Here is a 55067-nt window from a genome sequence, read left to right on the forward strand (position 1 = left end):
CCAGAAAGACATTCCAAAATAACGCGCTGATCGATATGTAATTTGCTGTATTTTGTATATCGCGCCTCTAAGATGGGGAGCCCGGGTCGAAACCACGCCGCAGGCGACCGGCGGCTCGCGGCCCGCATGAGGCCCCTCGCCCTGTTCCCGCCCCGTTAGGAGAGTCTTACGGGTCCGACCCTAAGCCCTGGGGCACCTTATAGAACCTCGCCGCGCATGAGGCGCCGTCCATGGCCGTGATCGCCGCCTTCGTGATCAATGCGGGGCTCAACTTCGTCCTCGGGCTGCTGATCGCCCAATTGCTCGGGCCCGCCGATTTCGGCCGGTTCGCGCTGGCGACCACCGGGGCGATCGTGCTCAACACGGTGCTGTTCGAGTGGCTGCGGCTGTCGGCGACGCGGTTCTACTCGGGGCGCGTGCGGGTGGACGAGCCCTGGATCCGCCACGGGCTCGACCGGGCCTACCTGCGCATCGGCCTGGTGCTGCTCTGCGCCGCCGCCCTGTGCGGGGCGTTCGGCTTCGGCGGCGGCGCGCGTGGACGCGCGGCGGTCCTGTGCGGCACCGGCCTCGCCGCGCTCGGCATCGGGGTGTTCGACTACCACGCGGCCCTGGCCCGGGCCCGGTTCGACGGAAAGCTCTATCTCGGCCTCGTGGCGGTCAAGAACGTCTTGGCCTTCATCCTGATGGCGGCGGCCGCCTGGTGGCTGCCGCAGCCGGCCTGGGTGCTGGCGGCGGCAGGACTCAGCCAGCTCGCCGCCGTGGTGCTGCTGCGCCACCCCCTGCGCGATCCCAAGCACCCGTTCGAGCAGCCGCGCCTCGGCGCCACCTGGGGGGTCTTCGCCCGCTACGGCCTGCCGCTGATCGCCGCCAACACCGCCTACCAGTGCCTCGCCTTCGTGAACCGGGGTGCGATCGCCGGCCATGCCGGCTTCGCCGAGGCCGGCTATTTCGCGCTGGCCGCCGACGTCACCTCGCGCTCGATGATGACGCTCGGCACCGCGCTCGACCTGCTGCTGTTCCAGTTCGCCGTGCAGGCCGAGGAGCAGCACGGCCGCGCGGCGGCCGAGGCGCAGGTGGCCGAGAATGCCGGCACCGTGTTCGCCCTGCTGGCGCCCTGCGCGGTCGGCTTCTGGGCGGTGCTGCCGGCGCTCCAGGGGCTGGTGGTGCCCGATGCCTATCGCGGGCCGTTCGAGAGCTACAGCGTCGCGCTGATGCCCGGCCTGTTCTGCCTGTCGATGATGTTCTACGCTCTGAACCCGGTCTTCCAGATCCGCCGCCGGACCTTTCCGGTGATCGCCGCGGCCCTGGTCGGGCTCGCGGTCAACGGGGCCGGCCTGCTGCTCCTGCCCGACCGGATGGGCGGGATGGGCGTCGCCCTGGCCCAGACGCTGGGCCTCGCCGCCGCCGCACTCTGGCTCGGCTGGCGGGCGCTGACCGGCCCGGAGCGGATCGTGCTGCCCTGGGGCCAGATCGGCGCGGCGACCCTCGCCTGCGGGGCGATGGGCCTGGCGCTGGCGCCGTTCCGGCACCTGCCGCCCGCCGCCGCCCTGGCGGTCCTGGTCCCGGCCGGGGCGGTCCTGTACGGGGCGCTGGTCTGGATCTTCGACATCGCCGGGCTGCGCCGGCAGGTGGCGTCGCGCCTGCGCCCGGACCGGACCATCGCGGCTGGGTAGAACGCCTCGCCGGGCCCGCGACGCCGCCTCCGCTTGAATCCGCCGCGCGTTCCGGCGAAACCGGTTCTGGAACAAGTCCAAAAAGAACCGGGGCGGAGACGATGGGCGGCTACGAGCCCGGCAGCGAGGCGGAAGCGGAGGACATCGTGCGCGCGGCCGCCGGGCGCGGCGAGCGCCTGCGGCTCGCCGGAGGCGGCACCGCGTCGGGGCTCGGCCGGCCGGCGCAGGACAACGCGACGCTCTCGGCCCGGAAGCTCGCCGGCGTCACGCTCTACGAGCCCGCCGAGATGGTGGTGTCGGCGCGCGCGGGCACGCCGCTCGCGGAGGTCGAGGCCCTGCTGGCCTCCCGGGGCCAGATGCTGCCGTTCGAGCCGATGGACTTTCGCAAGCTCTACGGCACCGCCGGTGAGCCGACCCTGGGCGCGGTCGCCGCGACCAACAATGCCGGCCCCCGCCGGATCAACGCCGGGGCGGCCCGCGACAGCCTGATCGGCGTGCGCTTCGTCAACGGGCGCGGCGAGGCGATCAAGTCGGGCGGCCGGGTGATGAAGAACGTCACCGGGCTCGACCTCGTGAAGCTGATGGCCGGCGCCCACGGCACGCTCGGGCTGCTCACCGAGGTCACCTTCAAGGTGCTGCCGGCCTGCGAGCGCGTCGCCACCCTGGTGTTTCCCGGCCTCGACGATGCCCGCGCGGTCGCGGCCCTGGCGGCGGCCCTCGGCTCGCCGTTCGAACTCACCGGCGCGGCGCACCTGCCGGCCGGGATCGGCGGCACCGGGGCGCGGACGCTGATGCGCCTCGAAGGGTTCGCGGAGTCGATCGACTACCGGACCGGCGAGTTGCGCCGCCTGCTCAAGCGCTTCGGAACGCCCGAGCTGGTGGAGGGCGAGGCCGGCACCGCCCTGTGGCAGGCGGTGCGGGATGCCGCCCCGCTCGCCGAGCCTCGGGACACCGCCCTGTGGCGGATCTCGACCGCGCCCAGTCATGGCCCGGCCCTGGTGGCGGCGATCGCGGCCGAGCGCGGGGCACGCTGGTTCTACGATTGGGGCGGCGGCCTGATCTGGCTCGCCACGGAATCGGCCGGCGATGCCGGCACCGCCCTCGTGCGCGCGGCCGTGCGGGCCCAGGGCGGGCACGCGACGCTGGTGCGCGCCCCCGATGCGGTCCGGGCCGCGGTGCCGGTGTTCCAGCCCCTGGCGGAGCCGCTGATGCGGATCACCGCCGGGATCAAGACGGCGCACGATCCCGCCGGGGTGCTGAACCCGGGCCGGATGTACGCGGGCGTGTGAGTCCGGTCCCCTCCCCGCCCGGAGATGAGAGCAGCAGGAAGGCATCGTGCAGACCAATTTCAACCTCGCCCAGCTTGCCGATCCCGCCATGGCGGCGTCGGAAAAGATCCTGCGGACCTGCGTGCATTGCGGCTTCTGCACGGCGACCTGCCCGACCTACCTGCTGCTGGGCGACGAGCTCGATTCCCCGCGCGGCCGGATCTACCTGATCAAGGACATGCTGGAGGGCGGGAAACCCGCCTCGCAGGAGGTGGTCAAACACATCGACCGCTGCCTCTCCTGCCTGTCCTGCATGACCACCTGCCCGTCGGGGGTGCACTACATGCACCTCGTCGACCACGCCCGGGCGCATATCGAGACGACCTTCGCGCGCCCGACGGACGACCGGTTCCTGCGCGCGCTGCTGGCGCAGGTGCTGCCCTACCCGAACCGGTTCCGGCTGGCGCTGATCGCCGCCAAGCTCGGCGCGCCGTTCCGCGGGATCGTGGCGCGGCTGCCGCGGGTCGGCAACCGGCTCGCCGCGATGCTCGACCTCGCCCCGGCGCGGCTGCCCGGACGCGAGCCGACCAACCGCGTCGGACGTTTTTCCCCGGAGGACGGCCAAGCGACCAAGCGCGTCGCCCTGCTGCGCGGCTGCGCCCAGAGCGTCCTGCGGCCGGACTTCAACGCGGCGGCGATCCGGCTGCTCAACCGGCACGGCATCGAGGTGGTCCATGCCGCGGAGGGCTGCTGCGGGGCGCTGACCCACCACATGGGCAAGGAAGCCTCGTCCCACGCCCACGCCAAGCATACGATCGACGTCTGGGACGCGGAGATCGCCAAGGGCCTCGACGCGATCCTGGTCACGGCCTCGGGCTGCGGCACGACCATCAAGGATTACGGCTTTATGTTCCGCGACGACCCGGCCTATGCCGAGAAGGCGCAGCGGGTCTCGAGCCTCGCCAAGGACGTGACCGAGTACGTGGCGCAGCTCGATCTGGCGGCGACCGCGGAGAGCGACCTCGTGGTGGCCTACCACTCGGCCTGCTCGATGCAGCACGGCCAGGGCATCCGGACCGAGCCGAAGACGCTGCTCAAGCGCGCCGGCTTCACCGTGAAGGACGTGCCGGAGGGCCATATCTGCTGCGGCTCGGCCGGGACCTACAACATCCTGCAGCCCGAGCTCGCCGCCAAGCTGCGCGCCCGCAAGGTCGCCAACATCGAGCGCATCCGCCCCGACGTGATCGCCACCGGCAACATCGGCTGCGCCACGCAGATCGGCAAAGGCACCGGCATCCCGATCGTGCACACGGTGGAGCTGCTGGACTGGGCCACCGGCGGCCCAAGGCCCGCCGCGCTCGACGGCGTCACGCCGCGGCTGGAGGCGGCGGAGTAGGATTGCGGCCGGATGCGGGCGCCTGCCCTCCCCTGCTGCGGGCTATCGGATTCACGGAACGCGATCCGGATGGTTCTCGACTGCAAAAGAAATCTCTCCGAGACCAACACGCGCCTTCCCTCCCCCCTCTGCGGGGGAGGGAGACGCGTGCCAGGGTCCCGGCCGTTGCCCTCATTCCGTCAGCGATGGGCGAGGAGAGTGCGGCGTATCGAGCGTCCGCTGCCGGACCCAATGAAGAATCCCCCCGACGGAACCGAAGTGCCCCGCCCCACCGCCGTGACGATCCCGTGACATCGTCCCGCGCTTGACCCTTGCCAAATCCCCGTGGCCGTCTGTAATGATACTGACCCTTCTCCGGTCCCGCCGGCCGTCGTAACGGCTTGCGGACGCGGCCGAATTCCTTCGAGAAAACGGACGCGACGTCGCGGCGGGCCTGTTTGCCCGCCTGGCGGCGACGGGTGTTTTCCCGATCGGGCAGGTGTCGCACGACGCGGTGGAGCTTTTCCGCCGCATCCAGATTTCACGGCCGGTCCCATCCGGCCGAGATTGTTTCGCGAGGTCGGAACCAGGATGAACGGACGCACGGCTCAGCATGGCGCTGCGCGTGCCCCGGAGGCGCAGGATCTGCGTCGCACCGGCCCGTTCAGCCTACCGGCCAAGTTCAACCCCAGGCGCCCAGGGCGCCGAACGGCGGTTGACGGCAATTTCCCCTCGAACCCAGCCGCCTCGGCGACGAGGCCGGCTCCATGCGCGACCGTTCTGAGGTCGTGCGAGGCGCCGCCGGGACCACGGGCACGGAGAACGACGTCGGCCGCCATGCCGAGAGTCCGACATGGCCAACAAAATGCTGATCGACGCGATGCACCCGGAGGAGACCCGGGTCGTCACGGTCCACGGGTCTAGGGTCGAGGAGTTCGACTTCGAAGCCGCCAACCGGCGCCAGCTGCGCGGCAACATCTACCTCGCCAAGGTCACCCGGGTGGAGCCGTCGCTCCAGGCGGCCTTCGTCGAGTACGGCGGCAACCGCCACGGCTTCCTCGCCTTCAACGAGATCCACCCCGACTACTACCAGATCCCGCTGGCCGACCGGCAGGCGCTGCTGGAGGACGAGGCGCGCGACGCCGAGGAGCATCGCGAGCGCGAGGAGCGCCGTCGCCGTTCGCCCCGCCGCTCCCGCGGACGCCGCGCCGAGGCCCGCTCGCGCACCGACGAGACGGTGAGCGCCGAGGACGCGTCCGAGGCCCCGCTGGGCCTGGAGTCCCAGCAGGATTCGGAGTTCCAGCCGGCCGCCGATGTACCGCACGCGGACGCACCGCAGGGCGGGGATCACGCCGAGGCGCACGAGGCCGGGCCCGCCCCGGACGGGACGCCCGACACCCTCGCCGAGAACCCGGAAGCCGTGCAGGAGGCGATCACCTCCGAGACCGCCGCCGGGGACATTCCCGAGCCTTCCGCCGAAGCCGCGCCGACCGTCGAGGCTCACGCCGAAGCCGGCGAGCGGCAGACGGCCGACCATGACGACACGGTCGAGCCCGAGGCCGTGGTCGCCGTGGCCGAGGCCCTGACCGTCGCCGGCGCGCCGGCCGAGACGATCGCCGAGGATGCCGTCGAGGCGTCCGGCCGCGGCGCGTCCGCGACGGGCGAGGCCGACGACGAGGCCGAGCTTGACGCCGACCTGGAGGACGAGGAGTCCGAGGACGACGAAGACGATTCGGACGAGGACGACTCGGACGACGAGGACGAGGACGAGTCCGACGAGGAGTCGGATGAGGATTCCGACGACCCCGATGCCGAGCCCCGGATCGCGCAGGTCGGCGGCAACGGCGACGCGCTCGCGGAGATCCCCGAGCGGCCGCGCCATTACCGGCGCCACTACAAGATCCAGGAGGTGATCAAGCGCCGCCAGATCATCCTGGTGCAGGTGGTCAAGGAGGAGCGCGGCACGAAGGGTGCGGCGCTCACCACCTACCTGTCGCTCGCGGGCCGCTACTCGGTGCTGATGCCCAACACCGGCCGCGGTGGCGGCATCTCCCGGAAGATCACCTCGGCCGCCGACCGCAAGCGCCTTAAGGAGGTCGTGGCCGACCTGGAAGTGCCGGACGGCATGGGCGTGATCCTGCGCACCGCCGGCGCCTCGCGCTCCAAGCCCGAGATCGCCCGCGACTTCGAGTACCTGATGCGGTTGTGGGAGTCGGTCCGCGAATTGACCCTGACCTCGATGGCGCCGGCACTCGTCTACGAGGAGGGATCGCTGATCAAGCGGGCCATCCGCGACCTCTACAACAAGGACCTGGACGAGGTTCTGGTCTCCGGCGAGGAAGCCTACGCCGAGGCCAAGGACTTCATGCGGATGCTGATGCCCGGCCAGTCCAAGGTCGTGAAGCCCTACCGCGACCCGACGCCGATCTTCGCCCGCTACGGCGTCGAGCAGCAGCTCGACGCGATGTTCTCGACCCACGTCTCGCTGAAATCCGGCGGCTACCTGGTCATCAACCCGACCGAGGCGCTGGTCTCGATCGACGTGAACTCGGGCCGCTCGACCCGCGAGCACGACATCGAGGACACCGCGCTGCGGACGAACCTGGAGGCGGCCGAGGAGGTCGCCCGCCAGCTGCGCCTGCGCGACCTCGCGGGCCTGATCGTCATCGACTTCATCGACATGGAGGAGAAGCGCAACAACCGCGCGGTCGAGAAGAAGCTCAACGATTGCCTGAAAAACGACCGCGCCCGCATCCAGGTCGGCCGGATCTCGCCCTTCGGCCTGATGGAGATGAGCCGGCAGCGCATCCGCACCGGCGTGCTCGAATCGTCCTCGATCCCCTGCGTGCATTGCGGCGGCTCGGGCTACGTGCGGGCCACCGCTTCCGTGGCGCTGCACATCCTGCGCTCCATCGAGGAGGCGCTGCTCAAGTCGGCCTCCCACAACCTGATCCTGCGCACCAAGACCGAGGTGGCGCTGTACATCCTCAACCAGAAGCGCGGGCACCTGCGCGAGCTGGAAATCCGCTTCGGCGTCACGCTCACGATCGCGGCCGACGAGCGGCTGCCGGTGACCACCGCGTTCCAGCTCGACCGCGGCGAGCCGGCCCAGCGGGCGGAGGGTCCGGTGACGGGCGTGCGCGCGCAGGCGATCTCGCCCGCCATGGAGTTTGAGGACGAGGACGACGTCGAGGAGGCCGACCTGGCCGAGGCGGAGTCCGAAGGTGACGCGGAAGAGGTGCGGACCGAGGCGCGCGAGGACGGCGCCCGTGAGGATGAGACTCGCGACGAGGGCGACGGCCGCCGCCGCCGCCGTCGGCGCCGTCGGCGCGGCGGTCGCCAGGACGGCCGGTCCGAGGAGGGCCAGGCCGACGGCGAGCGTCAGGACTCCGACGACCCGGACGAGGAGCGCGGCACCGAGGACGCCCCCGAGTCCGACGAGCCCACCGAGACGCCGATCGCGGCGGTGGCCGCCGAGGGGGCCGAAGCCGACGAGACCGTCGCCGTCGCGGAGGAGTCCGCCCGGTCCGAGGAGGACGGCACGCGCCGCCGTCGCCGCGGACGCCGGGGCGGTCGTGGCCGCGCCGAGGGTCGCACCCGCGAGGGCGGCGACGCGGAAGGTTCCGCGGAGGGGGATGCCGATGCGGTCGCCCTGTCGGCCGAGGAGCCGGTGAGCGCCGAGGCGGTGGCCGAGGCGGTCGAGGCCGCGCCGTCCCCCGTCCACGACGAGGTCGCCGTCGAGTTGCCGGTCGCGGCCGCTCCGGAGTCCGCGGAACGGTTCGAGAGGCAGGCTGCGGAGCGGTTCGAGACGCAGGCCGCGGAGGCCCCGCCCGAGGCGGCGCCGACGGAGGCCGCCCCGCCGCCCGAGCCGGTTGCTGTGGTGCTGACCCAGCCCAGCGATCCGGACCGGCCCAAGCGCGCAGGCTGGTGGTCCCGCACCAAGGCCGCCCTGACCGGCGAGTGAGATGCGACGGCACCCCCGGACGGTTGTCGTCCGGGGGTGCCGACAGGGGATCGCGGCTTCGTCCAATTCCAATAAGGGACGGTTATCCTTCACCTTCGGTTGAAGGTTCCATGCGAATATGGCTCCCGAATCGACGTTCGCAGGAGCCCCCGCATGTTGAGTTTGCGCCGCAAGCGCCCGGCCCCGGAGCTGGCCGGGACCGCGGTGACGGCCGACGCCCAGACGTCCGCGCCCGTTGCAACGACCGTCCTGGACATCGTCCCGCAGGCTGCAGCGCCCGACCGCGAATTGATGGCGCTCCTGGCGCGCCTGTCGGCTGCGGCCTCGGATGCCGGCACCTCGATCGGCTGGATGACGCACGACGCCTCCGGCACCGCCGAGCAGGCCCGGCTGATCGCCGCCGCCAGCGAGGAACTGGCCGCCAGCACCAGCGAGATCGCGGCCCGCTCCTCCTCGGCGGCCGAGACCGCCGAGACCGCCCGCGCCGGCATCGCCACCTGCGTCGACGACCTTCAGCGCGCCAGCGACGGCATGCGCGGGATCGAGCAGGGCACCGACGAGATCGGCAGCCGGCTCGACAGCTTCTCGGCCGCCGCCCTGCGGATCGAGGAGATGGCCGGCACCATCGCGGCGATCTCGGCCCAGACCAACCTGCTGGCCCTCAACGCCACCATCGAGGCCGCCCGGGCCGGTGAGGCCGGCCGGGGCTTCGCGGTCGTCGCGGCGGAAGTGAAGATGCTCTCCGCGCAGACCGCGAAGGCGACGGACGAGATCCGCGCCCGGCTCGGCGGTCTCCGCGAGGAGATGGCGGCGATGCAGGCGGCGGTCACGCGCAGCCGCAGCGCCGTCGAGACCGGCGCCGCCGCCATGGTGCGGGCCAACGTCCGGGTCGAGGCGGAGAGCGGCGCCGTCGCCACGGTGGCGGCCCAGATGCGCGAGGCCTCCGAGATCATGGGCCAGCAGATCCAGGCCACCGGCGAGATCGCCCGGAGCGTCGGCCGGATCGCGGAGGGCACCGACAAGGGCCGCCGGGAGATCGGCGACGCGCTGGGCCAGCTCGACCGGATCGAGGATCTCGGCCGCACCCTGCTCGACCGGCAGGCCGGGAGCGACGCGGCGATGCGGCTCGCCCGCATCCCGGCCGATTGCGCGGCCTGGCGCCGGGCCATGGCGGCGACCCTGGTGGGGATGCGCCCGGCCGACACGCCGCCGGTCGGCATCCCGGCCGATCCGGCCCGACCGGCCGCCGTGGAATCGGCCCTCACCCGGGCGCGGGAACTCGCCGCGGCCTTGGGCCGCCACGTGCGGGCCCAGGCCTGGGACCAGGCCACCACGGCCTTCACCGGGTTCGAGGCGGCCCTGGTCGAAGCGAAGACGGCGGCCGAGGCTTGAGCCGGGTCAGGCCGAGACCAGCCCGTCGAGGCGCATGCGGGTGATCAGGGCGACCTCCTCGAGGGCGGTCGCCTCCTCGGCGGCCGGTTCCCGGGACAGGCGCGCCTCGAACGCGGCGAGGATTTCGGCCCGCCCGCGCCCGCGCACCGCGATGATGAACGGGAAGCCGAACCGGGCGCGATAGGCCGCGTTCAGGCGATCGAAGGCCGCGCCTTCCTCCGCGTCGATGCGGTCGAGGCCGGCGCTGCCCTGCTCGCGCGTCGAATCCGCCGTCAGGCTGCGGGCCCGGGCCTCCGGGCCGGCCAGCTCCGGATGGTTGTTGAGGAAGGCGCGGCGGCGCTCCGGTGGCGCGGTGCGCACCGCCTGCATCATCGCGTCGTGCAGGGCGGCGAGGCTCGCGAAGGGCCGGTGCGGCCAGGCGGCCTGCGCCACCCAGGGCGCGTGCTCGAACACGCCGCCGAGCAGCGTCACGAAGGCCTTTTCGTCCAACCGGTTGATCGCCGACAGATCGGGCATGACGCTTCAGCTGCCGCGGTAGGTGGTGAAGCTCGCCGGCGCGCACAGCATCGGCACATGGTAGTGCTGCCCGGCATCGAAGATCGCGAAGCGCACCACCGGGTCGTCGATGAAGACGTCGCCCGGGTCAGTGCCCGGACGGTCCCGGAAGTAATCCGCGACGTGGAACGCCAGCTCGTACTGCCCGGTCCGGGCTTCGCCGGCCGGCAGGATCGGCGCGTCGGTGCGCCCATCCGCGTTGGTGACGACGCTCTTCACCAGCCGCCACGTCCCGTCCTCCAGGACCGAGAAGTCGATCCGGACGCCCGCGGCGGGGCGGCCGCGGTCGGTATCGAGGACATGCGTCGAGATGCCGGCCATGGATGCGGGTCCCGTGAGATTGGGCTCAGCTGCCCCGATAGTAGGAATAGCCCCAGGGCGTGAACAGCACCGGCAGGTGGTAGCGCTGGCGCGCGTCGCGGACCTGGAAGCGGATCGGCACGAGGCTCAGGAAGTTCGGGCTCGGCAGGGTCGCCCCGAGGGCCGCGAAATACGCCCCGACATGCAGCACCAGTTCGTAGCGGCCGGCCTTCAGCGCGTCGTCGACGAGGAGGGGTTCGGCCGGCCTGCCGTTGGCCGCGGTGGTGACCGTCTTGATCGGCCGGTAGACGTCGCCCTCGCGGATCGACAGGTCGCAGACCAGGCCGGCCGCCGGGGTCCCGTGGGCGTTGTCGAGCGCGTGCAGGGTCAGCCGCGGTCCGAGCCCGGCCTGCGAGGTCGGGGCCACGGTCAGCGCCCCGGGCCGCCCCCCGCCGCTCGCGGGGGCCGGCCCAGCCTGGGATCCGCCCGCGGCGGCGGCCATGGCCGCGCCGCCGAGGCCGAGTTCGGCGAAGGCCCGGCGGGTTACGGCGCTCACGCGCAGCTCCGGGCATCGCTCTGGGTCCGACGCCCTGGAACAGCGAGACACTTCGTCCGCGAAGCACGGCAAGGCCGGTCTGGCAGATTACCCGGGTCCATTTCCGTCCCCTCGACATCGCCGGTCGCCGCTGAGGGCCGTCGCGGCGACCTGTCGCAAAGCCTGCGCCATCTGGCAAAGCCACGCCAGCCGTCGAAGGGCTCAGGACGACGGCGGATCGGTCCGCGGAGGCACCGGTGCCGCCTCGGCCTACTTGCGACTGCGTTCCTTGCGCAGTTCCCGCTCCGCCAGCAGCCAGAACTCGATCTCGAAGCCTTCCGGCCGGTGGTTGCGCTCCCACAACTCGTAGGCGCGCTCCCGGATCTGCTCGAACGGGATCGCGTCCGGCGCAGATTTGTCCTCGATCCGTGAGGGGGGTGGCCGCGGCCCGCTCTCCGGGATCGCCGGCTCCGGGGCAGCGGGTTCCGGAATAGACCGTGCGTCGCGACCGGATTCGGACGAGTCGCCCTTCATCACGAGGCCGGCTTGTCGAGATAGGCGGCGACGCTGGTGATCCGGCTCCCCACCATGGTCACGGCTTTGCGCAGCCGCTCCTCGCTGACACCGAAGCGCTGCGCCCATTCTTCGCGCATGACCCGGTCGAAGATGTCGATATGCGTCTTGCCTCTGAATTCGGTGGACATGGTTCGCACGCTCTGGATTGCCGCCCAGCCGCGCAGGGCCGAGCCATCTGGAGAGACAACCGGACTCCGCGGGATCGGTTGCCAGGCCTCGTCCGATCGGCGGCGGCCTGTGGATGGCGGAACGCGCGGTCGTCAGAGGCCGCTGGAACGCCGCGCTCCATCCCGGCCGGCCTCGGCCGGGCGGTCGGGCCCGACCGCCACCGCCTCGCAGGCGAAGGGCGACGGCGGCGCCTCGACGCCGCGCCAGCGGGCATAGGCCCAGGGGCGGTACCAGACGCCCCCGCCCGGCAGCCGCTCCGGCACGAGATCGATGCCGTGGGTACCGAACGGGCCACAGCGGCAGATCCGTGCGAATCCCATCCAGGCGCCCGGCCAGAGGCCGTGCCGGGCGATGGCCTGGTCGGCGTATTCGGAGCAGCTCGGCCAGTGGCGGCACTGGCGGCCGATCAAGCCCGACAGGGTCAGCTGGTAGGTGCGAATCGCCCAATGCGCGGCGCGGCGGACCATCGGGGCCTACGCGGCGGCCGTCGCCGCTGTAGCCGGCTTTCCGGTGGCTTGTTCTCCGCCGGATTGGCGCTTGGCGGCGATCTGGTCGAGGGCGTCGACCACCGCGTCGAAGGTCAGCAGGGTCGAGGCATGGCGCGCCTTGAACTCCCGCACCGGCTCCAGGACCGCGAGGTCCGCCCAGGCCCCGTCGGGCGCGGGACCGTTGGCCTTGAGCATCGCCCGCATGGCCTCGCGGACGCCGCGCAGCTCGTCCTCGGTGGCGCCGACCACGTGGCGGCCCATCAGCGACGAGGAGGCCTGCCCGAGGGCGCAGGCCCGGACCTCCTGAGCGAAGTCGGCCACGCGGCCGTCCGCGCCGAGTACGAGGTCGATCGTCACCGTCGAGCCGCACAAACGGGAATGCGCGGTGGCGCTGGCATCGGGCCGCTCCAGGCGTCCCAGATGCGGGATGTCGGCGGCCAGTTCGAGGATACGGCGGTTGTAGATGTCGTCGAGCATCGGGGCCTCGGGCGGGTGCGTCATCCGATCGGGCTATTGCCCATCGGGATTCTGCCGCGCGACCCGTGCATTGCGTGTTGCCGCGCGAACAATGATATAGGCCCCCGACGGTCGCTTCGCGAGGAGGCGGTTCGTCGACCAGGGTCGCGCCCACGGCCAAGGTAGTTCCCACGGCTCTAGTCCAACCGGGGCGCCGGCTCGAACTTGTTTCGAGCCCGGGATCTCCCTCACAGGCCCGACGCGATCCGACGATGTATGCCAAGCCTGACAGCACCACGATGAAGTCCCGTGTGGCGCGGGCCGGAGATGCCATGGATGCCGCGCTTAAATCATTGTCCTATCGAGGCGAAGGACAGGGTCCGGACCGGGGCGGCATCGATGGGCGGGATCTGGGACAGAGTCTGACCGGCATGCGCAACGACAACCGACCGGTCGATGACGGCCGCCCCGCAGCGGTCGAGGTCGCGCCGGAGCCCGCCTCCGCCACCCGCGTGCCCGAGGGGATCGAGACCGGCCGCCCGAGCCGTGCCGAGGCCGAGGCCGCGGTGCGCACGCTCCTGCGCTGGGCCGGCGACGATCCGACCCGCGAGGGCCTGCGCGATACGCCGGCCCGGGTCACCAAGGCCTTCGGGCAGCTGTTCGGCGGCTACGAGATGGACGCCGAGGCCCTGCTGGCCCGCGTCTTCGAGGAGGTCGAGGGCTATTCGGATATCGTGCTGGTGCGCGACATCCCGTTCTACTCCCATTGCGAGCACCACATGGTGCCGTTCATGGGGCTCGCCCACATCGCCTATTACCCGACCCGCGGGGTCGTCGGGCTCTCGAAGCTCGCCCGCGTGGTCGACACCTTCGCGCGCCGCCTGCAGACGCAGGAGACCATGACCGCGCAGGTCGCCGACGTGATCGAGAGCATCCTCAAGCCCCGGGGCGTCGCCGTGATGGTGGAGGCCGAGCACCTCTGCATGGCGATGCGCGGCGTGCAGAAGGCCGGCGTCTCGACGATCACCAGCCAGTTCCGCGGCGTCTTCAAGGACGACGCCAGCGAGCAGGTGCGCTTCCTCACCCTGGTGCGCGGCGGCACCAAGTAACCGCAGGCCGGATGCCCCGATCGGGCGGCCATCGTCACGCGGCCTTCATCGATCGGGCTACACCCCATAGCGTCGATTCAAGCTCCACCGGACTCGCTTCTGCCGCCATGACCGCAAGCGATAGCGCTTTCGATCCCCCCGGCACCCGGGCCGAGGTCGAGGAAGGCACGGGCCTGACCCCGCGCTTCGACCGGGACGGCCTGGTCGCCTGCATCGCGGTCGACGCCCATGACGGGCGCGTGCTGATGCTCGCCCACATGAACGCCGAATCCCTGGCCCGGACCATCGCCACCGGGGAAGCCTGGTACTGGTCGCGGTCCCGGCAGGAACTCTGGCACAAGGGCGCGACCAGCGGGCAGATCCAGCGCGTCGTCGAGATGCGGGTCGATTGCGACCAGGACGCGCTGCTGATCCGCGTGGAGGTCGGCGGCGACGGCGGCTGCTGCCACACCGGCCGCCGGGCCTGCTTCTACCGCCGCGTCGTCCGCGGGCCGGACGGCGCCGTCACCCTGGAGGCCGCCGGGACATGAGCGCGTCCCTTGCCTTGCAGTGGCAAGAATGTCCGGCCGTCCCCTATTTCCTCCCCGGCACCGTCGAGCCGATCCGGCCCCTGCCGAGCGCCGGCCCCCGCATCGGCCTGGCGCTGGGCGGCGGCTCGGCCCGGGGCTGGGCCCATATCGGGGTGATCCGCGCCCTCGAGGAAGGCGGCATCCATCCCACCGTGGTGGCCGGCTGCTCGATCGGGGCGGTGGTCGGCGCCTGCTACGCCGCGGGGCGCCTCGACCGGCTGGAGACCTTCGCGCGGGAACTGACCCGGCACCGGGTGGTCCGGCTGATCGACCCGCGCTTTCCCGGTTCCGGGCTGATCGCCGGCAACCGCCTCCGTCGGCGCCTGTTCGCCGATCTCGGCACGCGCCGGATCGAGAGCCTGCCGATCCGCTTCGGCTGCGTCGCCACCGAGTTCGGCAGCGGCCTGGAGGTGAGCCTGACCGAGGGCCCGACCGTGGAGGCGGTGCGCGCCTCCTACGCCATCCCCGGCCTGTTCCCGCCCGTGACCCATGAGGGGCGCGTCCTGATGGACGGGACCCTGGTCAACCCCGTGCCGGTGGCGCTCGCCCGCGCGCTCGGGGCCGACCTCGTGATCTGCGTGAACCTCAACGGCGATACCGGCGGCCCGGTGGTGCACGAGGTGCCGGCGCCGGCCGCGCGCCGGAGCTTCCTCCAGCTGATCCGCGCGCGCCTGCCGGGCTTCGAGCCCCAGGAGGCCGAGATCCCGGTCCCGGGCATCGCCCGGGTGGTGCTCGGCGCGTTCAACATCACCCAGGACCGGATCTCCCGGGCGCGGCTGGAGCGCGACCCGCCGGACGTGGCCATCGGCCCGGATGTCGCGGCCTTCGGCCTGTTCGACTTCCACAAGGCCGCCGAGGGGATCGACATCGGCTACCGGGCGGCCCGGGCGGCCCTGCCCCGGATTCGCGCCGTCGTGAGCGGCGCCGCCGCGCGCGCCTAGCGTGCCCGCGACAGGCTGCGTCGCGCCCGAGGATCGTCACGCGGTTGTAACGAGCGGTTGCGATGGGCCCTCATCGACCTAGAGGGCTTCCAATGTATACGAGCCGCCGCCAGATCCTTCTGTCCGGAGGCGCGAGCCTCGTCGGGATCGCCACCGGCTTGGCCCGCCCCGGCCTGAGCCGGGCCGCCGACCGGCCGCTCCTCAGCCACGGCCTCCAGTCCGGCGATGTCGGCACCGATTCGGCGGTGGTCTGGGCCCGCTCCGACCGTCCGGCCCGGGCGATGATCGAGTGGGCGACCACCGAGAGCTTCTCCGAGATCCGCGGCGGGGTCTTCGCGGACGCGCTGCCCGAGAGCGATGGCACCGTGAAGGTGGCGCTGACCGGGCTGCCGCCGGGGCAGGACGTGTTCTACCGGGTCCGGCTGCAGGACGTCGCCGCGCCGACCATCGTCGGGCCTGCGCAGGTCGGGCGGTTCCGCACCGCGCCGGCGGACAAGCGCTCGGTCTCGTTCTGCTGGTCGGGCGACACGGTCGGCCAGGGCTGGGGCATCGACGAGGCCCGCGGCGGCATGACGATCTACTCCGCGATCCTCAAGAACCGCCCGGACTTCTTCATCCATTCCGGCGACACGATCTATGCCGACGGGCCGATCCAGGCCGAGGTGAAGCTCCCGGACGGCAGCCTCTGGCGCAACCGCGTCACCGAGGAGGTCTCGAAGCCCGCCGAGACGCTCGCCGAGTTCCGCGGCCGCCACAAGTACAACCTCACCGACCGGAACGTGCTCGCGATGAACGCCGCCGTGCCGATCCTGGCGCAGTGGGACGACCACGAGGTCACCAACAACTGGTGGCCGGGCGAGCCGCTGACCCGGGCCGAGCACCTCAAGAAGAAGTACACCGACCCGAACGTGCTCGCGATGCAGCTGCGCGCGGCGCGCGCCTTCCACGAATACATGCCGATGCGCTTCGAGCCGGCCGAGCCCGGCCGGGTCTACCGCAAGATCGCCTACGGCCCGCTGGTGGACGTGTTCATGCTCGACATGCGCTCCTACCGGGGCCCGAACGGCGAGAACCGGCAGACGGAATACGGCCCGGACGCGCACTTCCTCGGGCCGCAGCAGATCGCGTGGCTGAAGCGCGCGCTCACGGAGTCCCGCGCGACCTGGAAGGTGATCGCCGCCGACATGCCGCTCGGCCTCGTGGTGACCTACGATGTCGACCGCAATTTCGGCTCGGAGGCGGTGGCGCAGGGCGATGGACCGCCGCTCGGGCGCGAGCTGGAGATCGCCGACCTGCTGCGCTTCATCAAGCAGGCCAAGATCCGCAACACCGTCTGGCTGACCGCGGACGTGCACTACACGGCCGCCCACTACTACGACCCCAACAAGGCGCAGTTCCAGGATTTCGACCCGTTCTGGGAGTTCGTCTCGGGCCCGCTCCACGCCGGCACGTTCGGCCCCAACGCATTGGACAACACGTTCGGCCCGCAGCTGCGCTACGTGAAGGCGCCCGACAAGGGCCAGGTGAACCTGTCACCGGCCGCCGGCTACCAGTTCTTCGGCCACGTCGCGGTGGACGGCGACACCGAGCAGATGACCGTGACCCTCAAGGACGCGGCCGACACCGACCTCTGGCACGTCACCCTCGACCCCGCGAAGGCATAGGCGACCCCGGCCGGACTCCGCGTCCGGCCGGCGCGCGATCTCACGCCATGGTGATGTAGTCGCGCAGGGCCTGGTGCTCGGCCTCGACCGTGGCGATGCGGCGCGCCACCACGTCGCCGATCGAGATCAGGCCGACGAGGCGGCCGTCCTCGCAGACGGGGACGTGGCGGAACCGCCCTTGCGTCATCAGGCCCATCACCTCCTCGAGGGTGGTGCTTCGGCCGCAGGTGGTGACGTCGGCGGTCATGTGGTCCGAGACCGGCGCATCGAAGGTCGCGCCGCCGTGGCGGGCGAGCGCCCGCATGATGTCCCGCTCCGAGATGATCCCGGCCACCGCCCCGTCGGCATGGGCGACCACCAGCGCGCCGATCCGCTTGTCGGCGAGGATCTGGATCACGTCCTCGAGGGTCTTGTCGGGGCTCACGGTGACGACGGAGCTGCCCTTCTCGGCGAGGATGCGTGCGACGGTCATGGCTCTCTCCCTGTGACGCGGTGCGTGCGCCGTCAGCCGCGGCGCCTCCGTTACGCTGTCGTCCGGGTTGGCCCCGGCTCGTTCACATTATGGCGAGTGTGTGACCGATCCGCCGCGTTGGCAAGATGCCGGGACTTCGTCTCAGGGCCGGGCCGCCTCGCGTCGATCGAGCAGCGGGAACAGCAGGAAGCCCGCGATGAAGCCGCCGAGATGCGCATCCCACGCGATGGCGGCGTTCTCGCCCACGAGCGGCACGCTGACGAGCCCGAACAGCAGGTTGGTGACGAGCCAGATCGCCAGGAAGGCCACCGCGGTCCGGTTGCGCAGGAGTTCGGGAATCGTCTCGGCCGGCCGGTGCGGCGGCAATTGCCAGGGCGGGCCGGCATACCCGGAGGCGGGCGGCTGGAACACGAAGCGGGCGGCCGCCGCCATCAGGGCCGAGATCCCCGCCGAGGCGCCGACCAGCGGTCCCGCGCTCAGGGGGTCGATCATCACATGCAGCAGGCCGCCGGCCACGGTTCCGGCCAGCGCGATCAGAAAGTAGCGCCCGGCGCCGCACCGCCGGGCCACCGGCGACCCGAAGGCGGCCAGCCAGACGCTGTTGAAGATCACGTGCATCCAGGAGCCGTGCAGCAGCGCGTAGGTCGCCAGCGTCCAGGGCAGCAGCGCGTGCTCGGAGGTGATGTAGCGGGCGAACGCCTCGCGGGCGGCCTCCATGTCGGGGTCGCCGAGGCCGGCGGCCGCCTGGATCACGTCGGCGGCCTTCCCGGGATCGAACCACACCGTCCAGCGCGCGGGCACCAGGGCGAGGTCGAGCACGACCCGGATGTCGAGCGTGTCCGGCAGCACGAACTCGCGCAGGGCCTGGATCGCCATCAGCAATCCGATCGAGAGCGTCACCACTCCCGGCATGTTGAACACGGGCACGCGGCTCTGGCGCGGGAATTCGGGGGAGGCATCCATCCTGGCACCATGTCGGGGCTCAGGGGGATCGGGCAAGTCCCGGCGACGTATTGAAGCCTTTTCGGGTGATGTTCCGGTGCAGTGGCGCTGTCGAGAGCGGATATGGAATTGCGGGCGCCGCACTCATGAACGCGGCCCCAAAACCGATCTTGGAGCCCGTAAAAGCCTTTTCTCGATCGGCGCGGCCAGGGCAGCCATATGAAACGCCTTGTCATTCCGGGGCGCCGCAGGCGAGCCCGGAATGACAGGGTGGATGCCGAAATGTTCGTGTCAGTTCCCAGCCGTGGGACAGGGCGTATCTCTATCGACTGCTGATCGATGAGGAGACGAAGATGACGGATGTCTTCCTGCATGTCGGATACGACCCCGTCGCCACGAAGGCCCGCTTTCTGGAAGCGATCCGCCGTGCCGAGGCCGGCGCTTCCACCGGCGAGCATCACATCACGTTCGAGACGTGGGACGGGTTGGCCAAGGTTCTGAGCGGCAAGCGCCTGGAACTGCTGCGCCATGTCTACCAGCACCCTGCGGCGTCCGTCGCCGAATTCGGGCAGGCGCTGGGCCGGGATTACAAGCGGGTCCGTCAGGAGGTGGATATCCTGGCGGACGCCGGCTTGCTCGATCGAACCGATGGCGGCGGCGTGCGCACCGCCTATGACGAGATCCAGACCGTGATCAACCTCAAGCCGGCAGGCTGAATCTGAGCCCGTCTCAATCCCAAAAAAATCCCGCGCCGGGCGGCACGGCGCATGCGCCCGGAGCCCGAGATCGCCCCGGATCACCGGCTCGTCCCGCGCGGATGTGCCAAGTTGATCCAGGGACGGACACCAGGCGTATCGATCCGGGACTCCGATGAAACATCCCACGAGCCGCATGCTCCATGCCTATTGGGAGCGCCTGCGCGGTGAGCGCGCCGCGCCCGAGCGCGCCGAGATCGAGCCGGGCGAGATCCGGCATCTGCTGGCCGACAGCCTGATCCTGGAACTCGACATGGCGACGCGGGCGGCCACAATTCGGCTCGCCGGCACGCGGGTCTGCGCCCTCTACGGCCGCGAGTTGAAGGGCGAGACCTTCGCGGGCCTGTGGGGCGCGGAGGCGCCCGACCCCTGGCGCATCGTGGAGATCGTCGCCAGCGATACCCTGGGCGTGGTCGCGGGCCTGCGCGGCCTGAACACGGCCGGCGAGGCGGTGGATCTGGAACTCCTGCTCCTGCCGCTGCGCCATCGCGGCCGGATGCAGGTCCGGGCGCTCGGCACCCTCAGCGTCGAGAGCACGCCCCACTGGATCGGCCTGCGCCCGCTGGTCCAGGCCGAGACCACCTCCCTGCGCATCCTCCCCGGCCGCAGGATGGAGGCCGCGCCGCCGACGCGACCGGCCTTGCGCGGTCCTGCCGGCTTTCCCGGCCCGGTGCGCCGGGGGCATCTCCTCGTTCATGCCGGCGGACGGGCGTAAAACCGCGCGCCGAGAACTGCATTTGGAATATTAGACATCGATTTTTCGACCGAAGATCGCGTCCGATCGGGACGAACTGGCAACTGTACAGGCCAGACCGGCCCTGACGCCCGGTCAGGACAGAAAAATCTACGGCACGGCGGATATTGTCGAATCGGAAAAAAGGCTTTCGTAACAGTCCCGGTCTAGCTTGCGATGACGATTGTCGCGGCGTGGAGCCCATCTCGGTATGATCGCGGTCGACGCCACCGCCGGGACGGACGTGAGCCGCGCGGCCAGCCGAGGGCGCGACGCGGCCGACCAGCGACGCCACCAGCGCGTCCGGGTCGCCGTGCTGGGCCGCTACATGCTGGCCGACCGCCGGGAATATCCCTGCCAGACCGTGGACATGTCGCCGGGCGGCGTCCGGCTGACCTGCGCGGTGGTGGGCGAGGTCGGCGAGCGCGTGGTGCTCTACCTCGAGCATATCGGCCGGATCGAGGGCGTCATCGCCCGCCACAGCGAGGGCGGCTTCGCGGTCCAGCTCAACGCCACGCCACGCAAGCGGGACAAGATCGCATCTCAGCTGACCTGGCTCGCCAACCGGGAGATCCTGGGCCTGCCCGAGGGGCGCTCCCACGAGCGGCTCGTGCCGACCCACACGGCGGTGACCCTGCGCGTCGAGAGTGGCCGGGAGATCAAGGCCCGGCTGATCGACATCTCGATTTCGGGCGTGGCGATCTCCAGCACGGCCACGCTGCCCCTCGGGGCAGCCGTCACGGTGGGCAGCACGCCCGGGCGGCTGGTGCGCTACTTCGAGGGGGGCTTCGGCGTGCAGTTCCTGCTGCCGCTCTCCCCCGACCGCTTCCACGCCGGGATGACGCTTTAGAGCCGTCGCGACCGCGTTGGGATCGTCTCGTCAGATCTTCTCGTCAGATCTTCTTGGACAGCTGCGCCGCGGTCTCCTCGGCCGGGCGGGAGAGGTCGAGGGCGCCGAGGAAGCGGTTCTGCGCGTCCATCACGTAGACGATCGCCGTGTGCTCCATCGTGTAGTCCCCGTCCTTGCCGGGCACCTTGCGGGCATAGGCCCGGTACGCCTTCTCGGTGGCCACGATCTGCTCGGGGCTGCCGGTGAGGCCGGTGATGCGCGGATCGAAGCTCGACAGGTAGGTCTTCAGGCTCGCCGGGTCGTCGCGCTCGGGATCGACGGTGACGAAGGCGACGCGCATCCGCTCGGCTTTCGGCCCGAGGGCGGCGAGCACGTCCGAGACCTGCTGCAGCGTCGTCGGGCACACGTCCGGGCAATGGGTGAAGCCGAAGAACACGAGGTGCGGCGCGCCGGAGAAGTCGCGCTCGGTGACCGTGCGCCCGTTCTGGTCGATCAGCGTGAACGGGCCGCCGACCCCGGGTACGCCCACAGGCGCCCGGTCCGGCATGAAGGCGAACACCGCCGCCCCGGTCAGGCCGACGAGACCCAGGCAGAAGGCCAGAAGGGGGATCAGGGCGCGGCGCATCTTCATCGGACTCCGACCTCCGTGCTGCGGCTGGCACAGCACGGAACGGCGCGCGAAGGCAAGCCAGCGTTATGCCGCCGGCTCGGCTCGGATCCGATGTCAGGGCTTGGCGGCGGGCTCTCCGGCGGGCGGGGCGGCGGCCGCGCCCTTCGGCGGCTCCTTGCCGAGGTAGATGTATTCCGGCGCGGCCTTCAGCTGATCCTTGGTCGTGTCGATGCGGGCCTGGAGCGTCTTGTCGTCGGTCCGGTCGAGCTTCATCACCGACGGGTCGACGGCCACGTACTTGGAGCCGATCCCCAGGAAGCCGCCGACGCCGATGACCCAGGACTTCACGCTGCCCTTCTGGTCGAGGACGAAGTCGGCGATCTGCCCGATCGTGTCGTTGGCCGCGTTGGTGACGTTGGCCCCGATCAGCTTGCTGGCGACCATGTCGTCCGGGGACTGGGCCACGAAGGTCGGACGCAGGTTGTCGGCCATGGTGGCCGGCTGACCGGGCACCGGCGCGGCCGGAGCGGCGGCATTCGGGGTCGGGCTGGCATTCTGCGCCGCAGCGGTTGCGAGACCGGCCAGCAGAAGGGCCGAGGCAAGGAGCGGAGTGCGCATCGGGTCAGGACTTTCGGACAGGGTTCGCAAACGAAGGTGGCGCCGCCTTAAGCCTTTGGCGCAGCGTAAGTTCCGCCGATTTTCGTCGGGCGCCCCGGATTGCGCGCCCCTTTGCCGGCTGTGGGTCCGACGCCCGGCGCTTTGACGGCACGGCGCCGGCCCATCACAAGCCTGGCCCCATGCTGCGCCTCGTCCTCTACCAACCCGACATCCCCCAGAACACCGGCACGATGCTGCGGATGGCCGCCTGCCTCGGGCTCGCGGTCGAGATCGTGGAGCCTGCGGGCTTCGACGTCTCGGACCGGCACCTGCGCCGCTCGGGCCTCGATTACCTCGACCACGTGGCGATCACCCGGCACCGCTCGTTCTCGGCCTTCGAGGCGTGGCGGGCCGAGGCCGGCCTGCGGCTCGTCCTCGCCACGACGGCGGGCGCCCGGCCCCATACGGATTTCGCGTTCGGCCCGGACGATTGCATCATGGTCGGGCGCGAATCGGCCGGCGTACCCGATTCCGTCCATGCGGCCGCCGACGCCCGGGTCGTGGTGCCGATCCGGCCGGGCCTGCGCTCGCTCAACGTCGCGGTCGCGGCCGCGATGATCGCCGGCGAGGCCCTGCGCCGGACCGGCGGGTTCGAACCGGATCGCGGCACGCCGGCTTGATAGGGCGGGGCATCATGGGGGCGGGTCCTCGGCAGCACCCGCGCCGCCAGCCCGGGAGACGCGCCGCGTGACCGAACCCAGACCCTACCGCCCGTCCCGGCGCCACGCCGATCTCGGATCCGCCTTCTACGATCCCGTGGCGGCCGCGCGCTTCCCGGCCGCGATCCTGCGCTACCGCAACCAGGCCTGGGCGGCGCGCGTCGGCCTCTCCGGCTTGTCCGATGATGACTGGATCGCCCATTTCGGCCGGTTCGCGCCGCTGCCCGGAAGCTTCGAGACGCCCCTGGCGCTGCGCTACCACGGCCACCAGTTCCGCTCGTACAACCCGGAGCTCGGCGACGGCCGCGGCTTCCTGTTCGCGCAACTGCACGACCTGAAGGACGGGCGGCTGCTCGATCTCGGCACCAAGGGCAGCGGCACGACGCCGTGGTCCCGCGGGGCCGACGGGCGGCTCACCCTCAAGGGCGGCGTGCGCGAGGTGCTGGCCACGGCCCTGCTGGAGGCGCAGGGCGTCTACACGTCGAAGAGCTTCAGCCTGATCGAGACCGGCGAGGATCTGGTGCGCGGCGACGAGCCCTCCCCGGCCCGCTCCGGCGTGCTGGTGCGGCTCTCGCACGGGCATATCCGCATCGGCAGCTTCCAGCGCTTCCTGGCGCTGGGCGAGCCGGACAACATCGCCCGGCTGCTCGACCACACCATCGAGACCCACCGGCCGGAACTCTGGCGCGAGAGCCTGGAGGACCGGGGCGTCGCCTTCCTGGAGGACGTGGTCGGCCGGGTCGCCCGTCTCGGCGCGCAATGGGCGGCGGCGGGCTTCGTCCACGGGGTGCTCAACTCCGACAACATCAACGTCACCGGCGAGAGCTTCGATTACGGCCCCTGGCGCTTCCTGCCGCATTACGACCCGGACTTCACCGCCGCCTATTTCGACGAGACCGGCCTCTACAGCTTCGGTCGCCAGCCCGAGGCGTTGTTCTGGAACCTCGCCCGGCTGGCCGATTGCCTCCTGACGCTCGCCCCGCAAGCCCGCCTGGAAGCGGCCCTGTCCGGCTTCGGCCCCGCCCTGCAGGACGGGTTTGCGCAGGCGCTGTTCGGCCGGCTCGGGTTGGCTGAGGCGCCGCGGCCCGAGACCGACCGGCTGGTCTCGGCGGTCTGGCGGTTCCTGGCCGAGACCCGCGCGCCGTTCGAGCGCTTCTTCTTCGACTGGTACGGCGGCCCTGCGAGCGCCGGCCGGGCTGAGGCCGGCCCGAGCGCCGGGCATTACCGGTCGGAGGCCTTCGCGCCGGTGCGGGCGGCGCTCGACGCGCTCACCCCGGCCCCGGGCGCGCGGCTCGACCATCCCTATTTCGCGGGGGAGCCCTGTACGATGCTGATCGAGGAGGTCGAGGCGCTCTGGGCCCCGATCGCCGCGGCCGACGACTGGTCGCCGTTCGCGGCCAAGCTCGCCGCGGTGGCGCAGATGGCCGAGGCCTGCGGCACCGCGCCCTCGGCCGCCTGAGCCTCCTCTTCGGCCAGCCGCCGTTGCTCCTCGGCGTAGCCGCCCGCGATCGCCATGTCGACGAGGCGCCGGGTCAGCCGGAAGGCCAGCCAGAACAGGACGAGGCAGACGGCAGTCGCGGCGGCAGCCTTGAGCGGGTCCACGGGACTCCTCGAACAATCTCCCCTATGTCGGGGCGGGCCCCTCTTAGAGCCGCCGCCGATCGCGTTGCAATCGGACTTGGCTCCGAGGCCGTCTCCCGGGACGGGTTTCACCCCGCGCCGAACCGGGCCCGCTCCGGCGGCAGGCGCTCACGATCAGGCAGGTGCCGTTGCGCGAGACCTTCCATATCGAAGTCCTCGGTCCGGAGTCGGGCGAGGTCCAGACGCGGATCTCGGTGCGCGTCGGCAGCCTGGAGACCGCCCAGGAGCGGGCGCTGCGCCTGTTCGCCCGCGCCCGGGTGCCGCAGCGATCCGGCGAGCCGGCGGAGGCCGTGCGGGTGATCGACGGCGCCGGCCGCGAGGTCTTCTTCCGCAGCCGCTTCGACGCGGCGGATTGAGGGGCCGATGCGCGCTGCCCTGATCCTGCCCGGGCTTGTGCTGCTGAGCTGCGGCCTGTTCCTGCGCAGCTACACCCTGGCGCCCGCCCCCGACCGGCGCGGCGGCACGACGGTGCAGTTGACCTGGCCCACCCGTCCGGTGTTCGGAAGCCCGCGGGCCGACTGCCTCGGGACGCCCGCGGAGGAGCCGGTCGTCCCCTGCCTCATCGCCTCGGTCGGCCGGGCGCGGAACGAAGGCATCCCGGTGATCCAGCTGCCGTTCTGCGCGACCTGCTACGGTCTGTCCGAGCGGATCGCACGCATCGGCCACGACGACGCGGCGGTGCAGGCCCGGCTCACGCAGATCGCCCGCTTCGGCTGGTGAGGCGCGCCCGCGCCACGCGCTCGCGGGCGCGCTCCAGAGTGCGGGCCAGGGGGAACAGCGGGTCGCGGCCGGCCTCAACCAGCAGGTGGGCGATCGGGCGCCGTTCCGTCCAGAAGGTCGAGCCGAGGGCGAAATCCGGCGGGGCGCAGGAGTCGATCCGATCGATCCGGTCGATGCCCTCGCGGGCCAGCACCGTCTCGGTCAGGCGGTGGACGAGTTGCACCCCGGGGGCGGCCTCCGAATCCGCCTCGTCGTGGGCGATCTTGAGCACCCAGGCCTCGGTGCCGGTGATCGGCAGGATCGCGGAGGCCAGGACCCGGCCGTCCCGGCGCAACCGCGCCACGCGTAACCGCCCCTCGGATCCGAGATCGGCCAGCACGGCGCGCAGGAACGCGACCTCGTCGGGCCGCTCCCCCAGGCCGGTGCCGGCCCGGCCCTTCCAGCCCGCGGCCTCCAGGGCGACGTGGTCGTCCAGGGCGCGGTCGAGCGCCGCGGGGGCGTCCAGGATCTCGAGCGCGACCGGTCCCACGGCCTCCAGGCGCTGGCGGGCGAGGCGCAGCTTGCGCCGCCGCTTGCCGGACAGGTGGTCGAGATACGTCGCCCGTGCCTGCATCGACCGGCCGGTCACGTCGAGCAACCCGCGTTCGTGCGGCCAGTAGGCGGCCCGCCGCACCCCGCACGCGGACAGCAGGTCCGCCAGGGGACCGGTTGCGGGCGCGTTCGGCAGCAGCAGCCGCGGCGGCAGGCCGAGCGCCCGCGGCGCGGCGAGCAGTCCGGCGAGCGCGGCCTCCGGGTCGGCGGCGTCGAGCAGCGGCGCGCCGAACGGGCCGTAGCCGTGGGTCCAGCCCATCAGCACGGGCAGCGGCACGCCCCAGCGGCGCCACAGCCGGCGGAACGGCCAGGCCGCCAGGATCCGCACGCCCGGCGCTTCGGGGGGGCGGTCGGCCACGATCAGGAGCCGCACGCCGTCGCCGAAGGGGTCTCGGGCCGCCAGCGCGTAGCCGGCCTCGTAGAACGGGTTGCGGACCACGGCGCCCGCACCGAGCGCCCGCCAGGCCGGGATCCAGGCGGCGGCCGGATCGAGGGGACGGACCGCTGCCACAAGGCCGCCGGCAAGGGTCGCGGTGTCCGGCATGGCGCGCCCGTCAGGCCGCGAGCCGGTGGCGGATCGCCCCGGCGAACCCGAGCACGTCGTAGCGCCACGCGGTCGCCCCGGCCACGGTGAGGAGCAGGACCAGCCGCAGGGCCTGGCCGGGCGGCATCAGGCCGCCCGGGATCAGGCCGATCCCGGCCATCACCGCGCCGCAGACCAGGGCCGCGCCGGCGATCCCCGTCATGTCGGCGAGCGGCAGCGGCATCGTGGTGCCGGCCCGGTAGGCGCCGAGCACCAGCACGAGGCAGGCCGCCGCCTGCCCGCCCGCGAAGGCCAAGGCCGCCCCGGCGGCGCCGAGCGTCGGGATCAGCAGCAGCGAGAGTGCCGCCACCGCCGCCAGGGTTGCGAAGGCCGCCCCCGCCTCCAGCCGGCTGGTGCGGGTGAAGTAGATCACCTGCCCGAAATAATAGGCGCGGAACATCATCAGGATGCTGGCCAGGATCAGCACCGGGGCGAGCGCGCGCGCCTCCGCCCGGTAGGCCGGCCCGAGCAGCACCGCGACCACGAGGTCGTCGAAGCAGAGGAAGAACACCGCCCCGAAGGCGGCGATCAGGGTCATCGCCCGGGCGGCGTCGCTCAGCACCCCGGAGGCCGCCGCGATGCCGCCGACCCGCGCCTCGCGCTTGGCGATGGAGATCAGCGACAGGGCGATCGCCTCGCCGAACACGATGAAGCTCTGCTTCAGGAAGTCGGCCAGAGCCCCGTAGGCGCCCAGCCCCGCGGGCCCCACGGTCTTGGCGATGATCAGCCGGTCGAGGCTCTGGGCCAGGGCCGCCGTGCCGAAGGACAGCACCAGCGGCCAGCCATAGGCGAACAGCCGCAGCGCCTCGGCGCGGCTGCCGCGGCCGGGCATCATCGGGGCGATGGTGATCGCGGCCGGCAGCGCCGCCAGGGCGTTCGCGGCGGCCACCGCAAAAGCGAGGTGCAGCGGATCGCTCGACAGGTGCAGCGCCAGGCTGCCGAGCCCGAGCATCAGCACGGCGCGGCTCATCACCGAGGCCGCCACCGCACCGGCCTTCAGGCGCGTGCGGGCGATCTCGGTGGACCCCTCGAACAGGGTGGTGCCGAAGGCGAGCGCCAGGATCGCGGCCGCCATATCGGCCGGGACCAGCCCGAGCCCGGCCGCGAGCGCGCTGCCGAGGCCGGCGAGCAGCAGCGTGCCGGCGAGGATCCGCACCACGGTGCCAACCTGCGCCGGCTCGCGCGCCTCGTCGTAGAGGGCGAAGAACGCGAATTTCGGCCACTGGCAGGTCGCCCCGTAGAGCACCAGCGCCCAGGACAGGACGTACAGGTAGATGCCGTAGCTCTCCACCGGGGCGAGCCGGGTGAACACCGCCACGGAGGCCATGTTCAGGGCGGCGGCGAAGCCGCGCGAGCCGACATAGATCAGGCTGTGCCGGGCAATCATGTCCTACGCATCATGCGCCATAACGGTTGCCGCTTCGGCGATGCCCCTTATGCGGGCGCAAGCGTTAGGGCATCGTTCCGGATACCGGATCCACAGCGATGCTCGACGTCACCGTTCTCGCATCGTCCTGTCCGAAAGCCGGAAACTACCTTTCGGGACGATGCTTTAAGGGCCTGAGTCGACGGGACGGTCGCACGCCGAAACAGGATGATGGTAAATCGCTAACCGCTTGGCCTTACGGTCATGGACGAAGCTTGGGTTTTCCCGAGGGATTTCCGGCGATGTCCGAGCCAAGGCGACAACCGTAGGGGGCTGGCGAGCTTCACCCATGACGGCGTTTCTGAAGCAGGAGAACGGTTACATATTCCGCATCGTGCATCGGGAGAATCTGCCGCTTGTGCTGGCGCGTGGGCTCTACGCGAGGAACGCCGACGGCTCTGACCCTGGCTACGTCAACATCGGCAATCTCGATCTTATCGGCCGCCGTGGCAGCCGGTCTGTTCCAGTTCGGCCGGGGGGCGTCCTGAACGACTACGTGCCTTTCTATTTCACGCCCCTCTCCCCGATGGCGTTCAACATCAAATCGGGCTGGAACGGCATAACTCGACGGGCGAACGACGACATACTTATATTTGTATCAAGTATATACCATGCCATTGATCAAAGTTTGGAATTAATATTTACAGATAGACACGCTTATCTGATGACGGCCAACTTCTATCGTGATGTGGAGCGCCTCGACCAGATAGATTGGGTAGCGCTAAGGTCCAAGGACTTCAAAAAGGATCCTACGAACCCTGAGCGTGTGGAGCGATATCAAGCCGAGGCATTAGTCCACAGGCATGTGCCTCTGGACGGCTTGAAGGGGGTTGCGGTTCACAGCGAGAGCGTCCGCGCAGACGTTCAAAAATTTGTGGACAAAGCAGGAACACCGTTGCTAGTGCGCACTAAGCAGAGTTGGTATTTCTGATGATCACCTTCACACAGGGCGACCTTCTTGACGCGCCTGCGGAGGCGCTGGTCAACACCGTGAACACGGTAGGCGTGATGGGCAAAGGCATCGCGCTGATGTTCAAGGAGAATTTTCCGGACAACTTCCGGGCGTACGCAGCTGCCTGCAAAGCGGGTGAGGTAAAGACGGGTCGCATGTTCGTAACCGAGCGCGGCCATCTCACGGGGCCTCGCTGGATCATCAACTTTCCGACCAAGGCCAACTGGCGCTTCCCGTCCAAGATGATTTGGATCGAGGAGGGCTTGGCCGATCTCCGCCGCGTGATCGAGCAGAACGGTATACGTTCGATCGCGGTACCACCCCTCGGCAGCGGCAATGGCGGCCTCAACTGGGCCGATGTTCGCCCACGTATCGAGGCCGCTCTCGGGGACATCCCCGGGGTCGAGGTGATCGTGTACGAGCCGACAGCCACGTACCAGAATGTCCTGAAACGAGAGGGTCGAAAGTCACTCACACCAGCGAGCGCGCTCGTTGCGGAGCTCGTACGTCGGTACGCCGTGCTTGGCTTCGAGTGCTCATTGCTTGAAGTGCAGAAGCTAGCTTATCTTCTAGAGTGTGCAGTCGAGGCCACAGCTCCTCAAAATCCTCTGACGCTCGCATACAAGGCCAATCGGTACGGCCCCTATGCTGATCGGCTCAGGCATCTGCTTAACGGCATGGATGGAACTTATCTGCACTGCGATAAGCGACTCGCCGATGCTCTTCCGCTGGACCTTATCAGGTTCGAGGACAATCAGCGGGACCGGATCGCCGCCTACCTGAAGGCGGACGGCAAGGATTACCTCGTTGCCCTGGAGCGGACGACCGATCTGATCGACGGCTTCGAATCTCCGTTCGGGATGGAGCTTCTTGCCACCATCCACTGGCTCCTGCATCGAGCGGGCGTCGAGCCCACCGTCGAAGCTATGATGCGGGGCATCAAGCAATGGCCTGGTGGTCCCGGCTCAGCCGCGCGCAAGGCTCGGATCTTCGATGCGCGTGTCGTTGGGCTCGCGTTAGAGCGCCTCATCGGTCGCGCGGCGGCCCCAACCCACTGAAAGCCGTCTTCGACCAGGTCAGACGGTTCTGTTCGGCATTTTAAGACGCCGTCGCCACGATCCCGCCCGCCGAGCGCCCTGCGCCCGGCCCGCTCAGCGCCGGATCAGCGACCGCCCGGTCATCTCGGCGGGCTGCTCGAGGCCCATCAGGTCGAGGAGGGTCGGCGCGACGTCGGCCAGGCGGCCGTCGGCGAGCGTCACGCCATCGACGCCGACCAGCATCGCCGGCACCGGGTTGAGGGTGTGGGCGGTGTGCGGCTCGCCGGTCTCCGGATCGCGCATCATCTCGCAATTGCCGTGGTCGGCGGTGACGAGCAGCGCCCCCCCGCCGGCCCGGATCGCGTCGACCACCCGGCCGAGGCAGGCATCCACCGTCTCCACCGCCTTCACGGCGGCGGCGAGGCTGCCGGTATGGCCGACCATGTCGGGATTGGCGAAGTTCAGCAGGATCATGTCGTAGCGGCCGGAGCCGATCGCCTCCACGGCGCGGTCGGTCAACTCCGCGGCCGACATCTCCGGCTGCAGGTCGTAGGTCGCCACCTTCGGGGACGGCACCAGGATCGCGTCCTGGCCCTCGAACGGTGCCTCGCGGCCGCCGTTCATGAAGTAGGTGACGTGCGGATACTTTTCGGTCTCGGCCATGCGCAGCTGTGTGCGCCCGGCCCGGGCCACCGTCTCGCCGAGGCCGTTCGGCAGGTCGAGGGGGCCGAACAGCGTGTCGGCGAAGGCATCGATCTCGATGCTGTACTGAACGATGCCGAGGGCTGCGGCGAACCGGACCGTCCGGGCCCGGGGGAAGCCCGCGAAGTCCGGATCGAGCAGGGCCTCGAGGATCTGCCGGGTCCGGTCGGCGCGGAAATTGAAGCTCAGCACGCCGTCGCCGTCCTGCATGCCGGCATAGTCGCCGATGATGGCCGGCCGCAGGAACTCGTCCGACAGGTCGAGCACATAGGAGGCGGCGATCGCCTCCAGGGCACTCGCGAACCGGGCGCCGCGCGCCGCACTCATCGCGTCGTAGGCGATCGAGACCCGCTCCCAGCGCCGGTCGCGATCCATCGCGTAGTAGCGGCCGCACAAGGTGGCGATGCGGGCGCCCTCGGGGAGCGCGGCCTCGACGGCCTCCAGGCAGCCGGCCGCGGAGCGCGGCGGCATGTCCCGCCCGTCCGTGAAGGCGTGGAGGCGGACCGGCACGCCGGCCTCGACCAGCACCCGCGCCAGCGCCACCGCGTGGTCCTGGTGCGCGTGGACGCCCCCGGGCGACAGCAGGCCGACGAGGTGGCAGGTCCCGCCGCTCGCCCGCAGCGCGTCGATGAACCGGGTCAGGGCCGGGTTGGTGGCGAGCGAGCCGTCCGCGACGGCGGTATCGATGCGCGGCAGGTCCTGCATGACCACCCGGCCCGCGCCGATGTTCAGGTGCCCGACCTCGGAATTGCCCATCTGCCCCTCGGGCAGGCCGACATCGGCCCCGAAGGTCTGCAGCCGCGCCCGGGGCCCCTCTCGCATCAGGCCGTCGAAGACGGGCGTGCGGGCCTGGTGGACGGCATTGTCGGCGACCGCGTCCCGGAGTCCCCAGCCGTCGAGGATCACGAGCATCACGGGGCGCGGGGTCCTGTCGGGCACGGTCACAACACTCCAAGGCCTGCACGGCACGGCGCGGGTACTCCGGACCCCTGAGGTCCGGAAAGATGCGCGTGTCGATAATCGGCTTGGCCGCGCGAGACTACAGCCCAGGGTAGGAATTGGCGACGGAAGGGGAACGGCGTCCGGCTTCTGACACCGGATTCGCATGGCCCGTTCGCGGAATCCCGGTCAGTTGACGCTCGCCGGGTCCGATCCGGGTGCGACGCCGAGCAGGGGCGGCTTCCGGCGCAAGGCGGTCCGCAGCAGGGTCCGGCGATAGCCCCGATGCGACAGGAAGCCGGCGGCCCAGGCCAGGTGCATCGCGATCGCCGCCGGGCCGCTCATGACCAGGCCCGGCTCCCGCGCCTTCAGTGCCAGCGCGAGACCGCTGAGGCCGCAGCCCCCCGCATAGACCGCCAGCAGGATCAGCAGCATCGGGGCGACCGTGACGAGGGCCAGGGCGGCGACGCCGTAGAGCAGGACCAGGGGGGGCAGCATCTGGCGCAGCCGCGGCAGGCTGGCGTGCTTCTCCAGGGTCCGGGCGCAGCCGCGGCCGTACAGGAAATATTGGCGGGTCAGGCTGAACAGGGTCGCGCGGGGGTAGTAGGTCACGACGAGGTCGGCCGCGAGATAGATCTTGCCGCCGGCCGCGCAGAGCCGACGGTCGAGCTCGGCGTCCTCGTTGTGCGAAAAACTCTCGTCGTAACCGCCGACCCGCAGGAACTCGCGCCGGTCGAAGATGGCGTGGTGGCCGTGGGCGACGTAGCCCGAGATCCCGCCCAGGCGGTGCGCCGAGCCGCCGTTGCCGAGGCGGCTGTTCTGGGCGGCCGCGATGGCACGCTGCAGCGGCGTCACCCCGATGGTCCGAAGGGGCACGACCACCGAGACGGCGTCCCACTGGCGAATCGTCCGCACCAGGTCCTGCACCCAGTTCTCGGGGTAGGCCGCGTGGCAATCGGCGCGCACGAGATAGGTCGAGCCCGGATGCGCGAGGCGGGCCGCGAGGTTGAGCGCCGAGGCCTGGATGCGGCGGGCGTTGTGGATCAGCTGGATCCGTGGATCCTTATCGCTGAGCGCCTGGACGATGGCGCAGGTCGCGTCGCTGCTGCCGCCATCCATCACCAGTAATTCACACGCGAGCGACCCTGAGGCCGGCATCACCGAGCGGATCGCCTCGGCGATGTGCTGGGCCTCGTTCAGGGCCGGCATGGCGATCGTCACCAACGGGATGCTCGCGCCGTCCGAGCCATCGACCGAAGCGTCCTTCATGGCGGTTCTCCTGAGACCCGAGCCCGATCTTGCGCCGGACCCGCGGTGGCCCCGTTCCGGAGGAAGCCCAGCGCCTCGGTGAGGACGGCTCGTTCGCCCGGCACGCGTGTCCGGGCCGGCCGAGCCGGCATCGACAGAGACGACGTCCCGCGCCCGGGGTCTCTTCTGTCCTCATAAGCAATCAATACGGTGGTCAACGACAACCACCTCTTCAGTCGGGAGGCTCGGTACGACGAAAGATGTAATTCGTGCCGGATGACCGCGGTGATAGCCCGGCTCAGTGGGATCGCCGATCCGGCAGCTGATGCCGCGAACGGATCCAGCAAGCACCGATCGTCGTGCGGGATCGCTTCGAATGATGGACTCTTTGGACGCGCTTGCGCTCGATGCGCCGAAACATGGCCTGGCCGGGCCCAGATCGGAACCGGCCGCGATGCCGGTCACCGAAATCGGGCCCGACAATCAACTCGTCGCCTTCGATGCCGCCGGGGTCTGGCAGTATCGCGGGTTGCTGTGGGTCCTGATCCTGCGCGACCTGAAGGTGCTCTATCGCCAGACCGCCCTGGGCGCCTGCTGGGCCATCGCGCAGCCGCTTTTCACGGTGGCGATCTTCACGGTCATCTTCGGCCATTTCGCCAAGATCCCCACCGACGGGGCGCCCTATGCACTGTTCGCCGGCAGCGCCATCATCCTGTGGACCTACTTCGCCGAGTCGGTGCGCCGGAGCGCCACCGGCCTCGTCACCGAGGCGGAACTCATCCGCAAGATCTACTTCCCGCGCCTGGTGATCCCGCTCGCCACCGTGGTGTCGCCGATGGTGGACTTCGCCATCGCCCTCGCGGTGATGCTGGTGCTGATGCTCTGCTACGGGGTGATGCCGAGCTGGCACATCGTCCTCGCGGTGCCGACGCTCGCGGTCACCGCGATGCTGGCGCTCGGGGTGAGCCTGTGGCTCGGGCCGGTCAACGTCCGCTTCCGGGACGTGAAGCACACGCTGCCGTTCCTCATCCAGATCTGGATGTACGCCTCGCCGATCGTCTACGCGGCGAGCATCGTCCCCGACTCGGTGCGCTGGCTCTACGCGCTCAACCCGATGGTCGGGCTGATCGAGGCGTTCCGGTTCGCGATCCTCGGCGGAACCACGCCCGACCTGTTCGCCCTCGCGGTCTCGGTCACGGTGTCGTCGCTGCTGCTGTTCACCGGACTGATCTTCTTCCAGCGCATGGAGCGCTCTTTCGCGGATATAATCTGATGTCGATGGCGATCAGCGTACAGGATATCGGCAAGCAATACTGGCGTGCCCCGCGGGCCACGCACGACAATTCCCTGCGCGAGGCGCTCATCGACGGCGCGCGGGGCCTGATGACGCGCCGGTCCGAGGCGCGCCCGACCAAGGAGGGGTTCTGGGCGCTCAAGGATGTCAGCTTCGGCATCAAGCACGGCGAGAACGTCGGCATCATCGGGATGAACGGGGCCGGCAAGAGCACCCTGCTCAAGCTGATCTCGCGGATCGCCGCCCCGACCACCGGCAGCATCCGGCTGGTCGGCCGGGTCGGCGCCCTGCTCGAAGTCGGCACCGGCTTCCACCGGGAGCTCACCGGCCGCGAGAACATCTTCCTCTACGGCTCGATCCTGGGCATGCACCGCCACGAGATCGCTGAAAAGTTCGACGCGATCGTCGAGTTCTCGGAGATCGGCGACTTCATCGACATGCCGGTGAAGCGCTATTCCAGCGGCATGTATGTCCGGCTGGCCTTCTCGGTCGCCGCCCATCTCGAGCCCGACATCCTGCTCCTCGACGAGGTCCTGGCGGTCGGCGACTACACCTTCCAGAAGAAGTGCATCGACTTCGCCCGCCGCCTCCAGAGCAAGGGCTCGACGATCCTGCTCGTCTCGCACAACATGTTCAGCGTGAAGACCATGTGCGAGCGGGTGATCTACATCAAGAACGGCCGCGTCGCCTTCGACGGCCCCACCGACGAGGGGCTGCACCACTACGAGCGGGACAGCTACCTGGCCGACGCGCCCTGGTTCCGGCCGGAGGGCGGCCACCACCCGGTGGAGATCCAGGACGTCACGGTCGCCGACGAATCCGGCGCTCCGAAGACGCTGTTCCGGCACGGCGAGCGGATGCGGATCACGGCGCGCTACACCGCCTCGGAGCCGATCACCGACCCACATGTCCTATTCTCGATCACGCGATCGGACGAGCTGCTCTGCTGCAACTTCAGCACGATGACGGACCGCGCCAAGCTGCAGACCCTGTCGGGCGACGGCACGATCGAGCTGCTGACGCCGCCGCTGACCCTTACCGCGGACACCTACAAGGTCTCGGTGGTGGTCCGGCAGCGGGGCTTCGAGCGCCTGCTCGCCGCGCGGATCGGCGCCCGCTTCCACGTGGAGCACCCGGTCTTCGCCCCCGACGTGTTCGGTGTCTTCCACACTCCCGGCACCTGGACGGCGGATTCCGCACCGCATCGCTGAAGCCCGGAGGGCACGATGGCCATTGTTGCGTCAGAGTTCCGCCATGACGGACGCCGAGACATCGACGACGAGACCGCCCGGCGCGCCGGGCGGATCCGGGCGAATTTCTCGGCCTTCGATGCCCGGGTGCGGGAGGCCGAGCGCCGGGGGGCTGCGGGCGACCTCGAAGGCGCCGCCGTCGAAGCCGCCATCGCGGCGACGATGGCGGCCCATCGCCATTGCGGGGTCTTCGCGAGCCCGCGCCTGGAGCGCCTGACCGCCGAGATCGGCCGGCGGCTCGAGCCGGAGGCCGGCCATCGCACGGCCCCGGAGCCGGCCCCGTTCCGGCGCGTCCTCCACGTCTGCACGCAGCTCGCCCCGGTGGGCGGCCTCACCAAGATGCTGGCGTTGTGGATCGGCGCCGACGCCCACCGGACCAACGGGCTCGCCCTGACCCAACATCGCGGCCCGGTCGATGGGCGGATCGCCGAGGCGGTCCGCGCCAGCGGCGGCGCGATCCACCACCTGAACCACCGCCAGGGCGGCAAGCTCGCCTGGGCGCGGGAGCTGCGCCGGGTCGCGCGGGATTACGACGTCGTCGTCCTCCACATCCATTGCGAGGACGTGGTCCCGCTGATCGCCTTCGCGGATCCGGGCAAGCACCCGCCGGTCCTCCTCCTCAACCACGCGGATCACCTGTTCTGGATCGGGACCCGGATCAGCCACGCGGTGATCAACCTGCGCGAGGCCGCCCGCCGGCTCGCGATCACGCGGCGCGGCGTCGATCCGGCCCGGAGCTTCCTGCTCCCGACCCTGATCACGCTGCCCGAGCGCCAGCGCAGCCGTGCGGCCGCCAAGCGTGCCCTCGGGATCCCGGACGACGAGGTCCTGCTGGTCTCCGTGGCGCGCGGCGCCAAGTACCGCAACGTCGGCGACGTCACCTACGCCGACCGCCACGTCGATCTCCTGGCCGCGCATCCGAAGGCCCGCCTGATCGTGGTCGGCGCGGGCGAGCGCGCGGACTGGGCCCGGGCGCAGGCCGCCACGGGCGGGCGGATCGTGGCCCATGCCGAGCAGTCGGATCCGCGGGTCTTCTTCGAGGCGGCGGACATCTACGTCGATTCCTACCCGTTCGTCTCGTCGACCTCGATGCTCGAAGCCGCCGCCTACGGGCTGCCGCTGGTGACGCGGTTCGAGGCGCCCGCGGCGGCCGAGATCGTCGCGATCAACCATCCCGGGCTCGACGCCACGGCCCGGGTCGCCCGCGACCAAGCGGAATACGAGGCCCACCTCACCGCGCTGATCACCGACGCGGAGGACCGCCGGACCACGGGGGCCGCGATCAGCGCCGCCATCGCGCGCCTTTACGCGCCGGCGAGCTGGGCCGCCGGGCTCGACGCGGTCTACGCGCAGGCCCGGGCGCTGCCCCGGCTCGCGCCGGATGCCGGGCCGGTGACGGCCGAGGCGCCCCATCTGGGCGAGCCGGACCTGCGCCACCAGGACATGTTCGGCTCGGATTTCCCGATCTCCGGGATGACCAAGAACTACATCGGCATGCTGCCGCTCCGGCAGCGCGTCGCCTCCTGGGCGGCCCTGCGCCGCGCCGGCGACTTGTCCGGCCCCTGGGAGCGGGTGCGCCTGCTGCTGCCGGAATGGCTGGTGCGCAACGTGAAGGACCGGCCGGGGCTTCTGCGGGCCGGTTGAGACGGCGTATCCGTCGCATCAGCCAAAGACAGGCCCGGGAAACCTTCTGGTTTCCCGGGCCTGTCCTCTTGTCCGTTCCAACGCCCTCGTCAGGTCAGGAAGCCGCAGCGGCGCTCGGAATCACGGGTTGGATGCCTGGACGTCCCTGCGACGGGCAAGCCGGATCCGTCAGCGCATCCCCGGCCCGGCAGCCGCGAGCGGGCGGCTTGCCTGGGCGACGGCCACCAGGGCCGCGCGCAGATGGGTCGGCCGGATCGCGTCCTTGACCGCCCGGTGCGGCATCAACCGGAAGGCGGAGAGCAGCGCGCCGGCGGCGGCGCGCCGGTCGCCCCGGGCCGCATGGGCCTGGGCGCCGTCCAGGAAGGCGTCGTAATACCCCTGCACGGTCGCGAAATAGAGGCGCAGGGCCTGGAGGCGCGAAACGCCGAGGGCCGGCGCGTGCCGCCGGAAGACCAGCCGCGTGAAGCGGATCCGGCGGGCGATCAGGCTGTCGAAGGTCCCGGCCGGCCGCTGCCGGAAATGGACGCCGGGCACGGCCACGAAGGCGGCCCCGTGCCGGCGCACCGCCCGGATCTGCCAATCCCAATCCTGGTCGCCGAGCAGAGCCTCGTCGAACAGGCCGACGCTGTCGACGAGGCTCCGGCGCACCACGGTCGCGCCGACCTGCGGGAAGTAGCCGCTCAACATCCGGCGCAGCAGCGCGGCCCCGTCGGCCGGGAGCTCCGCCGGCCAGGGACCGTAGACCGGCTCCAGTTCCGGGGAGGTGGTGATCACCTGCCCGAAGACGATGCCGAGACCGGGCTCCGCTTCGAGCCGTCGGAGATGGGGACGGATGTGGCCCGGCAGCCAGACATCGTCGTCGTCGAGGAACGCCACGTAGGGTGCGCTCGCCCGCAGCAGGGCCGCGTTGCGGGCGGCCCCCGCGCCGGCGCGCGCGACCGGCACGTGGAGGGCGCCGAACGCGGCGGCGACCTCGGCGGCCGGACCCGGCTGACCGTTGTCGCCCACGATGATCTCGAAGGCGAGATCGGGCGCCTCCAGGGCGCGGATGCTCGCCAGGGCCTCGCGCAGCAGGGCGGGCCGGTTGCAGGTGGGGACCACCACGGAAACCGTGGCGCGGGGCGCGGGCTGCATCATGTCCATTCTTCCCAGGCGTCGTAGACGCCGTTCAGGAGGGCCCCGAAGACCAGGTCGTTGTCGAAATGCGTGACGAAGCTGCGCCCGATGGTGCCGAGCGGCCGCGTCTCCACGGCCTGCGCGTAGACGATCCGGTAGCCGGCCTGCTGGGCGGCGCGGGCGGCCGCCGGTGTCCAGTTCGCCGACTGCCCCAGCGGGATCGCGAAGCTGTCGGGCCGGATGCCGAGCCGGGCCGCGATCGCCCGGCGCGAGCCGTCGAGCTCCTCGGCCGCCCGCTCGGCGCCGAGGCCCCCGAAATTCGGATGGGTGACGGAATGGCTGCCGATCTCGACGCCGGCCGAGGCCAGGGCCTCGACCTCGCGCCAGCCCAGGATTCCGCGCGGGCCGGTCCCCGGCCGGTCGAGCCAGCCGGAGACGACGAACAGCGTCCACGGAATCCCGTGATCCCGCAGGATCGGCTCCGCGGCGTCGAGCACGCTGCGCCAGCCGTCGTCGAAGGTGATCGCGAGGTCACAGGGTTCACCGCTTCCCTCGGCGATGGCGGCGGCCGGCACGAAGCGGTAGCCGAGGCGCAGGGCCAGCTCGATCTGGTGCCGGAAGCGCTCGGGTGTGACGTCGTTGACGCCGCATTCGGGCTGCCCGATCGAATGATAGCAGAGGATGCGCCCGCCCGGCCGCTCACGGCGCGTCCCGGCGACCGCCAGGGTGGTGCGTTCGTAGACCATCCGGGCGGCCGCGAACCGCGGACGGGTGAGCCCCACGGTGCGGGCGAGGCTCTTGACCGGCCCGGGGATCATCGCAGGGCGGCGCGCAGGCCGGCGACGACCTGGTCCTGCATCGCGTCGTCCATGCCGGCGTAGAGCGGCAGGAGGATCGCGTGGTCGCGCGCCCGCTCCGATTCCGGCAAGGCGAAGCGCCGGGGCGCCTCGGCGTAGGGCGGCTCCAGGTGGGCGCACATGATGCCCCGGCGGGTGGCGATGCCCTGATCGAGCATCGCCTGCATCACGCCGCCCTGGTCGGCCGTCTCCGGCAGGCGGATGCAGAAGCTCTGCCAGTTGCTGCGCGAGCCCATCGGCTCGGGGGGCGGCGTCACCTCCGGCAAGTCCGCGAGCCGCGCCCGGTAGCCGTCCGCCAGGGCGCGCCGGCGGGCGATCAGGCCGGGCAGCCGGGTGAGCTGCGCACGGCCGATGGCCGCCTGCACGTCCGTCATCCGGTAATTGAAGCCCGCGACCGTGTACGCCTCGGCCACCACCCGGGCGCTGCCGTGACGCGCCACGTCGGACACGCTCATCCCGTGCTGGCGCCACAGCCTGAACTTGCGGTCCCAGTCGGGATTGGCCGTCGTGATCATGCCGCCGTCGCCGGTGGTCAGGACCTTGCGCGGATGGAACGAGAAGCAGGCGACGTCGCCTGCGGGTCCGCCGATCGGCCGCCAGACGTCGCCCTGGAGCCGCTCGGAGCCGATCGCGCAGGCCGCGTCCTCGATCACCGGGATGCCGGACCGGCGCCCGAGCGCCACGATGGCCTCGAGGTCGCAGGGCATGCCCATCTGGTGGACGCAGACGATCGCCCTGGTCCGCTCGGTCACCGCCGCGGCGGCGGCCTCCGGGGCCATGTTGAAGGTCGCCGGGTCGATGTCCACGAAGATCGGCGTCGCCCCGCACTGGGCGATGGCGTTGGCGGTGGCGATGAAGCTGTGGCTCACCGTCACCACCTCGTCGCCGGGTCCGACCCCGGCGGCGAGAAGCGCGAGATGCAGCGCGGTGGTGCAGTTCGAGACCGCGCAGGCATGGGGCGCGCCGACGATCGCGGCGAACTCCGCCTCGAAGGCCGCGACCTGCGGCCCCTGGGTCAGCCAGCCGGAGCGGACGACGGCGGCGGCGGCCTCCGCTTCCGGCTCGCCGACATCGGGTTTCGCGATCGGGATCATGCCAGCGCCCGCCTCAGGTGATCCGAACCGGCCTCGTCGCTCCACCAGGACACTAGGTCGGCCAGCCCCTCGGCCGCCCCGATCTCGGCCTCGAAGCCGATCAGATCCCGGGCGAGGCTGGTGTCGCACAGGCGCCGGGGCACCGGGTTCACGGCGCGCTCGGCCTCGTGGATCAGCGGGGTGCCGTCACGGCCCATGATCCGGGTGAGATGGCCGGCGAGATCGACCAGGGAGGTCTCCACGCCGGTGCCGACGTTCAGCACCACGTCGGTGGCCGGTGCGGTCGCCGACAGGATGTTGGCCCGGGCGATGTCGCGGACATGGACGAGGTCCATGGTCTGCAGGCCGTCGCCGAACACGATCGGGGACTGGCCCTCGGCCAGGCGCTGCATCCAGCGCACCATCACCTCGGTGTAGCGGCCGGTCAGGTCCATGCGCGGCCCGTAGGCGTTGAAGTAGCGCAGCGCCACGTAATCCAGGCCGTACATGTCGTTGAACGAGCGCAGCAGGCCCTCGCCGAACGACTTGGCCGCCCCGTAGAGGGTGCGGTTGTCGTAAGGGTGGTGCTTCTCCGTGGTCGGGAAGTTCTCGGCCATGCCGTAGACCGACGCGGACGAGGCCATCACCACCTTGGCGACGCCGGCCTCGACGCAGCGCTCCAGCAGGTCGAAGGTCGCGGTCGCCATCACCTCGAAGGCCTGGCGCGGCTCGGCGGCGCATTGGGTGATCCGCAGGGCCGCCTGGTGGAACACCACGTCGGTGCCCTTGACCAGGCCGTCCATCAGGGCTCGGTCGCGGATGTCGCCCTGCACCAGCCGGACACGGCCCGAGCCGAGGGCGTCCTTCAGGTTCTCGGGCCGCCCGCGGACCATGTTGTCGACGGCCACGATCTCGTCGCAGCCGGCCTCGACCAGCAGGTCGATGATGTGGGATCCGATGAAGCCGGATCCGCCGGTGACGAGGATCCGGGTCCCGCGCAGGTCGCCGGCGAAGCGGCTTCCCTTGCTGACATCACGCAGCTTTTGCATCGGCGACCTCGCAGTAGCTCGAGACGGCCCGGCAGACGCTGTCGATCTGGCTGGACGTCAGTTCCGGGAACATCGGCAGGGACAGGGTCCGGGCGGCCAGGCGCTCGGTGACCGGCAGGCGGCCGGTCCCGTCGTCCAGATGGCGGTAGGCGGGCTGCCTGTGGACCGGGACGGGGTAGTGGATGCCGGTACTGATCCCGGCCTCGGTCAGGTGCTGGCGCAGGCCTTCGCGGTCGGGGGTGCTGACCGCGTAGACGTGGAAGGCGTGGTCGCGTCCGGCCGCGCCGGGCAGATCGAGCCCGAGACCCGCGAGCCGCGCCCCGTACTCGGCCGCCACCGCCTGACGGGCCCGGGTCCAGCCCTCCAGGTAGGGAAGCTTGGTACCCAGGACCGCGCCCTGGATCCCGTCCATGCGCAGGTTGAAGCCGTGCCGGACGTGGTTGTACTTGCCCTGCTGGCCCCAGTCGCGCAGGCACCGCGCCGCCTCGGCGAGGTCGTCCCGGTCGGTGACGATGGCACCGCCCTCGCCGTACGCGCCCAGGTTCTTGCCGGGATAGAAGCTGAAGCAGCCGATATCCCCGATCGTGCCGGCCTTCCGGCCGCCGCGCTCCGCGAGATGCGCCTGCGCGGCGTCCTCCACCAGGGCGAGGCCGTGGCGCCGGGCGATGGCCCCGAGTGCGTCCAGATCGGCCATGCGGCCGTGGAGGTGCACCGGCAGGATCGCCTTGGTGCGGGGCGTGATCGCCGCCTCGACCAGGGCCGGATCCATGGTCCAGTTCACCGGGTCGATGTCGACGAGGACCGGCGTCGCGCCGGCGTAGAGCACCGCCGCGACGGTGGCCACGAAGGTGGCCGAGACCGTGATCACCTCGTCGCCCGGGCCGATATCCAGGGCCAGCAGCGCGAGATGGAGCGCCGCGGTGCCGCTGCTGACGGCCACCGCGTGCTTGGCGCCGCAGGCCTCGGCGAAGGCCGCCTCGAACGCGGTGACCGCCGGTCCGAGGACGAAGTCGCCGCTGCGCAGGACGTTGAGGACGGCGGTCTCGACGTCGCCGCCGATGGCCGCGTATTGCGCCTTGAGGTCGAGAAACGGGATCACGAGGCCCTCGCAAGTGGCATGAGGTCGATGGGGTGGCCGTTCTGGCGCAGGGAGCGCATCGCGGCCTCGAGGAGTTCGACCACGCGCAAGCCGCTGTGGCCGTCGGTCTTCGGCGCCTTGCCGGTCTCGATGCAGTCGACGAAGTGCTCGATCTCGACGACGAGCGCCTCGCGGAAGGAGAGGTGCGGCGACCACATGTCCCCGGTCCGGTAGGAGACCATCAGTTCGGTGATGTCCCCGGAGCCGTCGCCGACGGTGACGCCGCGGTCGTAGACCTTGACCTTCTCGATCGGGTCCAGGTCGTTGTAGACGATCATCTTCTTGCTGCCGCCGATCAGCGTCTGCCGGACCTTCACGGGGGCCAGCCAGTTGACGTTGATCTGCGCGACGACGCCGCGCGGGTAGAAGATCGTCAGGTGGGCCATGTTCTCGGGGCGGCCGCTGAAATGGCCGGTGCCGCTCGCCGAGATCGCCACCGGGGCGAGGTCCAGGACATGGTCGAGGATCGCGAGATCATGGACCGCGAGATCCCAGATCACGTTCACGTCGCGCTGGAACAGGCCGAGGTTCACCCGGGTCGAGTCGTAGTAGAAGACCTCGCCGAGCGCGCCGTCCTTGATCAGATCGTTGATCTTCTCGACCGCCCCCGTGTAGACGAAGGTGTGATCGACCATCAGGGTCAGGTTGCGCTTGGCCGCCTCCTCGATCAGCAGCCGCGCCTCGAAGGCCGAGGACGTGATCGGCTTCTCGATGAAGACATGCTTGCCGGCCCGGAGCGCATTGATGGCGATCTCGAAATGCGAGCTCACCGGCGTCGCCACCATGACGGCGTCGATCTCGGGATCCGCGATGAGGTCGCGCCAATCCTGGTGGAGTTCGGCCGCGGGATGGCGCTTGCCCGCCCGGGCGAGCGCAGCGGGCGACTGGTCGGCGATGGCGGCGAGCCGGCACTGCTCGGTCTCCGAGGTGCAGCGGGCCAGGTTCGGCCCCCAGTAGCCGTAGCCGACGATTCCGATGGCGATCATGTGCGTGTGTCCCCTCAAGCGATCTGCAGAGGCTCGGCCGCCGCCGGCCGGGACGGCCGTTGGGACCGGGCGCGCTTCTGGCGCGTGTCGCCGATGACCCGGGCGGGGCATCCGGCGACGATGGCGTAGGGCGGGACGTCGCGGGTCACGACCGCGCCTGCGCCGACCAGGGCGCCCTCCCCGATGGTGATGCCGGCCACGATGGTGGCGTTGGAGCCGATCGAGGCGCGATCCCCGACCAGGGTCTCGACGAGTTCCCAGTCGCCGTCGCGCTTCAGGCTGCCGTCGTCGTTCGTGGCTTCCGGATAGCGCTCGTTGGTGAAGACCACCCCGTGCCCGACGAAGACTTCCGCGCCGATCGACACGCCTTCGCAGATGAAGGTGTGCGAGGAGATCTTGCAGCGGGGGCCGATGGTGCTGTTGCGCTGGATCTCGACGAAGGGTCCGATGCGCGACCCGCTCTTTATTTCACATCCATAAATATTAACGAGATCTGGGTAAAAGATACCCACGTCTCGCTCAATATCCGCATCGGTAATCGGCATCCCCGCAGCTCCTTTTGCCGAACTTCTGTGCGGCAAAACTGCGCGGACCTGCGGACGATCGGGAACCCAGGCTTTCGATACCGGTCCTCCCCCGAAAGGCGCACCGCGCTTCCCCGGGGCGGCGCGGCCCCCGGGGGCCTACCTCGAAAGGCGCAAGGCGCCGCGCCGAAGCGGAACGCCGGCCTCCTTTTGGACGAGTCCCGGCGAACTGCGCCGCTGCGCATCATGCAGGCTGAGCTGTGCCCGAGCATGAAGGGACGACGCGTTGAACACCTGGTCCCATCCGGCCTGTCCCGAGGTCTTCGCAGGTAAGCCCGTCCGCAGCGGCGCGTCGCTGCGAAGAGTCTTCGCAGCGAGCGCCGCGATCCTGCTGACGCTGGCCGCGCAGCCGGCCTTCGCCGAATACCGGATCGCGGCGGGCGATTCCCTCGAGGTGACGGCGCTCAGCATTCCCGGGTTCAAGCAGGAGGCCACGGTCGGGATCGACGGCACCGTCATGGTGCCGCTTCTCGGCGAGGTGCCGGCGGTCGGGCTGACGGTCTCGGAGTTCCGCAAGACCCTGCAGAAGGCGCTGCCGGCCAAGGCGGTGCGGCAGCGCAACGCGGAGGGCAAGGAATCGATCGCCGTGATCGAGCCCGACGAGATCGGGGTGCGGATCGCGAAGTACCAGCCGGTCTACCTGAGCGGCGACGTGACCAAGCAGGGCGAGCACCCGTTCCATCCGGGCATGACCGTCCGGCAGGCGGTGGCGCTGGCGGGCGGCTACAACCTGCTGCGCTTCCGGATGGAGAACCCGGTCGTCGAGAGCGCCAACCTGCGCGCCGAGTACGACAGCGTCTGGGCGAGCATCGCCCGCGAGAGCGCCAACGTCTGGCGGCTCAAGGCGGTCATCGCGGCGGCACGGGCCGACAAGGCGGCGCCGGCCGGGGCGGACCCGAACGTCCCGCCGGTCCGGGCGAGCGTCGCGCAGAAGCTCGCCGAGCAGCAGCTGCGCGTGCAGATGTCCGACGTCGCCAAGGAGAAGGAGCACCTGCAGCGCGCGCTGACCCGCTCCCAGAACCAGCTCGTCAGCCTGACCGAGCAGCAGGCCAAGGAGAAGGAGGGCGTCACCGCCGACGCCGACGACTACGACGCGGTGCGGGCGCTGTTCCAGCGCGGCGCCGTCGTGACGACGCGGCTGACGGATGCCCGCCGGGCGGTGCTGCTGTCCTCGACCCGGGCGCTCCAGACCACCGTCCAGGTGGCGCAGCTGGAGCGCGACAAGGGCGAGCTGACCCGCAAGCTCGAACGGGTCGACGACCAGCAGGCCCTGGACGCCATGGAGAAACTGCAGGTCTCGGAAGACAACCTGACCGCGCTCCGCTCGCGCCTGAACAGCATCAACGACAAGCTGGTCTATACCGGCGCCCTGCGCAGCCAGCTCCTGTCCGGCAGCCGCGCCCGGGCGTCGATCGCCGTCTTCCGCCCCAACAGCACCACCCCGAGCGCGGTCGACGCCGCCGAGGACATGGAGCTCCAGCCGGGCGACGTCGTGGAGGTGGTGCTCAAGCCGGACCCCGCCATGCGGGGGATCGGCGACGGCGCCGGCCAGAACTGACGCCACCGGATGCCCATCGCGCCGGACGGCGACCGCCGGCCTTCGGGAAAAAATATTCCAGAACAAGCGCTTAGCGCGTCGTTCAGGATCCGGGATCCGAGACGATGCGCAAACCCCGCCCCGGTGAGGGACACGCCATGAACAGACACTCGACCAGCGCGGCCTTCCTGCGGGCCGACCCCGTGGGCACCGGCGCCGGCAGGCCGTGGCGGGACGCGCCACGGACGCCCGATCCCGATTCCCAGGTCGCGATCCTGACGATCATGCGGCGGAACTGGCGGTCGATCCTGGCGCTTAGCGGCGTCGGGCTGATCGCCGCGATCATCTACGTCGCCACCGCACCGTCGATCTACACCGCCAGGGCGCGGGTCTACATCGAGAGCCGGTCGAGCCCGGTCACGGCCCGCGACACGCCCGGCGCCGCGACCCCCCTGGAGATCCCCGAGGTCGAGAGCCAGGTCGAGTACATCCGCTCCGAGAAGATCGCCCTGGCCGCGGTGCACCGGCTCGGCCTGGCGCCGACGCAGGACCTGTCGGTGCCGCCGCACCCGCTGGTGGCGCGGGTCCGGGAGGGCGTCGGCGCGGTCAAGCTGTTCGTCGCCGGCCTGATCGGCCTCTCCCCCGCTCCCAAGCCGGGCGTCGCGGTGGGCCCGGACGAGCGCCAGGCCGCGACCGTGCGGGAGAACCTGGAAGCGGCCCGCATCGGCGCGGCCTACGTCATCGAGGTCGGCTACAGCCTCGACAACCCCACGACCGCGGCCGCCGTCGCCAACGCGGTGGCGGACGCCTACGTGGCCACGCAGTTGGAGAACCGGTCGCAGATCTGGAAGGTCGCCGGCGAGTGGATCCTGCCGCGGCTGAAGGAGATGCAGCAGCGCGCCAGCGCGGCCTCCCGCGAGGCCCAGACCTACAAGGCCGAGCACGCCATCATCGATCTCGGCAAGCGCGGCCTCGTGGGCGAGCAGCAGCTGGAGGAACTCAACACCGCGGTCGCCTCCGCCCGGTCCAGGACCGTGGACGCCCGCTCGACCCGCGACCAGATCCGCGCGCTGCTGGCCTCCGATATCGCCGATCCCGGCATCACCGAGGCCTTCAAGGACACGGTGATCATCCAGCTGCGCAAGCAGTATGTCGACCTGGTGCAGCGCGCCGACGACCTGAAGCGCCGCCTCGGCCCCGACCACGACGCGGTCACGGCGATCCAGAAGGACGTGCTGGCGGCCAAGCAATCCCTGCGGGCCGAACTGGAGCGCCTCGCCGCCTCCCTGGACCGGGACTACGAGGTCGCCAAGGCCCGCGAGGACAGCATGTCGGCGTCCTTCGACGCGCTGATCTCGAAGACGCTGGTGACCAGCGAGGCGCGGGTGAAGGCGAAGGAGCTCGACCGGGCGGCCGAGACCTACGACCAGATCTACACGAACCTGCTCAGCCGCTACATCGACGCGGTCAACCAGCAATCCTACCCGCAGCCCTCCGCGCACGTGATCACCCCGGCCACCGTCCCGGAGCGCCCGAGCGCGCCGCGCGGCGGCCTGATCGTGATGCTCGGCATGCTGGTCGGGGCCGGCCTCGGCGTCAGCGCCGCCTTCGCGCGGCACTGGTTCGACCGGACCCTGCGGTCGCCCGGGCAGATCACCGGCCAGGGCCTGTCCTGCCTGGCCGCCCTCCCCGAGCTGCGGCGCGAGCCGGGCTACCGGGCCGCCCTGGCGCTGGCGCAGAGCCACGCCGACGAGGCCCTGCGGCCGGCCAGCGTCGAGGCGTTCAAGGCCGGCGCGGTGCGGTACATGCCGCAATCGATCTTCGTCGAGCGGCTGCACAGCCTGAAGTCGCACCTGATCGGCAACGACCGCCGCGGCCCGGTCTTCGCCATCGGGGTGACCTCGGTCGGGGCCGGCACCGGCAAGACCACCTTCGCGAGCAACTTCAGCCAGCTGCTCGCCCGGTCGCGCGCGGCCTCCGCGAGCCGGATCCTGCTGATTGACGCCGACGTGCGGCAGGCGACCCTGTCGCGGCTCAGCCAGGCCTCCGACCAGCGCGGGCTCCTCGACGTCCTCGCCGGCCGCTGCTGCGCCGAGGAGGCCGTCCGGCCCCAGCCCGGGGACGTCCGCCTGCTCGCCTGCGGCAGCCTCCACCCGGGCGACCCGCATTTCAGCGACCTGATGACCCCGGAGGCGATCGCCAGCCTGGTCCGCGACGAGCGCACCAACCTCGACCGCATCGTGGTGGACCTGCCCTCGGCCGACGATCTGCCGACCCTGCGGCCGCTCCTCGACATGCTGGACGGGGTGATCCTCGTGGCCGAGGCGGGCAAGACCAACATCGACGACGTGATCGCGGCCGTCCAGGACCTGGAATCGAGCGGCTGCACCGTCCTGGGCGTCGTGCTCAACAAGACGAACGCCACGCCGGCGGTCCGGCGCGGCACCCTGGTGGACGCCCTGGTCCGCCGCGCCGCGGCGATGCGGCCGTCCGCCCAGCCCCGGGCCGCCCGGTCCTGGCGCCGCCGCCCGGGCGCCGAGGCGACGGATGCAGGAGCCTCCGCGTGACGGTGTTCCGCGCGGCGTCGGGTTCGCCGGCGCAAGGAAGGCTGAACGGGTGCGGCGCGCAAGCCCGTCCGCGGCCGCTCCGGCGTTCGTCGCATCGCAACGCGTGGGGCAAGCGACCGACGGGCTCACACCCGTGCCCGATCAGGGGGAACGCTGGGAGGCCAAGGCGCCAGCGTCCGTCCTGTGTCCATGAAGCCGGGTGCGGCACGCCATGATGCAGCCCCAGCCTGAAACCGCAGTGCTCGGCCGGGTCGCCTTCTTCGGCCACGACCGGATCGAGCCGACGATCCGGAAGCGGGTCGGCGCCATCCGGGAGACCGGCTGGTCGGTGGTCGAGTACATGTTCGTGCGGGCGCGGGTCGGCCTCGCCGATCCCGGGATCGCCGGCGACGTGGTGCCGCTCGGGCAGACCGTGGACCGGCATTACGGACGGCGTCTCCCGATGCTCGCGCTCGGGATCGTCCGGGCGCTCGCCCGGTGGCGGGACCTGCGCGCCGCGGACGTGGTCTACGTGCGCAACCTCGACATGGCGCTGGTGGCCTGGGCCTCGACCCGGCTCGCGGGCGGCCGGGCGCCGCTGGTCTACGAGGTGCTCGACATCCAGCGCCTGATGGTGCGGCCGGACCGGGTCGGGCGGGTCGCCCGGGCGGTGGAACGCTGGATCCTGGGCCGCAGCGCGCTCCTGGTGGTCAGCGCGCCGGACTTCGTGGGGCGCTACTTCGGGCCGGTCCAGGGCTTTTCGGGCCCGTGGCACCTCCTCGAGAACAAGGTCATGGCGCACCGCCTCGCCGAGGTGGCGCACCGGATCGACCGCGACCGCAGGGCCGGGCCGCCCTGGGTCATCGGCTGGTTCGGCACCCTGCGCTGCCGCCGGAGCCTGACCATCCTGGCGGCGGTGGCGCGGGCGCTGGGCGACGCGGTGCGGATCGTGATCGCCGGCCGGCTCTCGGAGGAGGATATCGACCCGCAGACCTTCGCGGAGACGCTGCGCCGGCATCCGAACATGTCGTTCCGCGGCCCCTACGCCAATCCGGGCGAGTTGCCCGACATCTACGGCGGCGTGCACTTCAGCTGGGCGGTCGATTGCTTGGATGACGGCCTGAACTCGGACTGGCTGCTGCCGAACCGGCTCTATGAGGGCGGCCTGTGCGGGGCGCTGACGCTGGCGCGCGCCGAGACCGCCACGGGCCGCTACGCGGTGGCCGAGCAGCTCGGCTGGGCCTTCCCGGAACCGCTCGAGGACGCCGTCATCGCGTTCCTGCGCGGCCTCGACGGCGCGACCTACGCGGCGATGCACGGCCGGCTCGCCACCCGGGCGACCTCGGACTTCGTCGACGTCCACGGCATGCGCGACCTGCTCGCCCGGGTCGCCTGACTGGCTTTTTCGCGGGGCGCGCGGCTCAACGGGCCGGGCCGCGCTGCCTGACGCGGGCCAAGCCCGAATTCGGGCGCATCGTCCACCCCGCGACGGGATGCTGACGGACTCTCACATCCGGCGGGCCGACACGGGCGCAGGAGGTCGTGCGGGTTGCCTCCCGCTGCGGGAAAAGTGGCCTGTCGCGCTATGGACGTGAGACTGCCTCGAACTTGCGGAGCCCTCAGCGGACCTGGTGCGCCCGGATCGGGCGGCCCGGGTTACGTAGTTCCGACGGGCACGGCCGCGGGCACGCGAATCGATCGGCTCAAGTTGCGGCTTACCGGCCTCCGAAAGCCCTGATTCGGGGGTGATTCGCCGCCGGACGAGCGGTTCGAGCCCCCAAACCGTCATCATGTCTACAAAATCAGTCCCTCAACCCAGTTTCAGCGACGAAAACTGGATTCGCCACCGCGCTGGAGCGCGAGATAGGCGGGGCAATTAGACATCGGTCGAATAGGCTAAACAATTTGGCCAACGCCGCATCCGGCGCCGGAATCCGATCCCCGAGCCGGCGGGCCGCCGCGGCGGAAATAGCCACCGCGGCGTTTCGGTCTTTTGGTTGCTAAAAACTTCCGATCGACCACCCAGATACGGTCGATCGGTCGCAATGAACCGAAACAGACACCAGAAGACCGCACGAATGCGGGACGAGATCTACGATCCGCACCGGCCGCCACTGCGTCAGTAGCTACGTACGTAGTTTGTGACTGTTTTGATATGCGTAGAAATTTAATCAAACCGGAGCAGATAGGGTATTTACAGCTGATTTTACGAAAGTTAGCATTATATCCACGGTCATCGAGAGCCATCCAATAAGGCGCCGAACAGATCGCAATCCGCCAGTGTCATGTCGACGGCGAGTTCGTGGGTTTCCGCGCCCTCGCCTGACAACGGGCTTCCTGCGAAAGGAGGTAACTTCCTATGGCCAGTCTTGGTACTCGAGACGAGCGCGTCATCGTTGAGCGGGATAGTCCCAGGAGCCGCAGCGGCTTTCCGGGAGCGCAGGGCGGTGACGGTTCCGCCGTCATCGAGCAGCGGGACCCCACCCTGGTCCGCACGAACCGCATCGTGATCATCGATCGCCGGCAACTCGTCGGTCGATGCCTAGCCGCGTCCCTCCGGGAGGCCGACAAGGACACCGTGTTCGAGGTGTTCCCGGACATCGAGTCCTGGAAGCGCCAGACCCCGTTCGTGGCCGCCAACGTGGTCGTGCTGTGCCGGCCGGACGGCAACCTGTCCGAGACCGAGTGGGCCGAGGTCACCCGGGAGCTGGCCCTGCTGCAGGGCGAGATCGACGCGCCCCCGGTCGCGGTCATCTCGGACGGGGAGAACCTCGACCAGATCGTGCGGACCATCAAGCTCGGGGTGAAGGGCTACATCCCGACCACGACGTCGGTCGACATCGCCCTGCAGGCGCTCCAGCTCGTCCAGGCGGGCGGCGTCTACATCCCGGCGGAGTGCCTGTTCCCGCTTCTCGCCAGCATCAAGGTCGAGGAGCCGGTCGAGCCCGGCGAGGACGAGATCTTCTCCCCGCGCCAGCTCTGCGTCGCCCGGGCCCTGCGCAAGGGCACGCCGAACAAGATCATCGCCTACGAGTTGAACATGTGCGAGAGCACGGTGAAGGTTCACGTCCGCAACATCATGAAGAAGTTGAAGGCGAAGAACCGCACCGAGGTCGCGTACCTGACCAACAAGTACTTCCTGCGCGAGGATTCGAGCCTGGCCGCCATGAAGGCCCCCGCGGCCTGACCGCCCCCCGGCCGCGACGGCCCCGACAGAGCGCCGTGCCCGATCCATCCGCGATCGGGCACGGCGCTCTGTTTTGAGCCGGGCCGCCCCGCGGGGCGGCCGGTTCCAGACGGTGGCCGCCTCAGCCGACGGCCAGCAGCGGCCGGGCCGCGGGCTCGGCCCGGGACGCGGCAGGCTCATCGGCGCGGCCGACGCTGGTATAGGCGAACCCGTGGAGCCGGGCCTCCTCGGGCCGGTAGACGTTGCGCAGATCGACCAGGACCGGGGTGCGCATCGTGGCGTGCAGCCGCGGCAGGTCCAGCGCCCGGAACGCGTTCCACTCGGTGACGATCACCAGGGCGTCCGCCCCCTCCGCGCACGCGTAGGCGTCCTGCCCGAAGTCCACCCCCGGGAGGAGCGGCCGGGCCTGCTCCATCCCCTCCGGGTCGTAGGCGCGGACATGGGCGCCGGCATCCTGCAGGCCGGCCACGATCGCGAGCGCGGGCGCATCGCGCATGTCGTCGGTGTTCGGCTTGAAGGTCAGCCCCAGCACCGCGACCGTCTTGCCGCGGACCCCGCCGCAGGCCTTGATCACCTTGCGGGCCATGCCGCGCTTCCTCTGGTCGTTGACCGCCACCACGGTCTCGACCAGCCGCAGCGGCGTGCCGGCATCCTGGGCGGTCTTGACCAGCGCCAGCGTGTCCTTCGGGAAGCACGAGCCGCCGTAGCCGGGGCCGGCATGCAGGAACTTGCCGCCGATCCGGTTGTCCAGCCCCATGCCGCGGGCGACCTGCTGGACGTCGGCGCCGACCTCCTCGCAGAGGTCGGCGATCTCGTTGATGAAGGTGATCTTGGCGGCCAGGAACGCGTTGGCGGCGTATTTCGTCAGCTCGGCGGTGCGCCGCGAGGTCACCAGGATCGGCGCCTCGTTGAGGTAGAGCGGCCGGTAGACCTCGCGCATCACCGCCTCGGCGCGGGGATCCTCGGTGCCGACCACGATCCGGTCCGGGCGCTTGAAGTCGGAGATCGCCGCGCCCTCGCGCAGGAATTCCGGGTTCGACACCACGGCGAAGTCGGCGTCCGGCCGCAGCTCGCGGATGATCCGCTCGACCTCGTCGCCGGTGCCCACCGGGACCGTCGACTTCGTCACCACCACGGTGAAGCGGGTCAGCGCCCGGGCGATGCTGCGGGCCGCCTGATACACGAAGGACAGGTCGGCGAAGCCGTCGCCGCGCCGCGAGGGTGTCCCCACCGCGATGAACACCGCGTCTGCCTCCGCGACGGCGAGTTCCAGGTCGGCGACGAAGGACAGCCGGCCCTGGCGGACGTTCTCCGCCACGAGGGCACCGAGCTCGGGCTCGTAGATCGGGATCCGCCCGGCATTCAGCGCGTCGATCCGGTCGCGATTGGTGTCGACGCACACGACGCTGTGGCCGAAATCGGCCAGGCACGCCCCGGAGACCAGCCCGACATAGCCCGACCCGACCATCGTGATGTTCATGCTCGCCTCGTCGCACCGCGCGTCCTGTGAGTCCGGTCTACGGCGGCGGCGGCGGGGCGGCACCTCATGACTTAGGCGTAGGGCCGGTCGGCGGGACGGGGTACGGGCGCGGTCCGCGGGGCTGCCGGGCCCCAAGGGCGGCCGGATACCTCGCTAGGCTTAGGTCCGGCCGCCTCCGCGGTGTTCTCCGGCCAGGCAAGAGACCAGGCAGCCTAAAAGCTAAGTCTTTTTCTCTTCTATTAGGCCGGATCTTACGGGGTTTAGACGGAGACGATCGCAGGGACGAACTCTCTCGAGGATTTTCGTAGGGGAGAGCCCGTTTGGCCGCACGCTTCTACTTCGAGCTTGCCAACGCCGAGATCACGCTCCACGACCCGACGGGCGTCGAGGCCGCCGACCTCGAGGAAGCCCTGTTCGAAGCGCGCAGCGTCATCGCCGAGATGGCCGACGAGATCGCCGAGGCGCATCCGGGGCCGCCCTGGACCCTGCTGGTGCGGGACGAGGCCGGATGGCTGGTCGGGCGCTTTCCGATCCGCAAATGAACCGGCGCGCGGCCTTTACCGGTTGTTAACCCTTCGTTCGGAGGATCGGGACGCCTTCGATCAGGGACAACCATGGCCAGACCGACGTCCTCGCCCGATCCGCGCGTCGCCGCGCTGGCCGACGCCACCGCCGCCGGCTTGGCGCAAGCCGCGCAGGCCCTGGCGGAGAGCGGCGATCCCGAGACCGCCGAGGCCCTGCGCGCGATGGCGCGGCACAACCGGGTCGCGGCGCTCAAGCTCCGGACGATGCCGGGCGTCATGCAGGACCGGATGGGCCTGGCGCGTACCGCCTGAACCCGGGCGATCCTGCGGCCCGGACCACACTCTTACCGCACGACGGATCGAGCAGGCGGCTCACCCCGCCCGGCGAATCCCCCGGCAGACCGCGCGCCGTCTGGTCGGTCGCGGCTCGACCCGCCGAAGGACGCACGCCCACCGTCTCCCACGCTGGGCCAGGGCGGCCCTGAAGGGGGGCGGATGAGGGACAGCATGGCGGGTTGGAGCGCCCGAACCGCCCGGCGCCGTCACGCCGCCCGCATGGTGGCCAGGAAGCGGTCGACCTCGGCGGCGAGCCGCTCCGATTGGCGGGACAGGCCGGTCGCGGCCGAGAGGACCTGGCCGGCGGCTTCCCCGGTCTGCTCGGAGGCGCCCGCGACACCGACGATGTTGCTGGTCACCTCCTTGGTCCCGGCGGTCGCCTGGGCGATGTTGCGGACGATCTCCCGCGTCGCCGCCCCCTGTTGCTCGACCGCGGCGGCGATCGAGTTCGCCACCCCGTTCAGTTCGCGGATCCGGCCGGTGATCGTGCCGATCGCCCCGACCGCCTCGCCGGTGACGCCCTGGATCCGGCCGATCTGGCTCGCGATCTCCTCGGTCGCCTTGGCGGTCTGGCCGGCCAGCTCCTTCACCTCGGAGGCCACGACGGCGAAGCCCCGGCCCGCCTCGCCGGCGCGGGCCGCCTCGATCGTGGCGTTGAGCGCCAGCAGGTTGGTCTGGCTGGCGATCGCCGAGATCATCTGCACCACGTCGCCGATCCGGGTGGCCGCCGCGCTCAGCTCGGCGACCAGGGCGGCGGTCTGGTCGGCCTCGCCGACGGCCCTCTGGGCCAGATCGGTGGACCCCTGCACCTGCCGGCCGATCTCCTGGATGGAGCTGCCGAGTTCCTCGGTGGCGGCCGCGACCGTGGTGACGTTGGCTGCCGCCTCCTCGGCCGCCGTCGCCACCGCGCCGGATTGGGTGCCGGCCTCCTGGGCGATGTCCGTCATCGCCCGGGCTGTGGCCTGCAGCTCCGTGGCCGAGGACGCGACCTGCTCGACGATGCCGGCGACCGCCTGCTCGAAGCCCTCGGCCAGGTCCAGCCGGGCGCGCCTGCGCTCAGCGGAGGCGGCGGCATCGGCGGCCCGCTTGTGCTCGGCCTCCTCGGCCGCCCTGCGGGCGACGCTCTCCTTGATGCGCTCGACCGCGCGACCGACCGCGCCGATCTCGTCGCCGCGCCGCGCCTCCGCGATGGTGGCGTCGATCTCGCCCTTCGCCATACGCTGCAGGACGGCCACGAGGCTGCCGAGGGGCCGCGTCACGCCGAACACGATGATGGCGCCCGAGAGGGCCAGGGCGGCGAGCAGGCCCGCAGCCACCGAGCCGATCAGGACGAGACGCGCCTGCTTGGCCGCGGCCTCGGTGGCGTTCTTTCCGTCGGCGAGCCGGGCATCGACCCGCCCCTCGTAGACCCGCGCGGTCTGGTCGAACCGCTTCGTGACCGGCTGGCTCGTCACCATGGCCAGCTGCGTGGCGGCAGCCCGATCGTTCTTCAACGCGAGCGCGTTGGATCTGTCGAGGACGTCGTAATACTCCCGCGCGATCGTGCCGATCTCGAGCAGCAGGTCCCGCACCTCCTTCTTCAGCGCGCCCGCGGCGAGCGTCGCGATGTCGTCCGCCGTGCCCTTCACCGCATCGCGATACGCCTTCTCGAAGTCGGACATCTCGTTGTCCGGTTGACCGATGATGATCGCGCGGTTCATCAGGCCGGCGGTCTGCACGTTCTGCCGAACCCGCGAGAACGCCTCCAACCGCGCGACGTAATAATCCACCAGCACGTGGTTACGCTCGGTGATATCCCCCAACATACTGAGCGTATAATAGGTTGTCCCGACGCTCATGAACGCCATGATAAAGATCGGCACGCACATTTTGTACGCAATCTTGAATTTCTCGAATATTTTCATATGGAAAGATTC

General features: G+C 70.8%; 51 protein-coding genes. 27 read left to right on the forward strand and 24 right to left on the reverse strand.

Going from position 1 to position 55067, the window contains the following annotated elements; genetic code table 11:
- Positions 1-230: 230 nt before the first annotated feature.
- From FV233_RS08760 to FV233_RS08780, 5 genes are all read left to right on the forward strand, one after another.
- Positions 231-1673, forward strand: a complete 1443-nt coding sequence (locus FV233_RS08760; RefSeq protein WP_147897253.1) for a polysaccharide biosynthesis C-terminal domain-containing protein — start codon at positions 231-233, stop codon at positions 1671-1673.
- Positions 1674-1774: 101 nt separating this feature from the next.
- On the forward strand, positions 1775-2962 hold the full coding sequence (locus FV233_RS08765; protein ID WP_147897254.1) for an FAD-binding protein: 1188 nt from the start codon (positions 1775-1777) through the stop codon (positions 2960-2962).
- A gap of 46 nt (positions 2963-3008) precedes the next feature.
- Positions 3009-4337, forward strand: coding sequence for a glycolate oxidase subunit GlcF (glcF, locus tag FV233_RS08770; RefSeq protein ID WP_147897255.1), 1329 nt, complete (start codon positions 3009-3011; stop codon positions 4335-4337).
- 832 nt (positions 4338-5169) lie between these two features.
- Positions 5170-8280: a ribonuclease E/G gene (locus FV233_RS08775; protein WP_147897256.1), complete on the forward strand. Its 3111-nt coding sequence runs from the start codon at positions 5170-5172 to the stop codon at positions 8278-8280.
- 153 nt (positions 8281-8433) lie between these two features.
- On the forward strand, positions 8434-9672 hold the full coding sequence (locus tag FV233_RS08780) for a methyl-accepting chemotaxis protein (protein WP_147897257.1): 1239 nt from the start codon (positions 8434-8436) through the stop codon (positions 9670-9672).
- 6 nt (positions 9673-9678) lie between these two features.
- Here the strand turns inward: FV233_RS08780 and uraD are convergent, their stop codons facing one another.
- The 7 genes from uraD to FV233_RS08815 all read right to left on the reverse strand — a co-directional run bounded on the left by uraD (position 9679) and on the right by FV233_RS08815 (position 12771).
- A complete protein-coding gene (gene uraD, locus FV233_RS08785; RefSeq protein ID WP_147857695.1) occupies positions 9679-10188 on the reverse strand; it encodes a 2-oxo-4-hydroxy-4-carboxy-5-ureidoimidazoline decarboxylase in 510 nt (169 codons plus the stop codon).
- A gap of 6 nt (positions 10189-10194) precedes the next feature.
- Positions 10195-10548, reverse strand: coding sequence for a hydroxyisourate hydrolase (uraH, locus tag FV233_RS08790; protein WP_147857696.1), 354 nt, complete (start codon positions 10546-10548; stop codon positions 10195-10197).
- A gap of 25 nt (positions 10549-10573) precedes the next feature.
- Positions 10574-11083, reverse strand: a complete 510-nt coding sequence (uraH, locus tag FV233_RS08795) for a hydroxyisourate hydrolase (protein WP_238262055.1) — start codon at positions 11081-11083, stop codon at positions 10574-10576.
- Positions 11084-11332: 249 nt separating this feature from the next.
- Positions 11333-11488: a DUF2934 domain-containing protein gene (locus FV233_RS08800; protein WP_147857856.1), complete on the reverse strand. Its 156-nt coding sequence runs from the start codon at positions 11486-11488 to the stop codon at positions 11333-11335.
- 107 nt (positions 11489-11595) lie between these two features.
- Positions 11596-11766 (reverse strand): DUF3606 domain-containing protein, encoded by a 171-nt coding sequence (locus FV233_RS08805; protein WP_147857855.1) that lies wholly within the window; start codon positions 11764-11766, stop codon positions 11596-11598.
- 132 nt (positions 11767-11898) lie between these two features.
- Positions 11899-12273, reverse strand: coding sequence for a membrane protein insertion efficiency factor YidD (gene yidD / locus FV233_RS08810; RefSeq protein WP_147897258.1), 375 nt, complete (start codon positions 12271-12273; stop codon positions 11899-11901).
- Between the two features lie 6 nt (positions 12274-12279).
- Positions 12280-12771 carry an iron-sulfur cluster assembly scaffold protein gene (locus tag FV233_RS08815; protein WP_147856872.1) on the reverse strand — a complete coding sequence of 164 codons (492 nt, stop codon included), beginning with the start codon at positions 12769-12771 and terminating at the stop codon, positions 12280-12282.
- Positions 12772-13022: 251 nt separating this feature from the next.
- Here FV233_RS08815 and folE point away from each other — a divergent pair, with 251 nt between their 5' ends.
- The 4 genes from folE to FV233_RS08835 all read left to right on the forward strand — a co-directional run bounded on the left by folE (position 13023) and on the right by FV233_RS08835 (position 17033).
- On the forward strand, positions 13023-13859 hold the full coding sequence (gene folE / locus FV233_RS08820) for a GTP cyclohydrolase I FolE (protein WP_147856869.1): 837 nt from the start codon (positions 13023-13025) through the stop codon (positions 13857-13859).
- 107 nt (positions 13860-13966) lie between these two features.
- Entirely contained in the window at positions 13967-14389 is a 423-nt protein-coding gene (gene hisI / locus FV233_RS08825; protein WP_147897259.1) for a phosphoribosyl-AMP cyclohydrolase, read from the forward strand.
- Complete coding sequence (locus FV233_RS08830) at positions 14386-15369, forward strand: patatin-like phospholipase family protein (protein ID WP_147856871.1); 984 nt, start codon at positions 14386-14388, stop codon at positions 15367-15369. The genes hisI and FV233_RS08830 overlap by 4 nt, the downstream gene beginning before the upstream one ends.
- 92 nt (positions 15370-15461) lie before the next feature.
- Positions 15462-17033, forward strand: coding sequence for an alkaline phosphatase D family protein (locus FV233_RS08835; RefSeq protein WP_147897260.1), 1572 nt, complete (start codon positions 15462-15464; stop codon positions 17031-17033).
- A 40-nt stretch (positions 17034-17073) separates the two neighbouring features.
- Here FV233_RS08835 and FV233_RS08840 read toward each other — a convergent pair whose 3' ends face one another.
- On the reverse strand, positions 17074-17505 hold the full coding sequence (locus FV233_RS08840; protein WP_147852854.1) for a CBS domain-containing protein: 432 nt from the start codon (positions 17503-17505) through the stop codon (positions 17074-17076).
- A gap of 141 nt (positions 17506-17646) precedes the next feature.
- Positions 17647-18468: a rhomboid family intramembrane serine protease gene (locus FV233_RS08845; protein ID WP_147897261.1), complete on the reverse strand. Its 822-nt coding sequence runs from the start codon at positions 18466-18468 to the stop codon at positions 17647-17649.
- Between the two features lie 332 nt (positions 18469-18800).
- On the opposite strand from FV233_RS08845, the gene FV233_RS08850 reads away from it, so the two are divergent.
- The 3 genes from FV233_RS08850 to FV233_RS08860 all read left to right on the forward strand — a co-directional run bounded on the left by FV233_RS08850 (position 18801) and on the right by FV233_RS08860 (position 20785).
- Positions 18801-19163, forward strand: a complete 363-nt coding sequence (locus FV233_RS08850) for a hypothetical protein (protein ID WP_147852856.1) — start codon at positions 18801-18803, stop codon at positions 19161-19163.
- 154 nt (positions 19164-19317) lie between these two features.
- Positions 19318-19917 carry a PAS domain-containing protein gene (locus FV233_RS08855; RefSeq protein ID WP_147897262.1) on the forward strand — a complete coding sequence of 200 codons (600 nt, stop codon included), beginning with the start codon at positions 19318-19320 and terminating at the stop codon, positions 19915-19917.
- Between the two features lie 229 nt (positions 19918-20146).
- Entirely contained in the window at positions 20147-20785 is a 639-nt protein-coding gene (locus FV233_RS08860) for a PilZ domain-containing protein (RefSeq protein ID WP_147852858.1), read from the forward strand.
- 43 nt (positions 20786-20828) lie between these two features.
- Here the strand turns inward: FV233_RS08860 and FV233_RS08865 are convergent, their stop codons facing one another.
- Together FV233_RS08865 and FV233_RS08870 are read right to left on the reverse strand one after the other, a co-directional pair.
- Positions 20829-21410 (reverse strand): SCO family protein, encoded by a 582-nt coding sequence (locus FV233_RS08865; protein WP_147852867.1) that lies wholly within the window; start codon positions 21408-21410, stop codon positions 20829-20831.
- 99 nt (positions 21411-21509) lie between these two features.
- Positions 21510-22013, reverse strand: a complete 504-nt coding sequence (locus tag FV233_RS08870; RefSeq protein WP_147852859.1) for a PRC-barrel domain-containing protein — start codon at positions 22011-22013, stop codon at positions 21510-21512.
- Between the two features lie 179 nt (positions 22014-22192).
- Here FV233_RS08870 and FV233_RS08875 point away from each other — a divergent pair, with 179 nt between their 5' ends.
- The 4 genes from FV233_RS08875 (at position 22193) to FV233_RS08890 (ending at position 25072) form a co-directional block, all read left to right on the forward strand.
- Positions 22193-22672, forward strand: coding sequence for a tRNA (cytidine(34)-2'-O)-methyltransferase (locus tag FV233_RS08875; protein ID WP_147897263.1), 480 nt, complete (start codon positions 22193-22195; stop codon positions 22670-22672).
- A 67-nt stretch (positions 22673-22739) separates the two neighbouring features.
- Positions 22740-24170 carry a protein adenylyltransferase SelO gene (locus tag FV233_RS08880; protein ID WP_147897264.1) on the forward strand — a complete coding sequence of 477 codons (1431 nt, stop codon included), beginning with the start codon at positions 22740-22742 and terminating at the stop codon, positions 24168-24170.
- Between the two features lie 310 nt (positions 24171-24480).
- Positions 24481-24708, forward strand: coding sequence for a hypothetical protein (locus tag FV233_RS08885; RefSeq protein WP_147897275.1), 228 nt, complete (start codon positions 24481-24483; stop codon positions 24706-24708).
- Positions 24709-24715: 7 nt separating this feature from the next.
- The gene (locus FV233_RS08890) at positions 24716-25072 is read left to right on the forward strand and encodes a hypothetical protein (protein ID WP_147857805.1); all 357 of its coding nucleotides are present in this window, start codon (positions 24716-24718) and stop codon (positions 25070-25072) included.
- Here FV233_RS08890 and FV233_RS08895 read toward each other — a convergent pair.
- Positions 25044-26207, reverse strand: coding sequence for a GNAT family N-acetyltransferase (locus FV233_RS08895; RefSeq protein WP_147897265.1), 1164 nt, complete (start codon positions 26205-26207; stop codon positions 25044-25046). The two genes, FV233_RS08890 and FV233_RS08895, sit on opposite strands and share 29 nt — an antisense overlap.
- 10 nt (positions 26208-26217) lie before the next feature.
- Complete coding sequence (locus FV233_RS08900) at positions 26218-27633, reverse strand: oligosaccharide flippase family protein (protein WP_147854913.1); 1416 nt, start codon at positions 27631-27633, stop codon at positions 26218-26220.
- A 328-nt stretch (positions 27634-27961) separates the two neighbouring features.
- Here FV233_RS08900 and FV233_RS08905 point away from each other — a divergent pair, with 328 nt between their 5' ends.
- Together FV233_RS08905 and FV233_RS08910 are read left to right on the forward strand one after the other, a co-directional pair.
- Entirely contained in the window at positions 27962-28603 is a 642-nt protein-coding gene (locus FV233_RS08905) for a DUF4433 domain-containing protein (protein WP_147854912.1), read from the forward strand.
- Positions 28603-29682: a macro domain-containing protein gene (locus tag FV233_RS08910; RefSeq protein ID WP_147854911.1), complete on the forward strand. Its 1080-nt coding sequence runs from the start codon at positions 28603-28605 to the stop codon at positions 29680-29682. Before FV233_RS08905 ends, FV233_RS08910 begins: the two co-directional genes overlap by 1 nt.
- Positions 29683-29775: 93 nt before the next feature.
- Here FV233_RS08910 and gpmI read toward each other — a convergent pair whose 3' ends face one another.
- Together gpmI and FV233_RS08920 are read right to left on the reverse strand one after the other, a co-directional pair.
- Complete coding sequence (gpmI, locus tag FV233_RS08915; protein WP_147854914.1) at positions 29776-31275, reverse strand: 2,3-bisphosphoglycerate-independent phosphoglycerate mutase; 1500 nt, start codon at positions 31273-31275, stop codon at positions 29776-29778.
- Positions 31276-31491: 216 nt separating this feature from the next.
- Entirely contained in the window at positions 31492-32571 is a 1080-nt protein-coding gene (locus tag FV233_RS08920; protein WP_147854910.1) for a glycosyltransferase family 2 protein, read from the reverse strand.
- Between the two features lie 433 nt (positions 32572-33004).
- Between FV233_RS08920 and FV233_RS08925 the strand changes: the two genes are divergently transcribed.
- The 3 genes from FV233_RS08925 to FV233_RS08935 are packed head-to-tail and all read left to right on the forward strand — an operon-like array spanning position 33005 to position 36738.
- A complete protein-coding gene (locus tag FV233_RS08925; RefSeq protein WP_238262047.1) occupies positions 33005-33823 on the forward strand; it encodes an ABC transporter permease in 819 nt (272 codons plus the stop codon).
- Positions 33823-35055 carry an ABC transporter ATP-binding protein gene (locus FV233_RS08930; protein WP_147897266.1) on the forward strand — a complete coding sequence of 411 codons (1233 nt, stop codon included), beginning with the start codon at positions 33823-33825 and terminating at the stop codon, positions 35053-35055. The genes FV233_RS08925 and FV233_RS08930 overlap by 1 nt, the downstream gene beginning before the upstream one ends.
- 15 nt (positions 35056-35070) lie before the next feature.
- Positions 35071-36738: a glycosyltransferase gene (locus tag FV233_RS08935; protein ID WP_147897267.1), complete on the forward strand. Its 1668-nt coding sequence runs from the start codon at positions 35071-35073 to the stop codon at positions 36736-36738.
- 168 nt (positions 36739-36906) lie between these two features.
- Here FV233_RS08935 and FV233_RS08940 read toward each other — a convergent pair whose 3' ends face one another.
- Genes FV233_RS08940 through FV233_RS08970 form a run of 7 tightly spaced genes read right to left on the reverse strand, consistent with a single transcriptional unit; the run spans position 36907 to position 43502 of the window.
- Positions 36907-37875 carry a glycosyltransferase family A protein gene (locus FV233_RS08940; RefSeq protein ID WP_147897268.1) on the reverse strand — a complete coding sequence of 323 codons (969 nt, stop codon included), beginning with the start codon at positions 37873-37875 and terminating at the stop codon, positions 36907-36909.
- Positions 37872-38672, reverse strand: coding sequence for a polysaccharide deacetylase family protein (locus FV233_RS08945; RefSeq protein WP_147897269.1), 801 nt, complete (start codon positions 38670-38672; stop codon positions 37872-37874). Before FV233_RS08945 ends, FV233_RS08940 begins: the two co-directional genes overlap by 4 nt.
- Positions 38669-39805, reverse strand: a complete 1137-nt coding sequence (locus tag FV233_RS08950; RefSeq protein ID WP_147897270.1) for a DegT/DnrJ/EryC1/StrS family aminotransferase — start codon at positions 39803-39805, stop codon at positions 38669-38671. The genes FV233_RS08945 and FV233_RS08950 overlap by 4 nt, the downstream gene beginning before the upstream one ends.
- Positions 39802-40785, reverse strand: a complete 984-nt coding sequence (locus tag FV233_RS08955; protein ID WP_210247801.1) for an SDR family NAD(P)-dependent oxidoreductase — start codon at positions 40783-40785, stop codon at positions 39802-39804. Before FV233_RS08955 ends, FV233_RS08950 begins: the two co-directional genes overlap by 4 nt.
- Positions 40786-40816: 31 nt before the next feature.
- Positions 40817-41932 (reverse strand): DegT/DnrJ/EryC1/StrS family aminotransferase, encoded by a 1116-nt coding sequence (locus FV233_RS08960; RefSeq protein WP_147897271.1) that lies wholly within the window; start codon positions 41930-41932, stop codon positions 40817-40819.
- Complete coding sequence (locus FV233_RS08965) at positions 41929-42957, reverse strand: Gfo/Idh/MocA family oxidoreductase (protein WP_147855403.1); 1029 nt, start codon at positions 42955-42957, stop codon at positions 41929-41931. Before FV233_RS08965 ends, FV233_RS08960 begins: the two co-directional genes overlap by 4 nt.
- 14 nt (positions 42958-42971) lie before the next feature.
- Complete coding sequence (locus FV233_RS08970; protein ID WP_147897276.1) at positions 42972-43502, reverse strand: acyltransferase; 531 nt, start codon at positions 43500-43502, stop codon at positions 42972-42974.
- Between the two features lie 265 nt (positions 43503-43767).
- On the opposite strand from FV233_RS08970, the gene FV233_RS08975 reads away from it, so the two are divergent.
- The 4 genes from FV233_RS08975 (at position 43768) to FV233_RS08990 (ending at position 50811) form a co-directional block, all read left to right on the forward strand.
- The gene (locus FV233_RS08975) at positions 43768-45099 is read left to right on the forward strand and encodes a polysaccharide biosynthesis/export family protein (protein WP_147855405.1); all 1332 of its coding nucleotides are present in this window, start codon (positions 43768-43770) and stop codon (positions 45097-45099) included.
- A gap of 137 nt (positions 45100-45236) precedes the next feature.
- Complete coding sequence (locus tag FV233_RS08980) at positions 45237-47645, forward strand: polysaccharide biosynthesis tyrosine autokinase (RefSeq protein WP_147897272.1); 2409 nt, start codon at positions 45237-45239, stop codon at positions 47643-47645.
- Positions 47646-47856: 211 nt separating this feature from the next.
- Entirely contained in the window at positions 47857-49020 is a 1164-nt protein-coding gene (locus tag FV233_RS08985) for a glycosyltransferase family 4 protein (RefSeq protein WP_147856887.1), read from the forward strand.
- Positions 49021-49983: 963 nt separating this feature from the next.
- Positions 49984-50811: a response regulator transcription factor gene (locus FV233_RS08990; RefSeq protein ID WP_147856888.1), complete on the forward strand. Its 828-nt coding sequence runs from the start codon at positions 49984-49986 to the stop codon at positions 50809-50811.
- Positions 50812-50932: 121 nt separating this feature from the next.
- Here FV233_RS08990 and FV233_RS08995 read toward each other — a convergent pair whose 3' ends face one another.
- Positions 50933-52291 carry a UDP-glucose/GDP-mannose dehydrogenase family protein gene (locus tag FV233_RS08995; RefSeq protein ID WP_147897273.1) on the reverse strand — a complete coding sequence of 453 codons (1359 nt, stop codon included), beginning with the start codon at positions 52289-52291 and terminating at the stop codon, positions 50933-50935.
- 320 nt (positions 52292-52611) lie between these two features.
- Here FV233_RS08995 and FV233_RS09000 point away from each other — a divergent pair, with 320 nt between their 5' ends.
- Together FV233_RS09000 and FV233_RS09005 are read left to right on the forward strand one after the other, a co-directional pair.
- Positions 52612-52833, forward strand: a complete 222-nt coding sequence (locus FV233_RS09000; protein WP_147856925.1) for a hypothetical protein — start codon at positions 52612-52614, stop codon at positions 52831-52833.
- A 72-nt stretch (positions 52834-52905) separates the two neighbouring features.
- Positions 52906-53127, forward strand: coding sequence for a hypothetical protein (locus FV233_RS09005; protein WP_147856924.1), 222 nt, complete (start codon positions 52906-52908; stop codon positions 53125-53127).
- Positions 53128-53357: 230 nt separating this feature from the next.
- Here FV233_RS09005 and FV233_RS09010 read toward each other — a convergent pair whose 3' ends face one another.
- Positions 53358-55055 carry a methyl-accepting chemotaxis protein gene (locus FV233_RS09010; protein ID WP_147897277.1) on the reverse strand — a complete coding sequence of 566 codons (1698 nt, stop codon included), beginning with the start codon at positions 55053-55055 and terminating at the stop codon, positions 53358-53360.
- Positions 55056-55067 lie beyond the last annotated feature (12 nt).

The organism is Methylobacterium sp. WL7, assembly GCF_008040085.1.
Classification (GTDB): Bacteria; Pseudomonadota; Alphaproteobacteria; order Rhizobiales; family Beijerinckiaceae; genus Methylobacterium; species Methylobacterium mesophilicum.

Bases quoted from the DNA above. Each gene is read 5' to 3' on its own strand.
- FV233_RS08760 (WP_147897253.1), top strand. From the start codon at position 231: ATGGCCGTGATCGCCGCCTTCGTGATCAATGCGGGGCTCAACTTCGTC.
- FV233_RS08765 (WP_147897254.1), top strand. From the start codon at position 1,775: ATGGGCGGCTACGAGCCCGGCAGCGAGGCGGAAGCGGAGGACATCGTG.
- FV233_RS08775 (WP_147897256.1), top strand. From the start codon at position 5,170: ATGGCCAACAAAATGCTGATCGACGCGATGCACCCGGAGGAGACCCGG.
- FV233_RS08780 (WP_147897257.1), top strand. From the start codon at position 8,434: ATGTTGAGTTTGCGCCGCAAGCGCCCGGCCCCGGAGCTGGCCGGGACC.
- uraD (WP_147857695.1), bottom strand. From the start codon at position 10,188: ATGCCCGATCTGTCGGCGATCAACCGGTTGGACGAAAAGGCCTTCGTG.
- uraH (WP_147857696.1), bottom strand. From the start codon at position 10,548: ATGGCCGGCATCTCGACGCATGTCCTCGATACCGACCGCGGCCGCCCC.
- FV233_RS08805 (WP_147857855.1), bottom strand. From the start codon at position 11,766: ATGTCCACCGAATTCAGAGGCAAGACGCATATCGACATCTTCGACCGG.
- yidD (WP_147897258.1), bottom strand. From the start codon at position 12,273: ATGGTCCGCCGCGCCGCGCATTGGGCGATTCGCACCTACCAGCTGACC.
- FV233_RS08815 (WP_147856872.1), bottom strand. From the start codon at position 12,771: ATGCTCGACGACATCTACAACCGCCGTATCCTCGAACTGGCCGCCGAC.
- folE (WP_147856869.1), top strand. From the start codon at position 13,023: ATGTATGCCAAGCCTGACAGCACCACGATGAAGTCCCGTGTGGCGCGG.
- hisI (WP_147897259.1), top strand. From the start codon at position 13,967: ATGACCGCAAGCGATAGCGCTTTCGATCCCCCCGGCACCCGGGCCGAG.
- FV233_RS08830 (WP_147856871.1), top strand. From the start codon at position 14,386: ATGAGCGCGTCCCTTGCCTTGCAGTGGCAAGAATGTCCGGCCGTCCCC.
- FV233_RS08835 (WP_147897260.1), top strand. From the start codon at position 15,462: ATGTATACGAGCCGCCGCCAGATCCTTCTGTCCGGAGGCGCGAGCCTC.
- FV233_RS08840 (WP_147852854.1), bottom strand. From the start codon at position 17,505: ATGACCGTCGCACGCATCCTCGCCGAGAAGGGCAGCTCCGTCGTCACC.
- FV233_RS08845 (WP_147897261.1), bottom strand. From the start codon at position 18,468: ATGGATGCCTCCCCCGAATTCCCGCGCCAGAGCCGCGTGCCCGTGTTC.
- FV233_RS08850 (WP_147852856.1), top strand. From the start codon at position 18,801: ATGACGGATGTCTTCCTGCATGTCGGATACGACCCCGTCGCCACGAAG.
- FV233_RS08855 (WP_147897262.1), top strand. From the start codon at position 19,318: ATGAAACATCCCACGAGCCGCATGCTCCATGCCTATTGGGAGCGCCTG.
- FV233_RS08860 (WP_147852858.1), top strand. From the start codon at position 20,147: ATGATCGCGGTCGACGCCACCGCCGGGACGGACGTGAGCCGCGCGGCC.
- FV233_RS08865 (WP_147852867.1), bottom strand. From the start codon at position 21,410: ATGCGCCGCGCCCTGATCCCCCTTCTGGCCTTCTGCCTGGGTCTCGTC.
- FV233_RS08870 (WP_147852859.1), bottom strand. From the start codon at position 22,013: ATGCGCACTCCGCTCCTTGCCTCGGCCCTTCTGCTGGCCGGTCTCGCA.
- FV233_RS08875 (WP_147897263.1), top strand. From the start codon at position 22,193: ATGCTGCGCCTCGTCCTCTACCAACCCGACATCCCCCAGAACACCGGC.
- FV233_RS08890 (WP_147857805.1), top strand. From the start codon at position 24,716: ATGCGCGCTGCCCTGATCCTGCCCGGGCTTGTGCTGCTGAGCTGCGGC.
- FV233_RS08895 (WP_147897265.1), bottom strand. From the start codon at position 26,207: ATGCCGGACACCGCGACCCTTGCCGGCGGCCTTGTGGCAGCGGTCCGT.
- FV233_RS08900 (WP_147854913.1), bottom strand. From the start codon at position 27,633: ATGATTGCCCGGCACAGCCTGATCTATGTCGGCTCGCGCGGCTTCGCC.
- FV233_RS08905 (WP_147854912.1), top strand. From the start codon at position 27,962: ATGACGGCGTTTCTGAAGCAGGAGAACGGTTACATATTCCGCATCGTG.
- FV233_RS08910 (WP_147854911.1), top strand. From the start codon at position 28,603: ATGATCACCTTCACACAGGGCGACCTTCTTGACGCGCCTGCGGAGGCG.
- gpmI (WP_147854914.1), bottom strand. From the start codon at position 31,275: ATGCTCGTGATCCTCGACGGCTGGGGACTCCGGGACGCGGTCGCCGAC.
- FV233_RS08920 (WP_147854910.1), bottom strand. From the start codon at position 32,571: ATGAAGGACGCTTCGGTCGATGGCTCGGACGGCGCGAGCATCCCGTTG.
- FV233_RS08925 (WP_238262047.1), top strand. From the start codon at position 33,005: ATGCCGGTCACCGAAATCGGGCCCGACAATCAACTCGTCGCCTTCGAT.
- FV233_RS08930 (WP_147897266.1), top strand. From the start codon at position 33,823: ATGTCGATGGCGATCAGCGTACAGGATATCGGCAAGCAATACTGGCGT.
- FV233_RS08935 (WP_147897267.1), top strand. From the start codon at position 35,071: ATGGCCATTGTTGCGTCAGAGTTCCGCCATGACGGACGCCGAGACATC.
- FV233_RS08940 (WP_147897268.1), bottom strand. From the start codon at position 37,875: ATGATGCAGCCCGCGCCCCGCGCCACGGTTTCCGTGGTGGTCCCCACC.
- FV233_RS08945 (WP_147897269.1), bottom strand. From the start codon at position 38,672: ATGATCCCCGGGCCGGTCAAGAGCCTCGCCCGCACCGTGGGGCTCACC.
- FV233_RS08950 (WP_147897270.1), bottom strand. From the start codon at position 39,805: ATGATCCCGATCGCGAAACCCGATGTCGGCGAGCCGGAAGCGGAGGCC.
- FV233_RS08965 (WP_147855403.1), bottom strand. From the start codon at position 42,957: ATGATCGCCATCGGAATCGTCGGCTACGGCTACTGGGGGCCGAACCTG.
- FV233_RS08970 (WP_147897276.1), bottom strand. From the start codon at position 43,502: ATGCCGATTACCGATGCGGATATTGAGCGAGACGTGGGTATCTTTTAC.
- FV233_RS08980 (WP_147897272.1), top strand. From the start codon at position 45,237: ATGAACAGACACTCGACCAGCGCGGCCTTCCTGCGGGCCGACCCCGTG.
- FV233_RS08985 (WP_147856887.1), top strand. From the start codon at position 47,857: ATGATGCAGCCCCAGCCTGAAACCGCAGTGCTCGGCCGGGTCGCCTTC.
- FV233_RS08990 (WP_147856888.1), top strand. From the start codon at position 49,984: ATGGCCAGTCTTGGTACTCGAGACGAGCGCGTCATCGTTGAGCGGGAT.
- FV233_RS08995 (WP_147897273.1), bottom strand. From the start codon at position 52,291: ATGAACATCACGATGGTCGGGTCGGGCTATGTCGGGCTGGTCTCCGGG.
- FV233_RS09005 (WP_147856924.1), top strand. From the start codon at position 52,906: ATGGCCAGACCGACGTCCTCGCCCGATCCGCGCGTCGCCGCGCTGGCC.
- FV233_RS09010 (WP_147897277.1), bottom strand. From the start codon at position 55,055: ATGAAAATATTCGAGAAATTCAAGATTGCGTACAAAATGTGCGTGCCG.